This is a genomic window from Burkholderia aenigmatica, from assembly GCF_902499175.1.
Classification (GTDB): domain Bacteria; phylum Pseudomonadota; class Gammaproteobacteria; order Burkholderiales; family Burkholderiaceae; genus Burkholderia; species Burkholderia aenigmatica.
On the sequence record NZ_CABVQC010000062.1, the window covers coordinates 1 to 56,805 of the forward strand.

General features: G+C 67.5%; 50 protein-coding genes and 1 pseudogene (1 of these 51 only partly in view). 27 read left to right on the forward strand and 24 right to left on the reverse strand.

The window, feature by feature from the left end; all coding sequences use genetic code 11:
- Nucleotides 1–45 precede the first annotated feature (45 nt).
- The 4 genes from BDO18943_RS32530 to BDO18943_RS32545 are packed head-to-tail and all read left to right on the forward strand — an operon-like array spanning nt 46 to nt 4,618.
- Entirely contained in the window at nt 46–1,014 is a 969-nt protein-coding gene (locus BDO18943_RS32530) for an HlyD family secretion protein (RefSeq protein ID WP_175025512.1), read from the forward strand.
- On the forward strand, nt 1,011–1,970 hold the full coding sequence (locus tag BDO18943_RS32535) for an ABC transporter ATP-binding protein (RefSeq protein WP_175025513.1): 960 nt from the start codon (nt 1,011–1,013) through the stop codon (nt 1,968–1,970). Before BDO18943_RS32530 ends, BDO18943_RS32535 begins: the two co-directional genes overlap by 4 nt.
- Nucleotides 1,967–3,121, forward strand: a complete 1,155-nt coding sequence (locus tag BDO18943_RS32540; protein ID WP_175025514.1) for an ABC transporter permease — start codon at nt 1,967–1,969, stop codon at nt 3,119–3,121. Before BDO18943_RS32535 ends, BDO18943_RS32540 begins: the two co-directional genes overlap by 4 nt.
- 9 nt (nt 3,122–3,130) lie before the next feature.
- A complete protein-coding gene (locus BDO18943_RS32545) occupies nt 3,131–4,618 on the forward strand; it encodes an efflux transporter outer membrane subunit (RefSeq protein WP_175025515.1) in 1,488 nt (495 codons plus the stop codon).
- Nucleotides 4,619–4,757: 139 nt separating this feature from the next.
- On the opposite strand, the gene BDO18943_RS32550 is transcribed toward BDO18943_RS32545, so the two are convergent.
- Both BDO18943_RS32550 and BDO18943_RS32555 read right to left on the reverse strand, forming a co-directional pair.
- Nucleotides 4,758–5,957, reverse strand: coding sequence for a porin (locus tag BDO18943_RS32550; protein ID WP_175025516.1), 1,200 nt, complete (start codon nt 5,955–5,957; stop codon nt 4,758–4,760).
- A gap of 496 nt (nt 5,958–6,453) precedes the next feature.
- Entirely contained in the window at nt 6,454–7,518 is a 1,065-nt protein-coding gene (locus tag BDO18943_RS32555) for a phytoene/squalene synthase family protein (RefSeq protein WP_175025517.1), read from the reverse strand.
- Between the two features lie 374 nt (nt 7,519–7,892).
- On the opposite strand from BDO18943_RS32555, the gene BDO18943_RS32560 reads away from it, so the two are divergent.
- Nucleotides 7,893–9,038 carry a glycerophosphodiester phosphodiesterase gene (locus BDO18943_RS32560; protein ID WP_175025518.1) on the forward strand — a complete coding sequence of 382 codons (1,146 nt, stop codon included), beginning with the start codon at nt 7,893–7,895 and terminating at the stop codon, nt 9,036–9,038.
- 77 nt (nt 9,039–9,115) lie between these two features.
- Here BDO18943_RS32560 and BDO18943_RS32565 read toward each other — a convergent pair whose 3' ends face one another.
- Nucleotides 9,116–10,744, reverse strand: coding sequence for a rhodanese-related sulfurtransferase (locus BDO18943_RS32565; protein WP_175025519.1), 1,629 nt, complete (start codon nt 10,742–10,744; stop codon nt 9,116–9,118).
- Nucleotides 10,745–10,847: 103 nt separating this feature from the next.
- Complete coding sequence (locus BDO18943_RS32570; RefSeq protein WP_175025520.1) at nt 10,848–11,414, reverse strand: cysteine dioxygenase family protein; 567 nt, start codon at nt 11,412–11,414, stop codon at nt 10,848–10,850.
- A gap of 74 nt (nt 11,415–11,488) precedes the next feature.
- Between BDO18943_RS32570 and BDO18943_RS32575 the strand changes: the two genes are divergently transcribed.
- A complete protein-coding gene (locus BDO18943_RS32575; protein ID WP_175025521.1) occupies nt 11,489–12,406 on the forward strand; it encodes a LysR family transcriptional regulator in 918 nt (305 codons plus the stop codon).
- Nucleotides 12,407–12,467: 61 nt separating this feature from the next.
- On the opposite strand, the gene BDO18943_RS32580 is transcribed toward BDO18943_RS32575, so the two are convergent.
- Nucleotides 12,468–13,862, reverse strand: coding sequence for an acyl-CoA dehydrogenase family protein (locus BDO18943_RS32580; protein WP_175025522.1), 1,395 nt, complete (start codon nt 13,860–13,862; stop codon nt 12,468–12,470).
- A 312-nt stretch (nt 13,863–14,174) separates the two neighbouring features.
- On the opposite strand from BDO18943_RS32580, the gene BDO18943_RS32585 reads away from it, so the two are divergent.
- The 8 genes from BDO18943_RS32585 (at nt 14,175) to BDO18943_RS32620 (ending at nt 22,275) form a co-directional block, all read left to right on the forward strand.
- On the forward strand, nt 14,175–15,260 hold the full coding sequence (locus tag BDO18943_RS32585) for an LLM class flavin-dependent oxidoreductase (protein ID WP_175025523.1): 1,086 nt from the start codon (nt 14,175–14,177) through the stop codon (nt 15,258–15,260).
- 22 nt (nt 15,261–15,282) lie between these two features.
- On the forward strand, nt 15,283–16,122 hold the full coding sequence (locus BDO18943_RS32590) for a class II aldolase/adducin family protein (RefSeq protein ID WP_175025524.1): 840 nt from the start codon (nt 15,283–15,285) through the stop codon (nt 16,120–16,122).
- Between the two features lie 32 nt (nt 16,123–16,154).
- Nucleotides 16,155–17,183, forward strand: coding sequence for an ABC transporter substrate-binding protein (locus BDO18943_RS32595; RefSeq protein ID WP_175025525.1), 1,029 nt, complete (start codon nt 16,155–16,157; stop codon nt 17,181–17,183).
- Nucleotides 17,184–17,187: 4 nt separating this feature from the next.
- A complete protein-coding gene (locus BDO18943_RS32600) occupies nt 17,188–18,285 on the forward strand; it encodes an ABC transporter permease (RefSeq protein ID WP_175025526.1) in 1,098 nt (365 codons plus the stop codon).
- Nucleotides 18,279–19,094 carry an ABC transporter ATP-binding protein gene (locus tag BDO18943_RS32605; protein WP_175025527.1) on the forward strand — a complete coding sequence of 272 codons (816 nt, stop codon included), beginning with the start codon at nt 18,279–18,281 and terminating at the stop codon, nt 19,092–19,094. The genes BDO18943_RS32600 and BDO18943_RS32605 overlap by 7 nt, the downstream gene beginning before the upstream one ends.
- Before the next feature lie 50 nt (nt 19,095–19,144).
- A complete protein-coding gene (locus BDO18943_RS32610; protein ID WP_175025528.1) occupies nt 19,145–20,329 on the forward strand; it encodes a c-type cytochrome in 1,185 nt (394 codons plus the stop codon).
- A gap of 37 nt (nt 20,330–20,366) precedes the next feature.
- Nucleotides 20,367–21,320 carry an ABC transporter substrate-binding protein gene (locus tag BDO18943_RS32615; protein ID WP_175025529.1) on the forward strand — a complete coding sequence of 318 codons (954 nt, stop codon included), beginning with the start codon at nt 20,367–20,369 and terminating at the stop codon, nt 21,318–21,320.
- An 88-nt stretch (nt 21,321–21,408) separates the two neighbouring features.
- On the forward strand, nt 21,409–22,275 hold the full coding sequence (locus BDO18943_RS32620) for an MOSC domain-containing protein (RefSeq protein WP_175025530.1): 867 nt from the start codon (nt 21,409–21,411) through the stop codon (nt 22,273–22,275).
- Between the two features lie 83 nt (nt 22,276–22,358).
- Here the strand turns inward: BDO18943_RS32620 and BDO18943_RS32625 are convergent, their stop codons facing one another.
- The 3 genes from BDO18943_RS32625 to BDO18943_RS32635 form a co-directional block, all read right to left on the reverse strand.
- On the reverse strand, nt 22,359–23,777 hold the full coding sequence (locus tag BDO18943_RS32625) for a sensor histidine kinase (protein WP_175025531.1): 1,419 nt from the start codon (nt 23,775–23,777) through the stop codon (nt 22,359–22,361).
- A 181-nt stretch (nt 23,778–23,958) separates the two neighbouring features.
- Nucleotides 23,959–24,639, reverse strand: a complete 681-nt coding sequence (locus BDO18943_RS32630) for a response regulator (RefSeq protein ID WP_175025532.1) — start codon at nt 24,637–24,639, stop codon at nt 23,959–23,961.
- Between the two features lie 124 nt (nt 24,640–24,763).
- A complete protein-coding gene (locus BDO18943_RS32635; protein ID WP_175025533.1) occupies nt 24,764–26,002 on the reverse strand; it encodes a multidrug effflux MFS transporter in 1,239 nt (412 codons plus the stop codon).
- A 102-nt stretch (nt 26,003–26,104) separates the two neighbouring features.
- Between BDO18943_RS32635 and pdxR the strand changes: the two genes are divergently transcribed.
- The 6 genes from pdxR (at nt 26,105) to BDO18943_RS32665 (ending at nt 34,311) form a co-directional block, all read left to right on the forward strand.
- Nucleotides 26,105–27,592, forward strand: a complete 1,488-nt coding sequence (gene pdxR, locus BDO18943_RS32640; RefSeq protein WP_175025534.1) for a MocR-like pyridoxine biosynthesis transcription factor PdxR — start codon at nt 26,105–26,107, stop codon at nt 27,590–27,592.
- 218 nt (nt 27,593–27,810) lie between these two features.
- A complete protein-coding gene (locus BDO18943_RS32645; protein WP_175025535.1) occupies nt 27,811–28,911 on the forward strand; it encodes an ABC transporter substrate-binding protein in 1,101 nt (366 codons plus the stop codon).
- A gap of 100 nt (nt 28,912–29,011) precedes the next feature.
- The gene (locus tag BDO18943_RS32650) at nt 29,012–30,784 is read left to right on the forward strand and encodes an ABC transporter permease (protein ID WP_175025536.1); all 1,773 of its coding nucleotides are present in this window, start codon (nt 29,012–29,014) and stop codon (nt 30,782–30,784) included.
- Nucleotides 30,777–31,844, forward strand: a complete 1,068-nt coding sequence (locus tag BDO18943_RS32655; protein WP_043183528.1) for an ABC transporter ATP-binding protein — start codon at nt 30,777–30,779, stop codon at nt 31,842–31,844. Before BDO18943_RS32650 ends, BDO18943_RS32655 begins: the two co-directional genes overlap by 8 nt.
- A gap of 167 nt (nt 31,845–32,011) precedes the next feature.
- Nucleotides 32,012–33,103, forward strand: coding sequence for a porin (locus BDO18943_RS32660; protein ID WP_175025537.1), 1,092 nt, complete (start codon nt 32,012–32,014; stop codon nt 33,101–33,103).
- A 200-nt stretch (nt 33,104–33,303) separates the two neighbouring features.
- Nucleotides 33,304–34,311: a hypothetical protein gene (locus BDO18943_RS32665; protein ID WP_175025538.1), complete on the forward strand. Its 1,008-nt coding sequence runs from the start codon at nt 33,304–33,306 to the stop codon at nt 34,309–34,311.
- A gap of 253 nt (nt 34,312–34,564) precedes the next feature.
- On the opposite strand, the gene BDO18943_RS32670 is transcribed toward BDO18943_RS32665, so the two are convergent.
- Both BDO18943_RS32670 and BDO18943_RS32675 read right to left on the reverse strand, forming a co-directional pair.
- Nucleotides 34,565–35,530 (reverse strand): quinone oxidoreductase family protein, encoded by a 966-nt coding sequence (locus BDO18943_RS32670; protein ID WP_175025539.1) that lies wholly within the window; start codon nt 35,528–35,530, stop codon nt 34,565–34,567.
- Between the two features lie 46 nt (nt 35,531–35,576).
- Nucleotides 35,577–35,828, reverse strand: a complete 252-nt coding sequence (locus BDO18943_RS32675) for a hypothetical protein (protein WP_175025540.1) — start codon at nt 35,826–35,828, stop codon at nt 35,577–35,579.
- Nucleotides 35,829–35,923: 95 nt separating this feature from the next.
- On the opposite strand from BDO18943_RS32675, the gene BDO18943_RS32680 reads away from it, so the two are divergent.
- Nucleotides 35,924–36,721, forward strand: coding sequence for an AraC family transcriptional regulator (locus BDO18943_RS32680; protein ID WP_175025541.1), 798 nt, complete (start codon nt 35,924–35,926; stop codon nt 36,719–36,721).
- 309 nt (nt 36,722–37,030) lie between these two features.
- Here the strand turns inward: BDO18943_RS32680 and BDO18943_RS32685 are convergent, their stop codons facing one another.
- From BDO18943_RS32685 to BDO18943_RS32695, 3 genes and pseudogenes are all read right to left on the reverse strand, one after another.
- On the reverse strand, nt 37,031–37,531 hold the full coding sequence (locus BDO18943_RS32685) for a hypothetical protein (protein ID WP_235996248.1): 501 nt from the start codon (nt 37,529–37,531) through the stop codon (nt 37,031–37,033).
- Entirely contained in the window at nt 37,528–38,718 is a 1,191-nt protein-coding gene (locus BDO18943_RS32690; RefSeq protein WP_175025542.1) for a DUF6402 family protein, read from the reverse strand. Before BDO18943_RS32690 ends, BDO18943_RS32685 begins: the two co-directional genes overlap by 4 nt.
- Nucleotides 38,719–38,915: 197 nt before the next feature.
- Nucleotides 38,916–39,304: pseudogene (locus tag BDO18943_RS32695) on the reverse strand (helix-turn-helix domain-containing protein); the annotation flags it as partial.
- On the opposite strand from BDO18943_RS32695, the gene BDO18943_RS42805 reads away from it, so the two are divergent.
- The gene (locus tag BDO18943_RS42805; RefSeq protein ID WP_235996249.1) at nt 39,233–39,412 is read left to right on the forward strand and encodes a hypothetical protein; all 180 of its coding nucleotides are present in this window, start codon (nt 39,233–39,235) and stop codon (nt 39,410–39,412) included. The pseudogene BDO18943_RS32695 and the gene BDO18943_RS42805 overlap by 72 nt on opposite strands.
- 66 nt (nt 39,413–39,478) lie before the next feature.
- Here BDO18943_RS42805 and hpaI read toward each other — a convergent pair whose 3' ends face one another.
- The 7 genes from hpaI to BDO18943_RS32730 are packed head-to-tail and all read right to left on the reverse strand — an operon-like array spanning nt 39,479 to nt 45,381.
- The gene (gene hpaI, locus BDO18943_RS32700) at nt 39,479–40,285 is read right to left on the reverse strand and encodes a 4-hydroxy-2-oxoheptanedioate aldolase (protein WP_175025543.1); all 807 of its coding nucleotides are present in this window, start codon (nt 40,283–40,285) and stop codon (nt 39,479–39,481) included.
- A 12-nt stretch (nt 40,286–40,297) separates the two neighbouring features.
- Nucleotides 40,298–41,101, reverse strand: a complete 804-nt coding sequence (gene hpaH, locus BDO18943_RS32705) for a 2-oxo-hept-4-ene-1,7-dioate hydratase (RefSeq protein WP_175025544.1) — start codon at nt 41,099–41,101, stop codon at nt 40,298–40,300.
- 20 nt (nt 41,102–41,121) lie between these two features.
- Entirely contained in the window at nt 41,122–41,514 is a 393-nt protein-coding gene (locus tag BDO18943_RS32710; protein WP_175025545.1) for a 5-carboxymethyl-2-hydroxymuconate Delta-isomerase, read from the reverse strand.
- Nucleotides 41,515–41,547: 33 nt separating this feature from the next.
- A complete protein-coding gene (hpaD, locus tag BDO18943_RS32715) occupies nt 41,548–42,396 on the reverse strand; it encodes a 3,4-dihydroxyphenylacetate 2,3-dioxygenase (RefSeq protein WP_175025546.1) in 849 nt (282 codons plus the stop codon).
- A gap of 48 nt (nt 42,397–42,444) precedes the next feature.
- Entirely contained in the window at nt 42,445–43,908 is a 1,464-nt protein-coding gene (gene hpaE, locus BDO18943_RS32720; protein ID WP_175025547.1) for a 5-carboxymethyl-2-hydroxymuconate semialdehyde dehydrogenase, read from the reverse strand.
- A gap of 22 nt (nt 43,909–43,930) precedes the next feature.
- A complete protein-coding gene (locus BDO18943_RS32725) occupies nt 43,931–44,695 on the reverse strand; it encodes a fumarylacetoacetate hydrolase family protein (RefSeq protein WP_175025548.1) in 765 nt (254 codons plus the stop codon).
- The gene (locus BDO18943_RS32730) at nt 44,692–45,381 is read right to left on the reverse strand and encodes a fumarylacetoacetate hydrolase family protein (RefSeq protein WP_175025549.1); all 690 of its coding nucleotides are present in this window, start codon (nt 45,379–45,381) and stop codon (nt 44,692–44,694) included. The genes BDO18943_RS32725 and BDO18943_RS32730 overlap by 4 nt, the downstream gene beginning before the upstream one ends.
- A gap of 152 nt (nt 45,382–45,533) precedes the next feature.
- On the opposite strand from BDO18943_RS32730, the gene hpaR reads away from it, so the two are divergent.
- Nucleotides 45,534–45,974, forward strand: a complete 441-nt coding sequence (hpaR, locus tag BDO18943_RS32735) for a homoprotocatechuate degradation operon regulator HpaR (protein ID WP_048245409.1) — start codon at nt 45,534–45,536, stop codon at nt 45,972–45,974.
- A 55-nt stretch (nt 45,975–46,029) separates the two neighbouring features.
- Here hpaR and BDO18943_RS32740 read toward each other — a convergent pair whose 3' ends face one another.
- Nucleotides 46,030–47,241, reverse strand: coding sequence for an SDR family oxidoreductase (locus BDO18943_RS32740; RefSeq protein ID WP_175025550.1), 1,212 nt, complete (start codon nt 47,239–47,241; stop codon nt 46,030–46,032).
- A 651-nt stretch (nt 47,242–47,892) separates the two neighbouring features.
- Between BDO18943_RS32740 and BDO18943_RS32745 the strand changes: the two genes are divergently transcribed.
- The 4 genes from BDO18943_RS32745 (at nt 47,893) to BDO18943_RS32760 (ending at nt 52,544) form a co-directional block, all read left to right on the forward strand.
- The gene (locus tag BDO18943_RS32745) at nt 47,893–48,237 is read left to right on the forward strand and encodes a DUF3564 family protein (RefSeq protein WP_122946872.1); all 345 of its coding nucleotides are present in this window, start codon (nt 47,893–47,895) and stop codon (nt 48,235–48,237) included.
- Nucleotides 48,238–48,656: 419 nt separating this feature from the next.
- On the forward strand, nt 48,657–50,552 hold the full coding sequence (locus BDO18943_RS32750; protein WP_175025551.1) for a peptidoglycan D,D-transpeptidase FtsI family protein: 1,896 nt from the start codon (nt 48,657–48,659) through the stop codon (nt 50,550–50,552).
- Nucleotides 50,553–50,764: 212 nt separating this feature from the next.
- Nucleotides 50,765–51,760 (forward strand): arabinose ABC transporter substrate-binding protein, encoded by a 996-nt coding sequence (locus BDO18943_RS32755; RefSeq protein ID WP_175025552.1) that lies wholly within the window; start codon nt 50,765–50,767, stop codon nt 51,758–51,760.
- Nucleotides 51,761–51,779: 19 nt separating this feature from the next.
- A complete protein-coding gene (locus BDO18943_RS32760; RefSeq protein WP_089453118.1) occupies nt 51,780–52,544 on the forward strand; it encodes an SDR family oxidoreductase in 765 nt (254 codons plus the stop codon).
- 78 nt (nt 52,545–52,622) lie between these two features.
- Here the strand turns inward: BDO18943_RS32760 and BDO18943_RS32765 are convergent, their stop codons facing one another.
- From BDO18943_RS32765 to BDO18943_RS32775, 3 genes are all read right to left on the reverse strand, one after another.
- Nucleotides 52,623–54,338, reverse strand: coding sequence for a cation:proton antiporter domain-containing protein (locus BDO18943_RS32765; protein WP_043183507.1), 1,716 nt, complete (start codon nt 54,336–54,338; stop codon nt 52,623–52,625).
- Nucleotides 54,339–54,543: 205 nt separating this feature from the next.
- Entirely contained in the window at nt 54,544–55,956 is a 1,413-nt protein-coding gene (locus BDO18943_RS32770) for a c-type cytochrome (protein WP_175025553.1), read from the reverse strand.
- Nucleotides 55,953–56,805, reverse strand: partial view of a GMC family oxidoreductase gene (locus BDO18943_RS32775; protein WP_043183504.1) — the final stretch only. Its footprint extends 926 nt past the window's final position; only the last 853 of its 1,779 coding nucleotides appear in the window; its start codon lies off the right edge, out of view; the stop codon is at nt 55,953–55,955. The genes BDO18943_RS32770 and BDO18943_RS32775 overlap by 4 nt, the downstream gene beginning before the upstream one ends.

Genomic DNA, 56,805 nt, shown 5'->3' on the forward strand with positions numbered 1-56,805 from the left:
CGCGCCCCGCGCGCGGGCCCGCTCGCCCTCGCCGCGGAGGCCGTCGTGAACGCGCGCCGCGCGCTGCCGCTCGCGCTCGCCACCGTCGCCGTCGCGCTGCTCGCCGGTTGCGGACGGTCGGCCGGCAACGGCACGACTTATCAGGGCTACGTCGAAGGCGAATTCGTGTACCTGTCGTCGTCGCAATCGGGCACGCTGACGCAATTGTCCGTCGCGCGCGGCCAGACCCTCGCCGCCGGCGCACCGGCGTTCTCGCTCGAAGCCGTCAGCGAAACGGCCGCGCTGCTGCAGGCGCAGCATCAGCTCGCGGCCGCCCGCGCACAGCTTGCCGACCTGCAGACCGGCAAACGCCCGCCGGAAATCGCGGTCACGCAGGCGCAGCTCGCGCAGTCCACCGCGCTGGCCGCGCGAGCCGCCACGCAACTCGCGCGCGATGAAAGCCAGTACGCGGCCGGCGGCCTGTCGAAGCAGCAGCTCGACGATTCGCGCACGTCCGCGCAAACCACAGCCGCGCAGATGCGCGAACTTCAGAAACAGGTCGACGTCGCGCGCCTGCCCGGCCGCGCGCAGCAGGTCGCCGCGCAGGCCGCGCAGGTCGACGCCGCGCAGGCGGCGGTCGCCGAGGCGCAATGGAAGCTCGACCAGAAACGCGTCGCCGCGCCCGCCGCCGGGCGCGTGTACGACACGCTGTATCGCGTCGGCGAATGGGTGCAGGCCGGCAATCCGGTCGTGCAGATGCTGCCGCCGCAAAACCTGAAGGTGCGCTTCTTCGTGCCGGAGGCCGCCGTCGCATCGCTCGCGCCCGGGCGCATGGTCGCGATCCACTGCGACGGCTGTGCGGCCGACGTGCCCGCGCGCATCATCTACGTGTCGAGCGAGGCCGAATACACGCCGCCCGTGATCTACAGCAACGAGAGCCGGACCAAGCTCGTGTTCATGATCGAGGCGCGCCCCGCGGTCGCCGACGCGCCGAAGCTGCACCCGGGCCAGCCCGTCGCCGTGAGGGTGCCATGAACGCGCCGCCGGCACCGTACGCGATCGACGTCGATCGCCTGAACAAGCATTTCGGCGACAAGCACGTCGTGAAGGACGTGACGCTGCGCGTCGCGCGCGGCGAGATCTTCGGCTTTCTCGGGCCGAACGGCAGCGGCAAGACCACGTCGATCCGGATGATGTGCGGGCTGCTCACGCCCGACTCGGGCAGCGGCACCTGCCTCGGCTACGACATCGTGCGCGACAGCGCGCAGATCAAGCGGCGCGTCGGCTACATGACGCAGCGCTTCTCGTACTGGGAAGACCTGTCGATCCGCGAGAACCTCGACTTCGTCGCGCGCGTGTACGGGATGTCCGACCGCAAGGCAGCCGTCGCGCGCGCGCTCGACTCGCTCGGCCTCGCGAGCCGCGCGGACCAGCTCACGGGCGCGCTGTCGGGCGGCTGGAAGCAGCGCCTCGCGCTGGCCGCCTGCATGCTGCACGAGCCAGCGCTGCTGCTGCTCGACGAACCTACGGCCGGCGTCGACCCGGCTGCGCGCCGCGACTTCTGGGAAGAACTGCACCGGCTGGCCGCGCAGGGAATCTCGGTGCTCGTCAGCACGCACTACATGGACGAAGCCGAGCGCTGCCACAAGCTCGCGTATATCGCGTACGGCGAGCTGCTCGCGCAGGGCACGTCGGCGGAGATCGTCGCGTCGCAGGGGCTCGTGACCCGCGCGGTCACCGGCGCGCATCTGAGCGAATTGTCCGCTCGGCTGCGCACGATGCCGGGCGTCGACCAGACGGTCGTGTTCGGCTCGGCGCTGCACGTGAGCGGCCGCGATCGCACGCAGCTCGACGCGACGCTCGCGCAGGTCGCCGCGCAGGCCGACGGGCCCGCCGCGCTGCAGGTCGCGCCGATCGACACCGGGCTCGAGGACGTGTTCATCTTCATGATGGGCCGTGCCTCCGGGCCGTCCGGCGGAGCGTCGTCATGAACACGTGGGCGCGCCTGCGCGACGCGTTCTCGGTCGCCCGCTGGTGGAGCATCGTGCTGAAGGAATTCCTGCAGCTGCGGCGCGACCGCGTGACGTTCGCGATGATCGTCGGCGTGCCGATCATCCAACTCACGCTGTTCGGCTTCGCGATCAACACCGATCCGAAGCACCTGCCCACGGCGGTGATCGTCGCCGATGCGAGCCCGTTCGCGCGCAGCTTCGTCGCCGCGATGCACAATTCCGCGTACTTCGACATCGTCGAGACGCTGCCCGACGAGGCGGCCGGCCGCCATGCGCTCGCGCGCGGCGACGTGCAGTTCGTGCTGAACGTGCCGGCCGACTTCTCGCGACGGCTGCTGCGCGGCGAGCGTCCGTCGCTGCTCGTCGAGGCGGACGCGACCGATCCCGTCGCGACCGCGTCAGCGATCGGCGCGCTACCGGGCCTCGTGCAGCCCGTCGCGGACAAGGACCTGACGGGCCCGCTCGCCTACCTGAACGGCCGCCCGGCCGCGTTCGACGTCGTGCTGCACCGGCTGTACAACCCCGAGGGCATCACGCAGTACAACGTCGTGCCGGGCCTGATGGGCGTGATCCTGACGATGACGATGGTGATGATGACGGGCCTCGCGATCACGCGCGAACGCGAGCGCGGCACGATGGAGAACCTGCTCGCGACGCCCGTGCGGCCGCTCGAGGTGATGACGGGCAAGATCGTCCCGTATGTGCTGATCGGGCTGATCCAGGTGTCGATCATCGTCGCCGCGGCGCGCTTCGTGTTCGATGTGCCGTTCGTCGGCGGCGTGTTCGCGATCTACCTGTCCGCGCTGCTGTTCATCGCCGCGAACCTGACGGTCGGCATTACACTGTCGTCGCTCGCGCAGAACCAGTTGCAGGCGATGCAGCTCGCGGTGTTCTACTTCCTGCCGAACATTCTGCTGTCGGGCTTCATGTTCCCGTTCGCCGGGATGCCGAAGTGGGCGCAGTTCATCGGCAACCTGCTGCCGCTCACCTACTTCAACCGCCTCGTGCGCGGCATCCTGCTGAAAGGCAACGGCTGGAGCGACCTGTGGCCGTCCGTGTGGCCGGTCGCGCTGTTCACCGTCGTCGTGATGGGCGTCGCGCTGCGCTTCTACCGGCGGACGCTCGACTAGGTGCGCACGATGAAACCGGCTTCGCGTCGCCCCTCCCATGCCGTTCACGGCTGCACACTGGCCGCGGCCGCGCTGTTCGTCGCTGGATGCGCGGTCGGGCCGGATTTCCACGCGCCCGATGCGCCGGCCACGCAACGCTACACGCACGGCGAGCCGCCCACGACGACGGCCGCCGCTGGCCCAACCGGCGATACGCAGGCTTTCACGTCGGCCGCGCACACACCTCGGCACTGGTGGACGCAGTTCGATTCCGAACCCCTGAACCGGCTCGTCGATACCGCGTGGCACAACAGCCCGACGCTTGCCGCGGCCCGCGCGCGGCTCGACGAAGCGCGGCAGAACCAGGCGGCCGAAGCCGGCGCGACGATGTTGCCGAAAGTCGATGCGAGCCTCTCCGCCACGCGCGAGCAGGTCGACACGACCGCGTTCGGCCTGCCCGCCAACGTGCCCAGCCCGGGGCCGTTCACGCTTTATGACGCGTCGGTGAGCGTGTCGTACGTGCTCGACGTGTTCGGCGGCAACCGGCGCGCGCTCGAAGCGCTGCGCGCGCAAGTCGACTACCAGGCGTACACGCTCGACGCCGCACGCCTGACGCTCGCTGGCAACGTCGTCGCGACCGCGATCCTGCGCGCGTCGCTCGCGCAGCAGGTCGCGCTCACACGGCAGCTGATCGACGCGCAGACGCAGCAGTTGCGCATCGTCGAAGCGCGTTTCGCGGCGGGTGGCATATCGCAGGCCGACGTGCATGCGCAACGCGCGCTGCTCGCGCAGACGCAGGCATCGCTGCCGCCGCTCGCGGCCCGCCTCGCGCAGTCCGGCCACCGGCTCGCGATTCTGCTCGGCGTGCCGCCGTCCGAAGCCGTGCTGCCTGACCTCACGCTCGATGCGCTCACGCTGCCGCGCACGCTGCCCGTCGCGTTGCCGTCGACGCTCGCGCGCGAACGGCCCGATATCCGCGCGGCCGAAGCCGTACTGCACCAGGCGAGCGCGAACGTCGGCGTGGCCACCGCGAACCTGTATCCGCGCTTGTCGATTTCGGCGGGGATCGGCTCGGAGCGCACGCGCATCGCGGATCTCTTGAGCGGGCTCAACGTGTGGAATGCCGGCCTCGGCCTGACGCAACCGCTCTTTCACGGCGGCGAACTGCGCGCGAAGAAGCGTGCGGCCGAAGCGGCCTACGACGCGGCGTTGGCGAGTTACCGGGAAACCGTGATCGAGGCGCTGCAGCAGGTGGCCGACACGATGCGCGCGGTCGAGCACGACGCGGCGGAACTGCAGGCGAGAGACACCGCCGCGCAGGAGGCGGCGGCCAGCAACAGGATTGCCGGCGACCGTTACGCGGCAGGCGGGATCAGCACGTTCGACCTGCTCGACGCGCAGCGGCAGACGCTGCAGACGGCGCTCGACCGTACACGCGCGCAGGCCGACCGGCTCGCCGATACGGCGGCGCTGTTCCAGGCGCTGGCGGGAAGCTGGACGGATGACACGGCGGAGTGAGCGAGTGATGCGGGCTCGACGCAGCACGTCTGGCGATCGCGGCGCGGCAGTCGCACGAATCGCGCGGACATAAAAAAACCGGCCCGAAGGCCGGTTTTCATACCGCATGCCGCAAGCGGCGCTCGCGCGCCGCGCGACATCAGAAGCGGTGGATCATGCCGACGCCGACGGCGATCTGGTTCTGGCCCGCGCCAGCTGCCACGCCATCGCCGATCTGGGTCGTTGCCGAGACGATAGCGCCCGACTTGTTCAGCGTGTTGCCGCTGGCGTGCTGGTAAGCCTCGAGTGCGTACAGGCCCGTGCGCTTCGACAGGCTGTAGTACTGCGACAGCGTGACCTGGTGGTACTTGGCCGAGCTCGAGATGCCGTTCGACTGCGTTGCCGCCGTGTACGAGTAGCCCGCTGCGAAGTCCCACTGAGCGGCTGCCTTCCAGTGCAGCACGGCGCCTGCCGTGTTGAAGATCGCCGTGTTGCGGAACGCCGAGCCGACGCCCGGGGTGTACTGGACGTTCGTGTACGACGCCGAGATGTCCCACGCCGGCGTGAACTGGTAGCCCGCCGTCACACCGATGCGCTGCTGCGATTGCGCCGTCGCGTAGCCGATGTTGAGCGCGCCCACGGCCGGCTGACCGCCGCTCGTGACCGTCGAGTTGTCGCCCCACACGCCGCCGCCGAGCGTCGAGTTGTTGACCTTCTGGTAGCCGACTGCGATGCCTGCCGGGCCGTTCAGGTACTGGATCGCCGCGCTCCACGTCGAGCCGCGGTTCACGCTGCCCGGCACACCACCGAACGAGTACGAACCACCAACCGTGAAGCCGTAGAGCTTCGGCGACATGTAGACGAGCGAGTTGTTCGCGCGGTAGCTGGTATCCAGCGAGTCGATATCACCCGGGTGCGCGCCGTATGCGCCCGTCAGCCACGTCGTCGGGCTGTACGGCGACAGCAGCGTGTAGTACGCGGTGTACTGGCGGCCGGCCGTCAGCGTACCGTACGCCTGGTTCGTCAATCCGACCCATGCCTGACGGGTGAAGATGCCGCCCGTCCATTGCGATGCGCCGGTTGCGGTGTTCACGCCCGCTTCCAACTGGAAGATCGCCTTCGTGCCGCCGCCGAGGTCTTCGCTGCCCTTCAGGCCGAAACGGCTGCCTGCCCACACGCCGGTGGACATCGACACCTTCGAATGGCCACCGCTCGTGACGCCGGCCGACGGAGCCGCGTTGTTCTGGTAAGCCAGACCGTTATCGACGATACCGTACAGGGTCACGCTGCTCTGGGCGTGAGCGGCGGTAGCGGCTGCAAGGCCAGCTGCCGTCATGGCAACAGCGACGCGCTTTTTCATTGATTCTCCGTCCTCAAAGAATGTTTCTTTTGTGGTGTGGTTTTATGATCTGACACATGTGCGAGTACATGCCGGCGCAATTCTGACGGATTACCGATTATTTCCCAACACGTGCGGTCGGTCATCGTATGATCGACGCAACGCGCGGGTTCACCAAACGGTTACATAACACCTTGAAACGCTTGCGCTGCGGGCCTCTCCGGCATTTCCCGGTGAAAACCCTAGCTTTACATTTTTACGGGTGCAACGAGACCGTCGGATGTCGTCAGATGCCTTCGGCAAAATCCATCTTACAAACGCGCGACCGCGGCTGACGCCACGATTCACGCCGCCGCGCAGGATCGCTGACGTTCATGACACCCACATTTCGTGACACGAAATAATGAAAACGTTTTAGTCGAAGCTTGGGGGATGGACAGTTGGACGGGAGCGGCCCGGCGAACGCGGGCCGACAGGCGACGCCGGCATCTGTCGTACCGGCGTCGTTCAGTGCGACTCAGCGCGTGGCCGGTTGCACCAGATGCGCTTCCACCGCGTCGGTGAGCGCGGTCATGCGCGCGCGAATCGCGGCGTTCGAGCCGACCAGCGCGAGCGACGACGCCATGATCCGGTAGACGCGCTTTCTCGGCACCTTGGCCGGCTTGACCGGATCGAGCCACGCCGCGTGGCCGGCCAGCAGTTCGAGCGTTTCGAGGCCGATCATGATCGGCCACAGGCATGCGAGCCTCAGCCGCACGAAGCGGCGCGGGATCGCGAGCGTATACAGGCACGCGTCGCGATACTGGTCGAGCGACACCCGCAGCAGGTCGACGAGTACGCCGCGCGCACGCGCGGACGCATCGGGCGACATCAGGTCGGCGACGCCGAGCCCGTGCGCAGCCAGCACGTCGTCGGGCAGGTAGCAGCGGCCGATGCGCAGATCCTTCCCGCAGTCGCGCAGGATGTTGGTCATCTGCAGCGCCTTGCCGAAACGGATGCCCTTCTCGCACATGTCCGGCAGGTTCCAGCCACGCGCGGCCGGCGTGTGCATGCCCGTCATGTCGGTCCAGAACTCGCCCACGCAGCCGGCGACGAGATACGTGTAGCGGTCGAGTTCGTCGCGCGTCGGCAGCGACGCGACCTGCCCCGACTGCTCGTCGGGGAACGTGCGCAGGTCGAACACCATCCCCGCCGTCAGCGTCGCAACGACCTTGCGGATCGACGCGCGATCGGCGTCCGGCTGCGCGCGCAGCAGCGCGAGCATCGGCTCGATCGAGCCGAGCAGCACGTGCTCGTGCGAATCGGTCTGCATCCGCGTCACGTCCGCGAGCGCACGCGACAGTGCAACGCCGTCGCCGAGCCGTTCGACCTCGTCGCGCAGGTCGGTCAGCAACGCGGCCCGGCGATCGGGGGCGACGAGCGCCGTGTCGGCGATCGTGTCGGCCGCGCGCGCGAGCAGGTACGCAAGGCCGACCGGGTTGCGCATGCCGTCGGGCAGCACGCGCAGCGTCAGGTAGAAGGAGCGGGAAACGTTCTTCAGCAGGTCGCCGAGCAGGTAGGCAGAGTCGGTTCGAGTCGTCATGGGTCGGGAAAAATCGGCCGGCGCGGCCCGGGACGCACACGGGCGCCGGGCGCCCGCGCTGGCCCGCGAGTCGCCGCATCGTCGCGCCAGGCGGGCGTCGGACCCGGCGCAGCGATGCAAAATTCCCGCAAGTTTAGTGCATCCGGCGCGCGGCCTGCCTCAGACGGGCGGAATGCGTCGCACATCAAGCCACCGCCAACCGCCTTGCTGCGAGCATCGCGCCCTAAAAATATGCAACGGAAAGGCACAAGTAATACATATGTAATTATTCGGTGCGACGATCGCGTCCCATTCGACTCCGTGCGACACGGTGCGACAGCCGCGCCGCCTGAGCGACCGCCCCTTTCCGACTCCCGTTTCGAAGGTTCACGACCATGCTCTTCAAGCGCCCGACCTCCCTGCGTTACGTCCCGTTCGCGTGCGCCGCCGCGTTCCTGCTCGCCGCATGCGGCGGCGACGACGACGTCGCGTCCGATCCCACCCAGCCGATTTCCGCGAAGGTCCAGGTGGTCGGCCATCGCGGCGCAAGTGCGCTGCGCCCCGAACACACGCTCGCGTCGTACCGCAAGGCGATCGAGGACGGCGCGGACGTGATCGAGCCCGACCTCGTGTCGACCCGCGACGGCGTGCTCGTCGCGCGTCACGAGAACGAGATCTCGGGCACGACGAACGTGTCGACGCTGCCGCAGTTTGCGAGCCGCAAGGCGACCAAGACGATCGACGGCGCGGAGCTGACAGGCTGGTTCACCGAGGATTTCACGCTCGCCGAGCTGAAGACGCTGCGTGCCCGCGAGCGCATTCCGCAGGTCCGCCCCGCGAACACCGCTTACAACGACCAGTTCGAGATTCCGACGTTCGACGAGATCGTCGCGCTCGCGAAGCAGATGTCCGCGCAGACCGGCCGCACGATCCACCTGTATCCGGAAACCAAGCATCCGACCTACTTCCAGTCGATCAACCTGCCGCTCGAAGACCGTCTCGTCGATGCGCTGCTGAAGGATGCGTACACGGCGCGCACGGCGACCGTCTACATCCAGTCGTTCGAGGTCGCGAACCTGAAGACGATTCGCAACCGGATCAAGTCGAGCCAGCCGAACTGGAAGCTCGTGCAGTTGATGGACGAAGCCGGCCAGCGCCCGTACGACTTCGTGAAAGCGAACGACAAGCGCACCTACGGCGACCTGTCGACGCGCGACGGCATGCGCGAGATCGCGACCTATGCGAACGGCGTCGGCCCGTACAAGACATCGATCATCGCCGTCGCCGCGGACGGCACGCTGCAGCAGCCGACGCCGTACGTGCGCTACGCGCACGAGGCCGGCCTCGTCGTGCATCCGTACACGTTCCGCCCGGAGAACAACTTCCTGCCCGCGTCGCTGAAGGACGGCGGCACGCCGGCCACGCGCAACACCGCCGGCTCGGTGCGCGAGATCCAGGCGTACCTGCGCGCGGGCATCGACGGCTTCTTCACCGACGATCCGGCCGTCGGCCGCACGGCCGTCGATACGTTCAAGCGCTGATCGCGCAGCACGTGCCCGAGAGCCGGTAGCCGGGCGCGGCGCACAGCGTGCCGCCGCGCCCGGTAGCGCCGTATCGGTCAGATCACGCTGAAGTGATGCGTGCCGTCCCGCTTCAACTGATCGACCAGTCCGTACTCCCAGTCGAGATACGCCTGCATCGCCGCCGCCGCGTTGTCGGTGCCTTCGTACGGGCGCCGGTAGCGATCGACGCGCGGTGACGCGAGATGCGTCTCGCCGCTTTCGAGCGGCAGCCCGGCCTCGATCCATGCGGCGGTGCCGCCGGTCAGCACCGAAATGTCGGCCGAAGCCGGCAGCAGCGCACGCGCGTCGTCCGCCGCGAATCGCGCCAGCAGGCTCGATCCGCATGTGAACACATAGCGCTTCGCGGGCGGAATCGCCGCGAGCGCGTCGCGCAACTGCGCACGCACCACGAACCACGCGCCCGGGATATGGCGCTTCACGTAGTTCGCGCTGGCCGTTACGTCGACGATCGCCAGCTCGCCGGGTGCAGCCTCCTTCAGCCAGCCCGCGAGCGTCGCGGGCGATACGTCCGTCACGGGCGGCGTCGCCGGCACGTCGCGCGGCGGTTGGCCGCGCTCGCCGAATTTCGCCGTGCCGTCCTCCGGTTCGACGACACGCACGTCCCAGCCCATCTGCGCGAGCCACGACGCGGTCATGTCGGCGCGCACGCCGTCGTCGTCGGCGAGCACGATCCGCGCGCCGCGCACGGCCGCGTGATGATCGGTTTCCTGCACGAGCTGGCCGCCCGGCGTGCTCAGGAAGCCCGGCAGATGGCCGGCTTCGTATTCCTCCGGCGTGCGCACGTCGAAGCGGTACAACGTGCGGCCCGGTTCGTCGAGCGCGGCGACATCCGCGAGCGCGATGCGTGGCACGCCCGCGCGCTCAGCGACCGCGCGCGCCGCCTGGCGCGCGTCGGCACGCTGCGTCGCGTCGATGTCGTCCGGAAAGCGGCGCGCGGCGCCACGCTCGAGCGTCTGTCCCGCGAGCGTCCAGCCGATCGTGCCGTTGCGCAGCGCGGCGACCGCATTCGGCAGCCCCGCGTTGACGAGCGACTGCGTGCCGATGATGCTGCGCGTGCGGCCCGCACAGTTGACGATCACCTGCGTCGCCGGGTTCGGCGCCAGCGCGCGCACACGCAGCACGAGTTCCGCGCCCGGCACGCTCGTCGACGTCGGGATGTTCATCGTCTGGTATTCGTCGAAACGGCGCGCGTCGACGATCACGACGTCGGCCTTCGCGTCGATCAGCGCCTGCACCTCCTGTGCGGACAGCGACGGCGTGTGCCGCTCGGCCTCGACCCATTCGCCGAACGACTTGCTCGGCACGTTCACGTCGATGAACAGTTCGCCGCCCGCGGCGAGCCAGCCCGCGAGGCCGCCATCGAGCAGCCGCACGTTGGAGTAGCCCAGTTGCGCGAGCTTGGCGGCCGCGCGCGGCGCGAGATCCTCGCCGCCCGCTTCACCGAACACGACGATCGGCGTGTCGCGGCGCGGAATCCGCGTCCACGCATCGAGTTCGAGTTTCGACAGCGGAAAGTTGGCGGCCCACAGCGGGTGGCCCTGCGCGTACGGATCTTCCTCGCGTACGTCGATCAGCGCGATCTCGTCGCGGGCAAGCAGGCGTGCGCGCACGTCCTGGTACGACGCGACGGGAAAGCGGGAAATGGAATCGGCGGATTGCGTCACGGTGTCTCTGTCTTGAATGCGTTGAAGTCGGTGAAGAAAGCGGAACGGATGAATCTTGGGCCTGATGGTGTGTGCGGGCAACCGGTCGCGCACACGCGTTGCATCAGGCGTTCGAATAGCCTGACACGAAAGGCTTCACGGTACCGTCGTCCAGGAACACCGCGCGCTCGACCTTGCCGATGTTCGCGCCGTACACGTGGATGCTGATCGAGACCTGATCGTCGAACGCGTTGGTCACGCGATGGACGTCGCCGATGCGCGGCGACACGGCCTCGATTTCGCCCGGCTGCAGCCGCACGGCTTCACCGGACGGCACGGGCTTGCCCGCTGCGTCGAACCGGTACGGCTGCGAGATTTCGGCGCCGCGCAGCATCCCGATCAGCCCCCACACCGTGTGGTTGTGGATCGGCGTCGTCTGGCCAGGGCCCCACACGAAGCTGACGACCGAGAACCGCTCGTCCGGGTCGAGATGCAGCAGGTACTGCCGATAGCGCGCGGGGTCGGGCTGCGCGAATGCGTCGGGCAACCAGTCGTCGTGTTCGACGAGCGCGGCCAGCAATGCGCCGCCCTCGTCGAGAATGCGCGCCTCGTTCGCGCCGGACGCGAGCAGCGCGCCCAGACCGTCGACGAACGGCCGCAGCGGCGTCTGATGCAACGAAAGCGTACTCATCGGCTGGCTCCTCGAATATGATGCCGAATATGATGGATCGTCATGATGCACCCGAAAGACCATGCAGAACAAACATGAAAATTAGCGATATCGACGCTTTTGCAGCGGTCGTCCGCTGCCAGACCCTGAGCCTGGCCGCGGCCGAGCTCGGGATGACGCAGCCCGCGATCACGCGGCGCGTCCAGAATCTCGAGGAAGCGCTCGGCGTGATCCTGCTCGATCGCAACACGAAGCCGCCGCGCCCGACCGACATCGGCCGGCGGGTCTTCGAACAGTGTCGCGCAATCCTGCGCGAAGTCGATGCGCTGCGCGAGCTGACGGCCGGCGAGCAGCCGCCCGCCGGCGAATTCCGGGTCGGGCTCACGCAGGGCCTCGGCGAGCTGATGCTGCCCGCACTGATCGCCGAACTCGCCGCGCAGTGGCCCGCGCTCGCGACGCAGGTCACAACCGCGTGGGGCGGCATGCTGGTCGAACGCGTCGCCCGCCGCGAACTCGATGCGGCGCTCGTGTTCCTCGCGCGCGAGATGGTGCTGCCGGCGCAGGTCGAGGGCGAACGGTTGCTGGCCACGCGGCTCGTCGCGGTCGGCCGCAAGGGCGACTGGCCGCGCCGCAGTTACCGGCTCGCCGATTGCCACGCGCATGGCTGGGTGCTCAACCCCGACGGCTGCGGCTTTCGCGCGGGCTTGCGGCGCGCGCTCGACGCGCAGGGCCTGCCGATGCCGGTCACGCTCGACACCTACGGCCGCGACCTGCAGTTGCAGAGCGTCGCGAACGGCTTCGGTATCGGGCTGATGCCGCTGCCGCTCGTCGAAGGCAGCCCGCTGCGCGATGCGCTCGACATCGTGCCGCTCACCGATTTCAAGCCGCAGATCGATCTGTGGTTGCTGCGCCGGCACGATGCGGCCCGCTTCGACGCGCCGCTCGCAGCCGTTGCCGCGCATGCGCGCACGGCGTTTGCATTGCCCGAGCAGGCGCACGGCAAGGCTGCGTGACCGTACCGGGCGGCGACGGCATCGCGCTGCCCGATCGACGCCCGCGCCAGCCCTGCTCCGCTCACGCATCGCCGCGGCCGCGTTCGGTCTCGTTGACCGACGCCCCGCCCGTCTCCGTTTCGCCCTTCGTCTCGCCCTTCGTTTCGCCCTTCGTTTCGCCCCTCGCCTCGCCCTTCGTTTCGCCCCGGCTCACCGCTTCCAGCACCGCACGCCCGGCCGCCACCGCGATCGCATCGTCCTGCGGCGTATGCACGCGGCTGCACAGCACGTCGCGATAGTGGCGTTCGAGTGGATTGGCGCGGCTCAGCCCGTGATTGCCCGACAGCTTCAGCGCCTGCTCGACCACGCGGATCGCGTGTTCGGTCACGGTCCGCTTGACGAGGCCGCTCGTCGTGACCGGCGGCACATTGCCCGCGTCGGTGCGCGCGATGTGCGCGTCGAGCAGCACGCGGTTCGCATGCAGCCAGCCCTCGATTTCGCCGACTGCTTCCTGTACGCGCGGCAGCGTTGCAAGCGGTGCACCCAGCCCGCTCGGCGCACGCGTCGTCGCGAACCCGACCAGCCAGTCGCGCGACGCACGCGCCACCGCGTCGTACAGGCTGCCGAGCAACGCGACCATCCACGCCTGCTGGTCGGCCTGTGCGTCCGCATCCGCGTGGGTCGCGGCCGACACGGCCCATGCGTCCGGCGCGCGTACGTCGACCGCGTGATCCGCCGGCAGCCACACGTCGTCGAACACGACCTCGTGGCTGCCCGACGCACGCAGGCCGAGGTGATTCCAGCTTTCGATCACGCGGATGCGGTCGCCATCCGCATCGCGGTCGCGCGGCACGAGAAACACGCCGACCCGCGGCGCCGGTTCATCGGTGCGCGCCCACACGGCCAGCCAGCGCAGCGCCGGGATCCCGGTGCTGTACAGCTTGTGGCCGGACAACCGCCAGCCGTCGCCGTCACGCCGAGCAATGGTTTCCGGCAGGCCGCCGCGCGACGGCGAGCCGAGCGCGGGCTCGACGCGCAGCGCGTTGATCAGCGCGCCCTGTGCGACCGCGCTGTCGAACACCGCCCGCCGTACCTCAGCAGGCCAGCGGTTGTCGGCACGGCCGAGCGCGCGATGCTGCAGGTACGTCATCGTCAGCACCAGCGCGGTCGCCGGATCGGCCCGCGCGACGGCGGCCACGATCCGGCTCGCCTGCGCGAGCGTCGCACCGGCGCCGCCATGCTCGCGCGGCACGACCTGCGCAATCAGCCCCGCGCGGTGCAGCCGAGCGAAGTTCTCGTGCGGAAAGCGGCCGTCGACGTCGTTGCGCGCCGCATCGGCAGCCAGTGCCGGCGCGAGGCGGTCGAGCAGCGCGGCGACGCGCGCATCGTCGGAATCGGCGTCGGCATCATCGGTGGGCAGGAGGCGCAGCGAAGGCGGCGGCGAGGATGGCGAAGAAGCGGCAAGGCTGGCGGACATCGAAACGGATTCCCTGGGTAATACGGCAAGACGGCAGTTGTGGCAAACGCCGCAACAGCGGCAATCGATCGCCACGCGGCGCGGCTTCTCATGAAGTCGGCAAACCGGAACACGCAGCGCCGGATGCGCCGGCGCCCGCGCGCCCGATCGTTCGTGAGCCCACAGCGTAGGCGCAGCGCACCCCCGCCCAAACCATGCAAATCTGATATTCAAATCGGGATTGATTATTTCCATTCCGCATGATCGCGGCGTTAACCTGCGCTCCATTCCTGCCCGGCCGCGTGCCGGGACGTCCCTGCACCGGAGACCCAGATGAGCGTCGAATTCATCGGCATGATCCAGAGCCAGAAGCAGTCGGAGATCCACCCGCCGTCCGGCCCTGTCGTCGATCCCGATTACGTGCGCGACTTTGCACGTGCCCACGAGACGGCCGGCTTCGACCGGATCCTCGTGCCGCACCACTCGACCGGCCCGTCGGCCACGCTGACGATCGCGTTCGCGGCGGCCGCGACCGAACGCATTCACTTCATGCTCGCGCATCGCCCGGGTTTCACCGCGCCGACGCTCGCCGCGCGGCAGATCGCGACGCTCGACCAGTTCAGCCGCGGCCGGCTCGCCGTGCACTTCATCTCCGGCGGCTCGGACAGCGAACAGCAACGCGACGGCGATTTCCTCGACCACGACGCGCGCTATGCGCGCACCGACGAATACCTCGGCATCCTGCGGCGGATCTGGACCGAAGCGCAGCCGTTCGATCACGACGGCGCGCACTACCGGTTCACGCAGGGCTTTTCGGAAGTGAAGCCGTACCAGCAACCGCATGTGCCGATCTATTTCGGCGGCGCATCGGAAGCCGCGCTCGAAGTGGCCGGCAAGCACGCGGACGTCTACGCGCTGTGGGGCGAATCGCTCGACCAGGTGCGCGACCTGACGACGCGCGTGCGCGCCGAAGCCGCGAAGCACGGCCGGCAGGTACGCTTCTCCGTGTCGTTCCGGCCGATCCTCGCCGCGACCGAGGACGAAGCGTGGGCGCGCGCACATCGCATCCTCGACGAAACGCGCCGGCTGCGCGAAGCGGCCGGCCTCGGCACCGGCGGCCCGCAACAGAGCGAAGGCGCGCGCCGCCTGCTGGCCGCGGCCGATCGCGGCTCGCGCGTCGACAAGCGGCTGTGGACCGAGATCGCGAAGCTCACCGGCGCGCGCTCGAATTCGACGGCGCTCGTGGGCACACCCGAGCAGGTCGCCGATGCGCTGCTCGACTACTACGACCTCGGCGTCACGACGTTCCTGATTCGCGGCTTCGATCCGCTCGAAGACGCGATCGACTACGGCCGCGAACTGATTCCGCGCGTGCGCAGCGCCGTCGCCGCACGCGACGCGGCACGCCGCGCAGCCTGACGCAACCCGGGAGATCCATCCGATGTCCGCCGTTCTGTCCACGCCCGAACGCAGTGCGTCGGGCCTCACGCTCGCCGCGTCGCCGCGCCAGCATTTCTGGTTCGATTCGCCGGCACCGCGCATCGACGTCGCCGCCGAGCGCCGTCACCGTCAGGAACGGCTCGCGGCCGCGTTCCGCCTGTTCGCACGCTTCGGCTTCGCGCAGGGGCTCGCCGGCCACATCACCGCGCGCGACCCCGAACTGCCCGACCACTTCTGGGTGAATCCGCTCGGCGTGCATTTCTCGCAGATCAAGGTGTCCGACCTGCTGCTCGTCAACGCGCGCGGCGAAACCGCGATCGGCACGCGGCCGCTGAACAAGGCCGCGTTCGCGATCCATGCTGCGATCCACGACGCGCATCCGCACATCGTCGCCGCCGCGCATACGCATTCGACCTACGGCAAGGCATGGTCGACGCTCGGCCGCCCGCTCGATCCGCTCACGCAGGACGCGTGCGTGTTCTACGAAGACCACGCGCTGTTCGACGACTTCACGGGGATGGTCGTCGACACCAGCGAAGGCGCACGGATCGCCGATGCGCTGGCGAAGCCCGACGGCACCACGCACAAGGGCGCAATCCTGAAGAACCACGGGATCCTGACCGCCGGCCCGACGGTCGAGGCCGCCGCGTGGTGGTACATCGCGCTCGACAACGCCGCGCACACGCAGTTGCTGGCCGAGGCGGCCGGCACGCCGCAGCCGATCGATCCCGCGACCGCGCGCCACACGCATGGCCAGATCGGCGGCCCCGAGGGCGCGCTGCACGCATTCGACAGCCTGTTCGCGCGCGTCGTCGCCGACGAACCCGACCTGTTCGACTGAGCGCCTTTTCGCATGACCGGAGACCAGACCCCATGACCCGAACCACCGCGCCCGCCGACACGCACGACAACAAACGCCGCAAGCTGCTGCGCGCCGCCGGCGCCGTCGCGCTCGCCGCGCCCGCGATCACGCTGGGCCGCAAGGCCTGGTCCGCGCCGCCGCTGAAGAAGCTCACGTTCGCGTGGAACCAGAACGCGTTCTGCCTGACGCCGATCGTCGTCGCGCAGGAGCGCGGCTTCTTCGAGAAGAACGGCCTGAAGGTCGAGCTGATCAACTACAGCGGCTCGACCGACCAGTTGCTCGAATCGATCGCGACCGGCAAGGCCGATGCGGCGGTCGGGATGATCCACCGCTGGCTGAAGCCGCTCGAAGCCGGCTTCGACGTGAAGATCATCGGCAGCTCGCATGGCGGCTGCGTGCGGCTGCTCGGCGCGAAGGCGGCCGGCGTGACGACGCTGCAGGCGCTGAAGGGCAAGACGGTCGGCGTCAGCGATCTGGCCGCGCCCGGCAAGCATTTCTTCTCGATCCTGCTCGCGAAGAACGGCATCGATCCCGAGCGCGACATCACGTGGCGGCAGTATCCGGCCGACCTGCTCGGCGTCGCGGTCGACAAGGGCGAGATCCACGCGATCGCCGACGGCGACCCGAACCTCTATCTGCTCGAAAAGCGCAGCAACGGCGCGTATACGGAGCTCGCGACGAACCTGTCCGGCGAATACGCGCGCAAGGTGTGCTGCGTGATCGGCGCGCGCGGCGACCTCGTGCGCAACGACCGGCCGTCGGCCGCCGCGCTCGCGCGCTCGATCGTGCAGGCCACCGAATTCACGCACGACAACCCGAACGAAGCCGCGAAGGTGTTCGCGAAGTATTCGCCGAAGATCAGCCCCGAGGACCTGCGCAAGCTCTACGCGACGCTCACCTACAACCACCACCCGACCAACGTCGACCTGCAGCAGGAAATCGCGTTCTATGCGGACGACTTCCGCCGTATCAGCGTGCTGAAGAAGAGCACCGACCCGCAGCGCTTCGCGCAGCAGGTCTATGCGAACGTGCTGGGGTAACGCGATGTCGACGATTGAACATCCTTCCTCCGCACGCACCGCGTCGGCCCCTGCCGGCGGCAGTGCCGCTGCATCCGCGGCGCGGCGCGGCGCCTGCACGGCGTGCGAAGCCACGCTCGCCGCCGAAGCCCGGCGCGCACGCACCTGGCCGACCGGCATCGCCGCCGCGCTTGCGTGGGGCGCGCTCGGCGCATTCACGCAACTGTGGCCGAACCGCGTCGTCGGTTTCACCGACTGGGCGTACACGGACGAATTCGCCGTCGGTGCGTGGACGATCGCCGCGCTGCTGCTCGCCGCCGCGACGCTCGGCCATCTCGTCCCCGCGACGCGCACGCGGCTCGCACGCGTGCGCCCAGCCGGCCCGTGGCTCGTCGCGCTGCCGCTCGTGCTCGCCACGTGGGAAATCGTCACCGCGAAAACCGGCTGGCTGCCGACGCCGTTCTTCGCGCCGCCACAAGCGCTGATCGAGGTCTACATCGACGACTGGCCGCGCCTGCTCGGCAGCGCCGGCAATACGCTGAAGCTGCTCGCACTCGGCTTTGCGTACGGCGTCGCGGCCGGTTCCGCAGTCGGCGTCTCGATCGGCTGGTCGCGCCGGATCGGCTACTGGGTGCATCCGGTGCTGCGCGTGCTCGGCCCCGTGCCGGCCACCGCCCTGCTGCCGCTCACGTTCTACTTCTTCCCGTCGAGCTATTCGGCCGCCGCGTTCCTGGTTGCGCTCGCAACCGGCTTCCCGGTCGCGGTGCTCACGTGGTCCGGTGTCGCGAGCGTCAACAAGCAGTATTACGACGTTGCACGCACGCTCGGTGCGAACGCGCGCTTCCTCGTGCTGCGCGTCGCGATTCCGGCCGCGCTGCCGCACGTGTTCGTCGGCATCTTCATGGGGCTGAGCGCGTCGTTCACGGTGCTGGTCGTCGCCGAGATGATGGGCGTCAAGTCCGGGCTCGGCTGGTACCTGAGCTGGGCGCAGGGCTGGGCATCGTACGTGAACATGTATGCGGCGCTGATCGTGATGGCGCTGCTGTTTTCCGGGCTGATCGCGCTGCTGTTCGCGGTGCGCGACCGCATGCTCGCCTGGCAGAAAGGAACCGTCAAATGGTAAGCGCCGCCGTACTCGACTCGTCCGTTGCCGCCGCGCCCGCCGCCACGACGCCGCGCGGCGCGCGCATCGACATCCGCCGCGTGAGCCATGCGTTCGACGGCCCCGGCGGCGCGCTGCCGGTGCTGGATGACGTCACGCTGTCGGTCGCGGCCGGCGAATTCGTCGCGCTGCTTGGCCCGAGCGGCTGCGGGAAATCGACGCTGCTGCGCCTCGTCGCGGGCCTCGACGCCGCGCGGCAAGGCTCGATCGCGCAGGATGGCGTGCCGATCGAACAACCCGATCCGTCGCGCATCGTCGTGTTCCAGGACCCGACGCTGTACCCGTGGCGGCGCGTGCGTGCGAACGTCGCGCTCGGCCTCGAGGCGCGCGGCGTGGCGCGTGCGTCGCAGCATCGCGTCGACGATGCGCTCGCGCGCGTCGGGCTGCAGGAATTCTCGAACGTGTTCCCGCACCAGTTGTCCGGCGGGATGGCGCAGCGGGTCGCGCTGGCCCGCGCGCTCGTCAACGATCCGCGCCTGCTGATTCTCGACGAACCGCTCGGCAAGCTCGATTCGCTGACGCGGCTCACGATGCAGGCCGAGCTCACCGCGCTGTGGCAACGCGACGGTTTCTCCGCGCTGCTCGTCACACACGACGTCGAGGAAGCGCTGTTCCTCGCGCAGCGCGTGATCGTGTTCGGGCCGCGTCCCGCACGGATCGTCGCCGAATTGCACGTCGACCTGCCCTACCCGCGCCATCGCGGCGACCCGCGCCTCGCGGAACTGCGTCACGACGCGCTGCGGCACCTCGGGCTCGATGCGAGCTGGTAGATGCGCAGTGCCGTTCGACGATGGGCCACCGCGCGGCGGGAATGGTGCCGATGAACGCGCCGCCGTTCGCCGACTGGGCGCTCGTGTTTCTGCAAGGGCTGTATCGCGCGCAGATTGCGCTGGCGCGCGTGCTGCATGCGCTCGGGCTGACGGGCGGCGCCGACGGTCAAGCCGCGTGGCCGTGGACCTACCGCATCGCGCTCGAAACGCTGCGCATCGACGCGGGACTCACGCGGCAACTCGCATTCGCCGCCGCTGCGACGGCGCTGGCCGTCGTGCTCGCGGGCATCGCGCTCGCTTCGCGCAAATGGCGTGTCGCGTCGGCGCTCGCCGCGCTGGCCGTTGCGTGGGGCGCGCCGTGGCCGCCGTCGTCGCTGTGGCTCTTGCCCGCCGTGCCGACGAGTTTCCAGCGCGATCCCGCGCCGTTTTCGGTATCGAACGTGATGCGTGGCGCGCACCTGTATGCGCAACACTGCGCGGCGTGCCACGGCGCGGACGGACGCGGCGAAGGGCCGCTCGCGGCCACGCTCTCGCACTGGCCGCCGACCTTCGCCGGCACGCTGCTCCCCCGCCGTCTCGACGGCGAGCTGTTCTGGCGCGTGCGCCACGGCACGCGCGACGAACACGGCGCGTCGACGATGCCCGGCTTCGCCGCGACGCTCGGCCCGCAGGACACCTGGGCCGTGCTCGACTACCTGAAAGCGCTCGCCGCGGGCAGCGGCGCGCAGGCGGAAGGCGCGTGGCCCGTGCCCGTCCCGCTGCCGGCGCTCGACGTGCGCTGCGGCGGCGCCGCGCCCCAACCGCTCGATCGCTGGCGCGAAGGCCAGCGCGTGCGCATCGTCGCGCTCGCGCCGGGCGCGACGCCCCCGCCGGAAGATGCGCGCTGGCAAACCTTGCTCGTCACGGCACGCGGTGCGCCCATGGTGCAAGCGACCGGCGCCGCGCGAGCCGATTGCGTGGCGTCAACGCCCGATGCGTGGCTCGCCTTCGCGACGATCGCCGGCGTGGCGCCGGACGCGTTCGGCGGCACTCAGCTTCTCGCCGATCGCCGTGGCTGGCTGCGGGCGCGCGCGTTGCCGGGCAGCGCCGGCTGGTCGGATGCCGACCTGCTGTGCCGCTCGGACGCCACCGCACGATCGGCCGTACCGGCAGCGAACGGCGATCCGCTGACCGCGCTGCTGCTGCGCGTCGACACGGAACCCGTGCGCGACGTGCAGGCCGGGCTCCCGCATTGAGTGAATCCCTGACCGTTTCTTCCAACCGAACTTCACGATGAATCCGACCCGACGCCATTTCCTCGCGCAAGCGAGCGCTCTCGCCACGATCGCCGCAGCCCCGGCCGCACTGCGCGCGCAATCGGGCACACGACCGCTGCTGCGCGCCGGCGACCAGAAAGGCGGGCTGCGCGCGCTGCTCGAAGCGGCCGGCGAACTGAACGGCCTTGCGTACGACATCGCGTGGACCGAGTTCCCCGCCGCCGCGCCGCTCGCGGAAGCGCTGAACGCAGCCGCCGTCGACTGCGGGCCGATCGGCGACGCGCCGGTGATCTTCGCGCTCGCGTCGGGCGCACGCATCAAGGTGATCGGCGCGAACCGTTCCGACCCATACGGCACGGCGGTGCTCGTGCGGCCCGATGCGGCGCTGAAAGGCGCGGCCGACCTGAAGGGCAAGCGGATCGGCACGACGCGCGGCTCGATCGGCCATTTCGTCACACTGAAGGCGCTCGACGCGGCCGGCCTGCCGCCCGACGCCGTCTCGTTCCGCTTCCTGCCGCCGGCCGATACGATGCTTGCGCTCGCAACCGGCTCGATCGACGCGTGGGCGACCTGGGAGCCCTATACCGCACTCGCCGAAACGAGCGGCCGCGCGCGCGTGCTCGTCAACGGCCGCGGACTGTGGTCGGGCCTCAGCTACATCGCGGCGACCGACGCGGCAATCGCGTCGAAGCGCGACGTGCTGCACGATTTCCTGCGACGCGTCGTGCGCGCGCAGGCATGGTCGTACCGGCACGTCGACGCGTATTCCGCGGCACTCGCGCGCATCATCGGCATTCCGCCGGCAGCCGCCAGGCTGCAGTTCGAGCGCCGCAACACGCGCTGGCTGCCGATCGACGCGACGGTCATCGCCGAACAACAGCGCACGGCCGACTTCTACCTGAAGGCGGGGCTATTGCGCCAGCCGCTCGACGTGCGCACGACGTTCGATCCGGGCTTCCCGCTCGCATGACCGGCCGCGCGACGGTGCGCAGCCGTCCAAACGGCTGCGGCGCGATCTGGCACAATCGCAGTCTCGTCATCCGCCTTCAGCCAGCGTCATGCCAGCCATCGCCGAACTCTTCGTTTACCCGATCAAATCCTGTGCCGGCATCGCGCTGTCGCGCGCGCAACTGCTCGAAACGGGCCTGGCGTACGACCGCCACTGGCTGATCACCGACCCTGCCGGGCAGATGATCACGCAGCGTACACACCCGCGCCTCGCGCTGATCCGCGCCGCGCTCGACAGCGATGCGCTCGTGCTGAACGCGCCGGGCATGCGCGAGATCCGCACGCCGCTCGACGGCGACGTATCGCCCGCCACGCCGAAAATGGCCGCGACCGTCTGGCGCGACACCGTCGACGCGATCGACACGGGCGCCGAAACGGCCGCGTGGCTCACCGAATTCCTCGGCATGCCCACGAAGCTCGCGCGCTTCGGGCCCGACGCGCGCCGCGGCTGCAATCGCAAGTGGACCGGCGAGATCGATACGCACACGCAGTTCGCGGACGGCTACCCGCTGCTCGTGATCGGCCAGTCGTCGCTCGACGACCTGAACGCGCGGCTCGCCGCGAAAGGTGCGCCGGCGATTCCAATGAACCGCTTCCGACCGAACATCGTGGTGTCGGATCTCGCCGCCTATGAAGAGGATTTCGTCGAACATCTCGACACCGAAGGCGCGACGCCCGTGCGGCTGCGTCTCGTGAAGCTGTGCACGCGCTGCCCGATGCCGACGATCGACCAGGTCACCGGCGCGCCCGATCCGGCGTGGCCGCACGAGCCGACCGACACGATGCAGACCTACCGGGCGAACCCGAACTTCGACGGCGAACTGACGTTCGGCATCAACGCGATCGTCGTCGAAGGCGCTGGCACATGGCTCGAAGTCGGCCAGTCGCTGGAAGCGGAGATCGGGTTCGGCGATTGAGCCGGCGCACGGAACCGCTCGCCCCCTTCAATGCCGGGAAGCCGCCACTCACAGCCAGCCGCTTCCCGCATCGCCAACTGCCCTCACGCGGCGCGCTGCGCCGCATCGCCCACCACCGGCAACCGGATCGTCACAACCAGCCCACCACCGGCTGCATCGTCAAGCGTCACGCTGCCCTGATGCACGCGCGCGATCTCGCGCACGATCGACAACCCGAGCCCCGTCCCTTCGACCGTCTGCGTCTTGCTGCCTCGATGGAAGCGCTCGAACACCGCGTCGCGCTCGTCCGCCGGAATGCCCGGCCCGTTGTCGATGACGTCGAGCCGCGCATGCTCGCCATCGCGCGACACGCGCACCGTGATCACCGCGCGGTCGCCCGCATAGCGAATCGCGTTGTCGATCAGGTTGCCGATCATCTCGCCGAGCAGGTCGGACTGCCCGTGCACGTCGAGGTCGGCTTCGTGCTCGAAACCGAGATCGATGTCGCGCGCGCGTGCAACCGGCGACCAGTCGAGCGTCACGCTGCGCGCGAGCCGGTGCAGCGCGACCGGCTTGTGCGCGATCGCATGGCCGCTGTCCGAATCGAGCCGCGACAGCGACAGCAGTTGCTGGACGATCTTCGCGGCCTGACGCACCGCGCCGTTCGCGCGCCGCAGGTGCCCGTTCGCGCGCGGCTGCTCGTCGGGCCGCAGCGCAAGCTCGACGCCGGCCTGCACGGCCGCGAGCGGCGTCTTCAGTTGATGGGCCGCGTCCGCGAAGAAACGGCGCCGTGCGACCTGCATCCGCTGCGTGCGGCCGATGTACTGGTTGATCGACTCGACCAGCGGCGCGAGTTCGCTCGGCATCGCGCCGGTATCGAGCGGCGTCGTATCGTCCTCGCTGCGCGCGGCGACCGTCGCCGACAGCCGGTTCAGCGGCCGCAGCCCGCGCCCGACGCCGAGCCACACGATGCCGAGCGCCAGCACGACCAGCAAGCCTTCCTGCAGCAGCGATCCCACCAGAATTTCGCGCGCGAGCGCCTGGCGGGCCTCGATCGTCTCGCCCACCATCACCCACACGATGCGCGACTGCGCGGTCGGCACGTCGTGCACCGGGATGCGCAGCGCGGCCATCCGCAACTGCTCGCCGCGATAGACGACGTCGTAGTAGCGCGTGACGAACAGCGCGCCGTCGCCCGCGTCGCGCCCCTGCGGCAGCGGCAGGTCCGGATAGCCGGTGATCGTGTGGCCGTTGTCCTCGCGGATCAGGTAGTAGATCTTGCCGCCGTCGCTCGACTCGAGCATTTCGAGCGCGAGATACGGCAGGTCGACCTCGATCTCGCCATCGTTGAGCCGCACGCCTTCGCGGATCGACTTCAGCGACGACGACAGCGTGCGGTCGAACGCGACGTGCGCGGCGTTCATCGCGCGCTGGTACGTGAGCCACGAGTCGAGCGCGAGCAGGCCGAGCAGCGGCAGCAGCAGCCACAGCGCGACCTGGGTGCGCAGGTTCGGGCGGGTCACCGTGCCTCCCGCCGGGCCGTCCCATGGCGCATGGCGGAGCATGCGCGGCGCGCTTCTCCGCGCCCACGCGGTCCGCCGTGAATGACAGGCGTGTCGTTGGCGGGCCGCGAACGTGTCGATCCGGCGCAGCGTGTCAACGCGTACATCGGTCCCGCGCAAAGAGCGTGAGCGCGGCGGCGGTTCATTCCGCCGCCTCCGCCTTCGCTTCGAGCAGATAACCGAGCCCGCGCAGCGTGACGATCGCGATTCCCGTGTTCTCGAGCTTCTTGCGCAGCCGGTACACGTAGATCTCGATCGCATCGGCATTGACCGACTCGTCGAGCCCGAAGATCTTCTCCGACAGCGTTTCCTTGTTGATCGCGCGGCCGTTGCGCAGGATCAGCACCTCGAGCACCGAGCGCTCGCGCGGCGTGAGCGACAGCGGCTCGCCCGCGAGATGGAAGCTGCGGTCGATACTGTCGTACGAAAGCGGCCCGCATTCGACCCGCGAATGCTCGTGGCCGAGGCTGCGGCGGATCAGCGCGCGGGCGCGCGCCTCCAGTTCGGTCAGTTCGAACGGCTTCGCGAGATAGTCGTCGGCGCCGAGATCGAGCCCCTTCACGCGATCCTCGACCGACCCGTGCGCGGTCAGGATCAGCACCGGTACCGGATTGCGGCGCGCGCGCAGCCGCCGCAGCACTTCCAGCCCGTCGAGCTTCGGCAGCCCGAGATCGAGGATCACGAGCGCGTAATCCTGCGTGCGCAGCACGTGGTCGGCCGCCTCGCCGTCCGCCATGTGGTCGACCGCGAAGCGCGCCGCGCTCAGCGCGTCGTTCAGCGACTGGGCGAGGTTCGGATTGTCTTCGACGAGCAGCACACGCATGGGGATTCCGTAAGGTCAGCGACAGGCCGCTACATTACATGATCCTTTCCATGCCGACGCCTCGCGGAAACACTGGTTGCGCCACCGGCGCAAGCGCGCGTCGGCCGGGTCGGCCGACCAACGCTCAGCGTTCGGGGGCGGGCCGGTTCCGTGTCGCGAAGCGTGACCCGTCGCCTGCGCGCCGCCGCTCGCGCAGGCCGACCGCCACGACCAGGAACGCGATGCTCGCGCCGACCGTCACGACGATCATCGGGCGCGCGGTGCCGTCCGACAGCCACGCCAGCACCCCGCCGCACGCGGCCGTGATCGCCATCTGGATAAAGAAGAACAGCCCGGACGCCGTCCCGGCGATCGTCGTGTATGGCTGCATCACCGCGAACTGGCAGGCCGGGATTGCGATCCCGACCGCAATCATCACGAAGAACATCGGGACGACGAGCGCCGCCACCGCCGTCGGCGCGATCGCACCGCCGATCCACAACGCGACGGCGCCGGCCAGATTGACGCCCGCCGCCGCCGCGATGACCGAATCGGCCTTCCAGCGGGTACCGGTCCGCGCGAACACGTTCGAGCCGATCAGGTAGCCGAGCACGGTCAGGCCGAAGATCGCGGCATACACCGGGCCCGATACGCCGCGTTGCCGCTGGAACAGCGTCGACGATTCCGCGATGAACGGATAGTACGTGCAGTACGCGAAACTGATGGCGAGCGAGTAGCGCAGGAAACGGCGATCGCACAGCAGGCTCGCGTACGTCCGCAGGAGCCCCGCGCGCAGCGCCGGCCGCATGTCGCTTTCGCGGGTCTCCGGCAGGTAGCGCAGCACCATCGCCGTCGCGACCACCCCGCCCGCCGCCAGCCATCCGAACACGCCGCGCCACCCGAGCCACTCGGCAACCGCACTGCCGGCCAGCGGCGCAATCACCGGCGACAGCGCCATGCCGGCCGAGATGCGCCCCAGCATCGTGGCCTGCATCGCGGTCGGGAAGCGCTCGCGCACGATCACGCGGCCGATCACCGTTCCGCTGCAGCCGCCCAACGCCTGGAAGATGCGCGCGGCAACGATCGCCGTGATGCTGGTCGACCACGCGCAGGCGACGCTCGCGACCACGTAAAGGCACAGGCCGCCGAGCAGGACGGGACGACGGCCGTAACGGTCGGACAACGGCCCCGACACCAGCATCGACAGCGCATAGCCGACCATGTAGAGGGTCAGCGTGAGCTGCAACTGGGCGTCGGTGCCGTGCAGCGCGTCCGCCATCGCCGGCAACGACGGCAGGTACGCATCGATCGTGACCCGCGGCAGGCACACGACGAGCATCAACAGGAACAGCCAGCCCCACTGGGGTAATGAACGCGTTTTCATGCGGTGAGCCCGTCTCCGGTCGGATTGATGTGGTCAACAGCAATCTAAGGTCAAAGTGATATAAGCTGAAGGGCCATTAAATCCGACACTGACTAGACCACTATGGCGCGAGGCAAAGCCGCGATTCCGCTCGATCTGCCGTGCCCTGCCGGGCTGTCCACGGGCGGTCCGCAGTCGAAGCAGGAGTGCATTGCCGACACGCTGCGCGACGCGATCCTGAAACGCCTGCTGCCCGGCGACAGCCCGCTACCGTCCAGCCGCACCCTCGCCGCACGCTGGGGTGTCGCCCGGGGAACCGTCGAAGCGGCATACGACCGGCTGTGCGCCGAGGGCTACATCGCCCGCACGCAAGGGGCGGGGTCGCGGGTCTGCGCGGTGGTGCCGGACAGCTATTTGCGCGCGGCCGCGCAGTCGCGCGACAACAACCTTCCCCCTTCCGACCCGCGCCCCGCGCCGCCGCGCGCGACCGACGCCGCCGTGCCGGAACAAGGCGTGCGTCCGGGCGTCCCGTTCGTCGCGCGGCTGGCCGATCCCGGCCTGCTGCCGATGCAGCAATGGAAGAAGGCGCTCGGGGCCAGCCTGCTTGCCGCGACGGCGAACGACCTCGGGGCGACGCCGGCGCAAGGCGTCGAGGGCCTGCGCCATGAAATTGCTGCGTACCTGCGGGAATACCGCGGCATCCCGTGCGACGCGGCCGACATCTTCATCACGACCGGCATCCGCCATTCGATCGATCTCGTCGCGCGCACGCTGCTCGCGCCGGGCTCGACGGTGCTGATGGAGGATCCCGGCTATGTGTCGGCGTGGCAGATTTTCACGATCGCGGGCGCGACCGTGATCGACGTGCCGGTCGATCGGGAAGGCATCGACACGGGGGCGCTCGATCGGCATCCCGGCGCGCGTGCGGCCTACGTGACACCCGCCCATCAGGCGCCGCTCGGCGTCACGATGTCGGTGTCGCGCCGGCTCGAACTGCTCGACTGGGCGCAGCGCAACCGCGCGTGGATCATCGAAGACGACTACGACGGCGAATTCAGCTACCAGACCGCCCCGCTGCCCGCGCTGAAATCGCTCGACGCGTGCGATCGCGTGATCTACTGCGGCTCGTTCAACAAGACGTTGTTCTCGGGGCTGCGCATCGGCTTCATGGTCGTGCCGGCGGAACTGCGGCCGGCGCTGTCGGCCGTGTGGCATGCGACCGCGCGCTCGGTCGGCGCGGCGCCGCAGCTGGCGCTGGCCCGCTTCATCGCGCACGGCGATTTTGCGAAACACCTGCGCGCCGCACGGCACGCGTACCGCCAGCGGCGCGACATCGTGCTCGACCAATTGGCGAAACACGCCGCCGGGCGATATACGGTGTCCGGCGAACACGCGGGCTTTCATTTCGTGCTGTGGCTGCCGCCCGGGTTGGACGACGCAACGTACGTCGCGCAGGCCCAGGCGGCCGGCGTCGAATTGCAGCCGATCCGCGGATTCTGTCGAAGCGCCCGGTGCGACGCGGGCGTCGTCGTCGGGTACGCCGCACTGACGGCCGCGCACGCGCGGCATGGCGGCCGGATCCTCGGCAAGCTTCTCGCGCAACCCGCGTAGCCGCCCTCGCCATCGTTGCCGCGCCCGCCGGCAACCCGCCCCCCTCCGTTGCCAGATCGTGCCGCGCGCCGCGAAACGCGCGGCCGCCGCCGCTTCGACCTCGGGAAATCCATGACACAAAGAACACGATTGCGAACCGAAATGAAAGCAGGCTGAAAGTGCGCCGCAATTAACATCCGCTCCACTCGAACAACACCTAGACGTAACTGGAGGAAGACATGCCGTTTGCACCGAAGCACCTCGCCGCCGCGCTGGCGGTCGTTCTGGGCACTGCCGCCGGCAGCGCCGCCGCGCAGGTTCCGGCCGGGTATCCGGGGAATTATCAGGGCGTGATCGACGCCGCGAAGAAGGAAGGCAAGCTGATCGTCTACTCGACGACCGACACGGGCCTCGTGCGTCCGCTGATCAAGGACTTCGAGAGCCTGTACGGCGTAAAGGTCGAATACAACGACATGAACAGCACCGAGCTGTACAACCGCTACATCAGCGAGAACGCAGCGAGCAGCACCAGCGCCGACGTGTTGTGGAGCTCGGCGATGGACCTGCAGGTCAAGCTCGTCAACGACGGCCTGATGGCCCCGTACGACTCGCCCGAAAGCGCGAACGTGCCGCAGTGGGCGCAGTACCAGAAGCTGGCGTACGGCACGACGTTCGAGCCGCTCGCGATCGTCTACAACAAGCGCCTGATTCCCGAGAACGAAGTGCCGAAGACGCGCGCCGACCTGATCAAGCTGCTGACCACGCAGGCCGACAAGTTCAAGGGCAAGGTCACGACCTACGACATCGAGAAATCGGGCGTCGGCTTCAACTACCTGACGCAGGACGCGCACGTGAACGAGAAGGTCACGTGGGAACTCGTGAAGGCGATCGGCGCGACCGGCCCGAAGCTGCAGTCGAGCACGGGCGCGATGATGGAGCGGATCTCGTCGGGCGAGAACCTGATCGGCTACAACATTATCGGTTCGTATGCCTATGCGAAGGCGAAGAAGGACAAGTCGATCGGCTACGTGTTTCCGAAGGACTACACGCAGGTCGTGAGCCGTCTCGCCACGATCTCGAAGAAGGCGAAGAACCCGAACGCCGCGAAGCTGTGGGTCGACTACCTGCTGTCCAAGCGCGGCCAGACGCTGATCGCGAACCAGGCGAACCTGTACGCGATCCGTACGGACGTGACCGGCGAAACGTCGGCCGCGAGCCTCACGAGGGAACTCGGCGATTCGCTGAAGCCGATCCAGATCGGCACCGGCCTGCTCGTCTATCTCGACCAGTCGAAGCGCCTCGCTTTCCTGAAGCAATGGCAGCAGGCGATCAAGCGCTGATCCGCTGACTGCCGGCCGCCCGCCGCACACGGCGCGGGCGGCCCCTTCCCCTTACCGACTTCCTTGAGGCGGCCATCCGGATGGCCGCAGGGGCGAACTCATGCTTTCAACCAGCACCCGCGGAACGGCACCGGCCGTGCCGCCCACCACCGGCCCGCGCGACGCGATTCCCGCGCTGCCGGCCAACGGCCTGCAGCCGCTCGCCGGCATACTGCGCTGGATCGTCGTCGCGGTACTGACCGTCGCGGTCGCGCTGCCGCTCGGCTTCATCCTGTTCCAGAGCCTGCTGTCCGCGCCGTTCTTCGACGCAAACAAGACGCTCGGCATCGAAGGCTTCCGCTTCATCTTCAGCGATCCCGACTTCTGGTCGGCCGTGAAGAACTCGTTCATCATCGCCGGCGGGATGCTGTTCATCTCGATCCCGCTGGGCGGCATCCTCGCGTTCCTGATGGTGCGCACCGATCTGCCCGGCCGCCGCTGGCTCGAACCGCTGCTGCTCACGCCGGTGTTCGTGTCGCCGATGGTGCTCGCGTTCGGCTACGTGGTCGCGGCCGGCCCGGTGGGCTTCTACTCCGTGTGGTTCAAGGAACTGTTCGGAATGCAAAGCGTGCCCTGGAACGTGTACTCGATCTTCGCGATCACGGTGATCGTCGGCCTCACGCACGTGCCGCACGTGTACCTGTACTCGTCGGCCGCGCTGCGCAACCTCGGCTCGGATGTCGAGGAAGCCGCGCGCGTGACGGGCGCCCGCCCGTTCCGCGTCGCGCTCGACGTCAGCCTGCCGATGACGATGCCCGCGCTGCTGTTCGCCGGCGTGCTCGTGTTCTTCCTCGGCTTCGAAGTGTTCGGGCTGCCGCTCGTGCTCGGCGATCCGGAAGGCCACCTCGTGCTCGCGACCTACCTGTACAAGCTGACCAACAAGCTCGGCGTGCCGTCGTATCACCTGATGGCCGCGGTCGCCGTGTGCATCGTCGCGATCACGTTCCCGCTCGTGCTGCTGCAGCGCCGGCTGCTGAAAACCGCCAACCGCTTCGTCACCGTCAAGGGCAAGGCCGGCCGCGCGACGGTGCTGCCGCTCGGCGTATGGCGCTGGGTCGCGCTCGCGATCGTCGCGCTGTGGCTGATGCTGACCGTGATCGTGCCGATCTCGGGCATCGTGCTGCGCGCGTTCGTGACCAACTGGGGCGAAGGCGTCGCGCTCGCCGAAGTGCTGACGCTGTCGAACTTCATCGAGCTGTTCGAGCAGGACAACCTGGTGCGCGCGATCGTCAACACGCTCGGCATCGGCGTGATCGGCGGCGCACTCGCGATCGGCTTCTACTCGCTCGTCGCGTTCGCCGGCCACCGCCGCCCCGACTGGGCGACCAAGCTGCTCGACTATCTCGTGCTGCTGCCGCGCGCGGTGCCGGGCCTGCTCGCCGGCCTCGCGTTCCTGTGGATCTTCCTGTTCGTGCCCGGCCTGCGCGAGCTGAAGAACTCGATGTGGAGCATCTGGATCGCGTACACGGTCGTGTGGCTCGCGTACGGGATGCGGCTCATCCAGAGCGCGCTGCTGCAGGTCGGCCCCGAGCTCGAGGAAGCCGGCCGCAGCGTCGGCGCGACGCGCAGCCGCGTGTCGCTCGACGTGACGCTGCCGCTCGTGCGTTTCGGCCTGCTCGCCGCGTGGCTCCTGATCTTCATGATCTTCGAGCGCGAATACTCGACGGCCGTCTACCTGCTGTCGCCCGGCACCGAAGTGATCGGCGCGCTGCTCGTGTCGCTGTGGGCGACCGGCGCCGTCGACCAGGTCGCCGCGCTCTCTGTCATCAACATTGCGATGGTCGGCGCCGGTCTCGGCGTGGCCCTGCGTTTCGGAGTGAAACTTCATGGATAAGCTCATCGTCGACGACCTGCACCTCAGCTACGGCGCCAACCCGATCCTCAAGGGCGTGTCGTTCGAACTGAAGGCCGGCGAAGTCGTGTGCCTGCTCGGCGCGTCGGGCAGCGGCAAGACCACGCTGCTGCGCGCGGTGGCCGGCCTCGAACAGCCGTCCGACGGGCGTATCCAGCTCGACGACCGCGTGTTCTTCGACGGCGCGCAGCGCGTCGACCTGCCCGTCGAGCAGCGCTCGCTCGGCCTCGTGTTCCAGTCGTACGCGCTTTGGCCGCACCGCACCGTCGCCGACAACGTCGGCTACGGGCTGAAGCTGCGCCGCGTCGCGCCGGCCGAACAGAAGCGCCGCGTGCAGACCGCGCTCGACCAGCTCGGCCTCGGCCATCTCGCGGCACGCTTTCCGCATCAGTTGTCGGGCGGTCAGCAGCAGCGCGTCGCGATTGCGCGTGCGCTCGTCTACAACCCGCCGGTGATCCTGCTCGACGAGCCGCTGTCGAACCTCGACGCGAAGCTGCGTGAAGAAGCGCGTGCCTGGCTGCGCGAGCTGATCGTGTCGCTCGGGCTGTCGGCCCTGTGCGTGACGCACGACCAGACCGAGGCGATGGCGATGTCCGACCGCATCCTGCTGCTGCGCAACGGCCGCATCGAGCAGGAAGGCACGCCGGCCGAGTTGTACGGCGCACCGCGCTCGCTGTACACGGCCGAGTTCATGGGCAGCAACAACCGGATCGATGCGCGCGTCGCGGCGATCGATGGTGAATGCGTGACGCTCGCGGGCGACGGCTGGGAAATCCGCGCACTTGCACGCGACACGCTCGCGCCGGGCCAGGACGCGCAGGCCGTGATCCGCCTCGAACGCGTGCAGGTCGCCGATGGCCCGGGCGCGAATCGGCTGCAGGCCGACCTCGTCACGTCGATGTATCTCGGCGACCGCTGGGAATACCTGTTCCATTGCGGCGACATGCGCCTGCGCGCGTTCGGCCACATGCCGCGCGCAGCGGGCAAGCACTGGATCGAATTTCCGACCAACGACTGCTGGGCGTTCGCGAAAGCGGGCTGACCCGCGCGGCGGCCCGCTCGCCGCCGCACATGCACGCCGCGCGCATCCCGCCATCCGATGAAACGCAGGTCCGGCGGACGCCTCCCCCGCGTCCGCCGCGGCGTGCTGCGCGCCGCATTCGCTTCACCCCGTTTCACCCACTCACAAGAACCAAGGAGACACCGTCAATGAAGTCACGCGCAGAACGCTCCCTTCGCGCCGCCGTCCTGACCGGCTCGGCCGCCGTCACCGGCCTCGCGGCAGGCGCCGCACAGGCACAGTCGTCGGTCACGATGTACGGGATCATGGATGCCGGCATCGAGTTCGCCAACCACGCGGCGCCGCAAGGCGGCAATTCGTACAAGCTCAAGTCCGGCAACAAGAACACGTCGCGCTGGGGCCTGCGCGGCGTCGAGGATCTAGGCGGCGGGCTGAAGGCCGTGTTCCGTCTCGAAAGCGGGATCGATCTCGCAAACGGCGCTTCCGACGACGGCCCCGACTCGATCTTCGGGCGCCGCGCGACCGTCGGCCTGAAAGGCAAGTGGGGCGAGATCTCGCTCGGCCGCAATTTCACCGTCACCTACGACTACATGCTGCCGTTCGACCCGATGGGGTATGCGCAGAACTACTCGTGGGCGACGTCGTCGATGGCCACCGGCGGCCGCAAGGACGGCATGTTCACGCGCTCGTCGAACGCGGTACGCTACGACGGCGAATTCAGCGGCTTCAAGTTCGGCGCGATGTACGGCTTCGGCAACGTGCCGGGCAGCGTGAAGACCAGCTCGAAGTACGACGCGGCGATCGGCTACGAGGGCGGCCCGTTCGCGGCAGTGGTCGCGTTCGACCGTCAGAATGGCGCGTCCGACAGCGTGACGCCGGCCGATCCGGTCAACTACATCCAGGGGATTCATGCCGGCCTGAGCTACGACTTCGGCAACCTGAAGACGATGGCGGGCTATCGGAACTACAAGCGTGCGTATCGCACGAGCGCCGCGAACCAGCTGAGCGACATGTATTGGCTCGGCGGCTCGTACCAGTTCACACCGACGTTCTCGCTGATCGGCGCCGTGTATCACCAGAACATCAAGGGCGGCACGGACGCCGATCCGACGCTCGTGTCGATGCGCGCGCAGTACGCACTGTCGAAGCGCACGGTGCTGTACGCGGCCGGTGCGTTTGCGATCGGGCAGCACGGGCAGAAGGTCGGCGTATCGCGCGATGTCAACGGCTACGGCACCACTCAGGTTGGCGTGACGGCGGGGATTCAGCAGCGGTTCTGACGCTGATCCGGCGGGTGGCGACATGCGTTCGTTGCGCGGGGCCGCCCGCCCTCGCTCCCCCCAACGGCAAGCAGTCGGTCAGAACAATCATGTCCATAGGTCGGAGAATGGCGGCATCGCGATACAAAATCGCATCCAATCTAGCAGATCGATTAAAATGCGCCTCAAAATCGAAGATACCGCTCCGAACGACGATAAATATGACGACTGGTGAACGCGGATTATTTAAATCAACAATTTTTCAAAGCGCCAAATGGCTTGTGCTGATTCCGGCCTGTGCGTCGCTGGCCGGCTGCCCGCCCTTGATCGTGCCGCACTTTACAACATCGAAATACGGCGCGGTATACAGCATTCCCGATGATCCGCGTCCGTGGTTGACACTGGAAAACGACGGCATCAGCCTTTATCTGTATCAGGAATGCGATCATCCGAAACAAGGGTGTCGCCGGCAAAAGCTGGTTGCCTTGAAGCACGGCACGCGCCCCGACTGGAAGCCCCTTCTTGATGCAAACCTGATCAGCTGGCGCGTCCAGGACCTGAACGCGCCGATGCGCCGCCCGCTCTCCGCTTATGTCCCCGGAACCCGGTATCGTTTCATGGGGACGTTCGGCCATTATCCCGAAATCACATTCGCCATCCCGACAGAACTGGTCTCCAGTAAAGCGATACCCAATCGCTATACACAGCTTGAAGATTTCAACGACATCGTCTACCCGGCGGATATCGACGTTCAGTTGGTGATTTACGACGACGATCACCAATGGATTTTTTCCAACCAGCCGAACTTCAAGTCGGACGGGAAAAAGCACCCAACCGACCTGTTTATTCCCAGCAAGCTGTTTCGTTTCGACAGCGACGACGCGCGTCTGCACCGGCCAATGGCGTTGTATTACGTTTCAACCGTGACGAGGCCGATTGGCTATCGGGTCATAGCCGGCCAGGCGGCGGAGTCGCAGCAGGACAAGACGCCCCTGGGCCACTGGCAGATTGCGTTGGCTGATATCACGTTTCCGTCATCGATACTCAAACTGGATACCGCGACCGCGGACACCAGAACGGTGGCCGGCCAGCCGACGTTGGCGTGCGATTACAGTCATACCCAGTTCAACCTGGGATGGATGGACGAAGCGCATCATAGTCCGCCGTCGGAGGCATATCGCAACGGATGCGAGCCGTATCAACCGCCTCCGGAGCCGGAAGGAAAGTAGATCGGGCTCGCCATGTCCGGTGCCGGTTCCAGCGCTCGCTCCGACACGTCGGGCAAAGGCCACCGCCCGGATGACACGCGCGGCCGCGACTGCCATACCTGACTTCACGCGCGCGGCGGTCGCCACCCCTGGCCCACAAGCGCGCCGCGGAAAACCGAAGGCGCCTTTGCAATCGTTGTGCCCCCTCACCCCGTGAAATGCACCTGCCGTAATGGTCGGCACAATTGCGACATGCCGTCGCTCCGCGATGCGGTCACGCGCCGTCGCGCATCGTAAACACCGGGCGAACGAGACTGCTCGCATCGCTCCAGTGTTCGCCGACAGCCGACAGCGGCACCGTGCGCGTCTCGATTGCCAGCCCCGCCGGCCCGACCGCGTCGAATACGCCGCGCACCGAGGCCAGCAGGCGCGGCAGCGACACACTGCCGAGGCCGCTGCCCATCAGCTCGATGGCCGTCGCCCGCAGCACCGCGCCCGGCAACCGCACGTCCGCGCCGCCTATCGAACCGATCTGCACGAAACGCAGCCGGCGCCCGTCGGGCGTCGCCTTCGCGGCAGCCACCAGCAATGCCTGCGCGCAGCTCCCCCACAAATAGTCGAGCACGACGTCCACGCCGGCACGGAAATGCGGCTCGAGCGCGCGCGCCAGATACGCATCGTCCTGCTGCAGCGACACGACGGCATCCGCGCCCGCGCTCAGCAATGCCTGCAGCGCACCCGCGTTGCGGCCGGTCGCGATCACCTTCGCGGCGCCGAGATGATTCGCGATCCGCACCGCCAGCCGCCCCGATGCGCCCGTCGCGCCATTGACGAGCACCGTCTCGCCCGCGACGAGCCCCGCACGCTCGGTCAGCGCGGCCCACGACGACATCCCGGGAATCGCGATCGCCGCGGCCGTGACGTCGTCGAGCCCGTCGGGCAGCGGCACGCACCGCGTATCGGGCGTGATCGTACGCTCGGCCATCGCACCGAACGGTGCAGGCGACCCGAAGAAATAGACGCGCTGCCCGTCGTCGAGGCGGCCGACACCGTCGACGCCGACGACGAACGGATAACGTCCGTCCGACGAGTAATGCGTGCCGGACGCACGCGCCTGCGCGATCCGGCTCAGCGCGGACGCCGTCACGTCGATCAGGCGGTGGCCAGGCGTCGCACGCGGTGCCTCGAATTCCATATGGACGGGACGCTCGCCGGCGCCCGTCACGACTGCTGCTTTCATGGTGACTCCTTGAATCGGGGATCTCGATCGACGGTTCCGGTGCGCGTCATCGCGCATCGAGCCACGCGCGCAGCACGGGATCGCGGACGTCCAGCACGTCGAACAGGCCAAGTGCGCGCAACGCGGGCAACGCGTCGATCGTGTCGGCTTCCGCGCGCGCCCGGTCGGCGGATGCGGCGTTCGGGTCGGTCAGCACCCGCGCGTTGACCAGGAACGCGCCGACGGTGCCCTTGCGGATCGTCGTTCCGCCGGTCTCGATCCGGTCGGCGTGGTCGGGAAGCATCTGTTCGGCTCGCATCGTGTCGTACTCCGGTTGTCATCGATGGACGCAGTGTAGGCGTGCGAATCCGGCCGATCTCCGGTATAACGGCCATTCGATATCGATATCCGGCCATGTCCGATCCGCTCCTGCCCGCCCGATTCATCAAGTCCGACGACGGGCCGTTCGTCGTCGCGGCCGTCTTGTCGCAACGCGACCCGCGCGTGACGCCACCCCACTCGCATGCGCGCGGCCAGCTCGTCGGTGCGCTGAGCGGGCTGCTGACGATCGGTCTCGATGATCGGGACTGGGTCGTGCCGGCGATCCACGCGATCTGGATTCCGCCGCATTGCCGACATTCGTTGCGCTCGTTCGGGCCGATTGCCGGCTGGTCGGCGTTCGTCGCCGAAGCTCGCTGCGCGGCACTGCCGGATACGCCGCGTGCGATCCGCACGACGCCGCTGCTGCACGAAGCCGTGCAGCGTGCGGCGAGCTGGGATGATGCGGATCTGGATGCGGCGCAGACGCGGATCGCCGACGTGATCCTCGATGAAATCGCGTCATCGGAGGTCGAGGCGCTGGGGCTGGTGCGGCCGCAGGATCCGCGGCTCATCAAGATCACCGATGCGCTCGCCGCGGATCTCGCCGACAACCGGCGGCTGGAGGAATGGGCCGAATGGGCCGGCATCAGCGCGCGGACGATGAGCCGCCGCTTCGTCGCGGAGACGGGGCTGACGTTCGCTCAGTGGCGTCAGCAGGCCAGGCTGCTGCGGGCGCTGGAGAGAATCGCCGACGGCGCGCCGGTGACGACGATCGCGCTCGATCTCGGGTATGACAACGTGAGCGCGTTCATCGACATGTTCCGGCGTGCGTTGGGGACGACGCCGGGGAGGTATATGGAGGATGGGCCGCCGACTCCAAGCGCGGCATAGCGAGTAATTCCCGTATCGCATCGAACCAACTCATCGCGCAACAGCAGTCCAATGGATATGCCGATAGGCTTTGAGCACCTTGCAAGTCTGAACCATGCCCTGGCGTTGCAGGTTATCGAGATACCTGCATTGGGCATCACCCGATCCATCAGAAATGATGTCTGCTCAAGCTACTCGCCGAGCAAATTGGAACGATTGCGCAGGAAGCGCACTCGTCGAGAATGTGTACGCTTTAGCATCTAGCCACACTAGAAAATCACGAAGCGGCTTCACGGGCCCGGGACGTCTTCTTTGCCCTATCACCGACAGCTACGGCAACATAGCCGTGAATCGATCGAAATGTGTAGGCGGAAGCTTAATCTCGCCATCACTATCAACAGCCGTATCGAATATCAAGGATTCCTTGGTCCACACCAAGCGGACGGCATCCGGATACTCATAAGTCCGCTCGGCAAGTAATCGCATATCGGATGTCCGATAGAGTCGCAAAAGGATCCGATTTCTTCCCAGGTACGCGTATTGCGCCGTGTAGCGGCCGCCATCGTTCCTCGATCGCTCGATATCAAACTGTGTCGCATGGGCACGTATGCGCGCATCCTGATAGTAAGAACCGGCCCAGCACAGCAAAGCGACAAATACCAGAGCGAAACCTAGCGTCTTCACTCTCGATTTCATTCGTGTGGCACACCCCTCTTTATGCGACATCCCGCACAAAACAACCATCAGAAGATATGTAATTACCGCAAACGCCACAATTTCCGCGAGCACAACAATCTCCGCTCCTTGCATAGCAGTCGCCAATCCGTTCATTCAAAATACACCGTTATTGGCTTAGCCAGCATGATTGGCTTATAGTCGGAAAAAATTATGAAATCTCCACCTCGGAGATATTTAATTTGCCACTCTCGGAACGAGCGATTCCGAACCGGATAGTAAGTTTTCCCAGGCTCATTGAGATTTGCGGCCGTGCCACCTGCCACTATGGGAAAATCAAACCACGGCTGATCCGCGAGATTCGCCGCTGCGTAAATCGGCACGATTATTACGCCACCTTTTCCCCAATGGCCTAGATACTGTGACCGTGAATCCGTAGGCCCCTCGAAGGAATAACCATCTCTCACATATACGACAATATGCGTAACCGTCGCGCTGTTATTTTCAGCATCGAAAGTAACGCGAGCCACCGCAGCATAAATATTGAATGCCCCCAACGCGCCTGTTAGGTCGTCGGGAACACCACCTTCCGGAAATCGCCGAACAGCCTGCAATGCTTTTTGTTCAAAGGAGCTCTCTACCGCCGCTCGCTGAAACTGGAATTTCTTGTGCAGTTTTCGGATATCGTTTCCGCTTACCGCCCAGGGTGATACGTCCCCGCGATTACTGTAGCGACCAAGAATGTCCTTAAGGATCTCATATGCACGCGGGTTATATATAGCGGAATTTATGAGATTATCGTATTGCTTTTTTGCACGCGCATGCCTAAGAACCCAATCTATTTTGATGGTGGTTCGATCGACCATCGACTCAGGGTAGAGTTCGCCATTTTGGTTAATCTCGTTCTGCTGATCCTTTGGCGTCTTCGAGTAGTTAAGCTCTCCCGAAAACCATCGCTCCATCAGTTTCGCCGAAACTGGCATATGTTCTTTGCGCATGGCGTCGGGGATTTGCTGAATATCGAAAGGCAGCACCTCCTTTTCCTTCTCCGCCGGTTTCGGTTGCTTGGGCGGATCAGGCGTATCCAACCATTTCTTGAAGCGTGAAAATGTATTCGCGATCCTTTCGATGTCGTCCACCATCTTATCGAGCGAATCCCGCTTGTCGGCCCGCGCAACAAACGTCGATGGATTGACTGGCGACCTCTTCACCGGGGGAGCCATTGACATTGACAGGCCGACATGACACGCAGGGAAGCCCCCATCGTCCCCCTCGCATAGCTTCCATCTCCACATGAGCTTGTTGATCTTGAAGTATGGAATCCTATCTTTATAGCGCGTCATGCTGTCACTCGGATTGTAGAATCCTCGACCTTACAATGCCGAACAAAGCCTAACAATACCGCCCACCTACCACGTATCTCAACGGCAAGTCACAAGAAACCTGCAGAAGCACTTGTCGCACTTGCCCATCACAGGCCAGATGGTGAAACGCAATCCTTCCAGACCATTGTAGACAACTGCAAACGACGAACTCGTCGCTCGTAGCCCATTCGCAGTTCCTGTGCCGGTTTGCTCAACTCATTCATTGCATCGACGCTCGCCTGATCGCGCTCCATCTTGTAGCGCATCAGATCGGAAGAACGTATGCATCGACGCCTGCCTGTCCGGTGATATGGCAACGCATTCGATTCAAGCAGCTTGATCAGGTGTGGACGAGCGAGAGGTTGAGCAAGTCTGCCGCTTCCGGGGTCGTCAATTCCGCATGGACGGGGACGACCTTGACCACATTGCCGTCGGCCAACTCCACGAGGATATCCACCAACAGAAGTAGTGCGGATGTCGGGAGATCAACCTGATGCGCGTGATTTTCGTCGTCAAAAATCAGAATGCGCTGCGTATCGGTTCGCGTTGCGAGATGAACCGCCAGCGTGCGCTGCCCTTCGACAGCCGCCTACATCTCGCGCTCGACGGGCAAGATCATGTCGGGGGTCGTGGTATGGGGCATCGCGCTATCCAATCGAGGGTTTCGGAATGACGTCACATTATTCGAAATAGTCGAAACTCGATAGAACCCTCATTACATCGACCACACCCGCTTCATTCAATACGTCCCATCCCCCTTCTTCACGGCCTCGCCGCCCTTCCCCTTGAACTGCGCAGCCAACCGCTCCGCACTCCTCGCCAGCAGCGTCGTATCCACCCCGACCGCGACGAACAACGCCCCCGCTTCCAGATAGCGCCGCGCGGCCGCCTCGTCCGCGCTCAGAATGCCCGGCGCCTTGCCGGCCGCCTTGATCGTCCGGATCGCGCCGTCGATCGCGGCCTGCACGTCCGGGTGCCCCGGATTGCCGAGATGCCCGAGGTCAGCGGCCAGATCGGCCGGTCCGATGAACACGCCATCGACACCCTCGACCCGCGCAATCGCATCGATCGCGTCAAGCCCCGCCCGCGTCTCGACCTGCACGAGCACGGCCATCTCGTCGTTCGCGCGATGCAGGTAGTCGCCAATACGATTCCACCGCGACGCACGCGCCAGCGCACTGCCGACACCACGAATGCCATGCGGCGGATAACGCGTCGCCGCCACCGCCGCGCGCGCTTCATCCGCGCTCTGCACCATCGGCACGAGCAACGTCTGCGCGCCGAGGTCGAGCACCTGCTTGACGATCACCGGATCGTTCCACGGCACGCGCACGACCGGATGCGACGGATACGGCGCGATCGCCTGCAGTTGCGCGAGGATCGTCGGTACCGTGTTCGGCGCATGCTCGCCGTCGATCAGCAGCCAGTCGAAACCGGCACCCGCAACCACTTCGGCACTGTACGGATTCGCGAGCCCGAGCCACAGCCCGACCTGCGCGTCGCCGCGTGCAAGCGCGGCCTTGAAGACATTCGAAGGAATCTGCATCGTTCGCTCACCTCATTCGAAGTAGCACTGGATCGTCCCGAGCGGGCCGTAGTCGACGCTGAACGTATCGCCCGGCCGCGCCGCGCACGGCCGCGTGAACGACCCGCCGAGCACGACCTGCCCCGGCTCCAGCGCGACGTCGAAGCGCGACAGCCGGTTCGCGAGCCACACGACCCCGTTCGCCGGATGGTTCAGCACGCCGGCCGCGACGCCCGTTTCCTCGACCACGCCGTTGCGCGACATGATCGCCGCGACCCAGCGCAGGTCGACGTCCTGCGGCTTCACGGGCCGCCCGCCGATCACGACGCCCGCGTTCGCGGCGTTGTCCGCGATCGTGTCGAACACCTTGCGCGGCCGTTTCGTGTCGGGGTCGATCGACTGGCTGCGCGCGTCGATGATCTCGAGCGCCGGCACGACATAATCAACCGCGTCGTACACGTCGAAGATCGTGCAGTTCGGGCCGGTGAGCCGCTTGCCGAGCACGAACGCGAGCTCGACCTCGACGCGCGGCACGATGAAGCGGCCGGTGGGAATCGTGCCGCCGTCGGCGAAGAACATGTCGTCGAGCAGCGCGCCGTAGTCGGGCTCGTCGATCTGCGACGTATTCTGCATCGCCTTCGACGTGAGGCCGATCTTGTGCCCCTTCAGCGTGCGGCCTTCCGCGAGCTTGAGGGCCACCCACGCGCGCTGGATCGCATACGCGTCGTCGATCGTGATGTCGGGATGGTCGAGCGAGATCTGGCGGATCTGCTTGCGTTCGCGCTCGGCGTCGTGCAGACGCTGCGCGAGCTGGTCGATGATGGCGGGTTCGAGCATGGTCGGATCGGGAATGGGGTTCAGCCGGCCCGCTTGTAGCGGGCATGGATGTTGTTGTGCTTGTACGAGCCGCTTTCGCTGAACTCGGTCAGTTCCATCGACAGCGCGAGGTAGCGTTTCGCGTACAGCGCCGCGAAATGCACCTTGACCGCGTCGAACAGCGCGTCGCACGCGGCCTTCTTCTGCGCGTCGGTGCGGCCCGAGCCGATCTTCAGCGTCACGTGGACGAATGCGTCGTCCTCCGTGCCATCGGCGACGCAGTAGTCGTGCAGTTCGATCGCGCGCGAGCGGATGCCGCCCGTCGGGAACACGCCGCCCTGCGCGATCAGCGTTTCGTTGATCGTGCGCAGCAGCGTGGGAATACGCGCGTCGTCGCGGATGTTCGCGGTGTATTCGACGACGATATGGGGCATGGCGAGTCTCCTGTCGAATGCGTGGCGTGGTGATCAGGACAACGGAAAGATCGCATTGATCTGCCCGGTACCCGAACTCGCGAAATAGTCGGTGACGATCTCGACGGGTTTATCGTAGCGATCCCAGCCGAGCAAGCCGAGCAGCATCGCGGTGTCGTGCATCCCGCCTTCGCCGTGACAATGCGTGTTGTACTCGGGCAGCATCGCGCAGAAGGTCTTGAAATCGCCCTGCTTCCACAGCTCGACCACGCGCAGGTCGACCTGCCGGAAGAATTCGCGGCTGATCTGGTGGATCGATTCCTCGGGGCTGCCGTTGTCGTTGAAGCGATGCGACAGCGACCCGCTCGCGAGGAACGCGACGTTCGAATCGCTCTTCTCGATTGCTTCGAGCAGCGCCTCGCCGAAGCGCCGGCTTTCGTCGAGCTGATGCCACATGCACCAGCCGGCGATCGACACGACCTTGAAGTGCTGGTCGGCGTTCATGTAACGCATCGGCACGAGCGTGCCGTATTCGAGTTCGAGGCTGTCGATCTCGTGCGCGCGCGTTGCGATCCCGCGCTCGCTGGCCGTCTCGGCGATCAACTGGCCGAGCGCCGGGTTGCCCGGATACGCGTACTTCATGTCGCGGATGAAATGCGGCAGCTCGTTGCTCGTGTACGTGCCCGAGAACTGCGCATTGCAGTTCACGTGATAGCCAGCGTTGACGAGCCAGTGCACGTCCGACACGACGATCGTGTCGACGCCGAGCGCGCGGCAGCGCTCGCCGATCAGTTGATGGCCGCGGATCGCCGCTTCGCGGCAGCCGTGATGCCTGCCGGGCAATTCCGACAGGTACATCGACGGCACGTGCGTGATCTTCGCGGCGAGGGACAGTTTGCCCATCGTTCAAGTCTCCGTATGGTTCTTCCGTGCTGCCCGACGACCCAAGCGTTACACGCCCCAGCGCGGAATGTGGTGCGAACCCATCGAGATGCACACGTTCTTGATCTCCGCGAACACCTCGAAACTGTACTCGCCGCCCTCGCGCCCGGTGCCCGACTCCTTCACGCCGCCGAACGGCTGTCGCAGGTCGCGCACGTTCTGGCTGTTCACGAACACCATCCCGGCTTCGATGCCGCGCGCGAGGCGATGCACCTTGCCGACGTCCTGTGTCCAGATGTACGACGCGAGGCCGTACGCCGTGTCGTTCGCGAGCCGCAACCCTTCGTCTTCGTCCGCGAACGGGATAATGCACGCGACCGGCCCGAAGATCTCTTCCTGCGCGACGCGCATCCGGTTGTCGACGTCGGCCAGCACGGTCGGCCGCACGAAGTTGCCGTTGCGCAGATGGTCGGGCAGGCCCGCCGGCTTGTCCGCGCCGCCCGCGACCACGCGCGCGCCTTCCTGCTCGCCGATGCGGATATAGCCCGTCACCTTCTCCCAGTGCTGACGCGTGATCATCGCGCCGAGATTCGTGGCCGGATCGGACGGATCGCCAACGATCAGGTTGTTCGCGCGGCGCGCGAATTCCTGCACGAAGCGATCGTAGATCGTACGCTGCACGAAGATCCTCGAGCCGGCCGTGCAGCGTTCGCCGTTGATCGAGAAGATCGTGAACAGCGACGCATCGAGCGCGCGGTCGAAATCGGCGTCGTCGAAAATCAGCACCGGCGACTTGCCGCCGAGTTCCATCGAATACTTCTTGAGACCGGCGCGCTCCATGATCCGCTTGCCGGTGACGGTGCCGCCGGTGAACGACACCGCACGCACGTCCGGATGGCGCACCAGCGCATCGCCGGCCGTCGCGCCATAGCCCTGCACGACGTTCAGCACGCCCGGCGGGATGCCGGCTTCGAGCGCGAGGCGGCCGAGCTGGTCGGCCGTCAGCGGCGACAGCTCCGACATCTTCAGCACGGCCGTGTTGCCGAGCGCGAGGCACGGCGCCGTCTTCCACGTCGCGGTCATGAACGGCACGTTCCACGGCGACACCAGCGCGCACACGCCGACCGGCTGGTACAGCGTGTAGTTCAGCATCTGGTCGTCGACCGGATAGGTGCGCCCGTTCATCTGCACGCACACTTCCGCGAAGAAGTTGAAGTTCTCCGACGCGCGCGGGATCAGCTGCTTGCTCGTCTGCGCGATCGGCAGGCCGGTGTCCTGCGTCTCCAGCGCCGCGAGCATCGGCACGTTCTTCTCGATCAGCTCGCCGAGCTTGCGCATCAGCTTCGCGCGCTCCTTGGCGGGCGTGTTCGCCCATTTCGGGAACGCTTCCTTCGCGGCGCGCACGGCCGCGTCGACTTCGGCCTCGCCGCCCGATGCGACGTCGGTGATCACGTCGCCCGTCGCGGGATTCAGCGTCGTGAACGTCTCGCGGCTTTCGACTTCGCGGCCGTCGATCCAGTGCTTGATGGTCATGCTCTCTCCTTGGGCGACGGGCTCAGCCGGCGCGATAGTAGTCTGCTTCGCCGACGATCGTGTTCACGAGCCGGCCAATCCCTTCGATCTCGGTGACGACCTCGTCGCCCGGCTTCGTATCCGCCAGCCCCTCGGGCGTGCCGGTCAGGATCAGGTCGCCCGGCGAGAGCGTCATGAAGCCGCTGATGTGCTCGATCAGCGCCGGCACGTCGAAGATCATGTCGCGCGTGCTGCCGCGCTGCGTCTCCTGGCCGTTCACCGTCGTGCGCAGCGTCAGGTCGCCCGCGTCGCCGATCTCGTCGCGGCTGACGAACCACGGCCCGAGCGGCGTGCAGGTGTCGCGGTTCTTCACGCGCAGGTTCGGGCGGTAGTAGTTCTCGAGATAGTCGCGGATCGCGTAGTCGTTCGCGACCGTGTAACCGGCTACATAGTCAATCGCCTGCGCACGGCTCACGTTGCGCGCCGGACGGCCGATCACGACGGCCAGCTCGCACTCGTAATGCATGTGGGTCGCATCCGCCGGGCGCACAGTGCGCGACCGGTGGCCGATGAACGTGTTCGGCCCCTTCAGGAAGATCAGCGGTTCGCTCGGCGCCTTGAACGCGAGTTCCTTCGCGTGGTCGGCGTAGTTCAGGCCGAGCGCGAACGTCGTGCGCGGCGCGACGGGCGGCAGCCATGCCACCCCATCCTCGGCCACCACGCGCCCCGTATCGAGGCGGATCGTGCCGTCGCCGGCCGGTTCGGCCGCATGCAGTGCGCCGTTGTAGATCACGCGCGCCGTCTTCATCGTGCTTCCTCCGCAATCAGCGTATGCCGCAACGTGCCGATGCCGGCGGCCGAAATCTCGATCGTGCTGCCCGCACGGGCGCGCGGTGCGCCGCCCGCGACGCCGAGCAACAGCACGTCGCCCGCGTCGAACGACATGAACGCCGTCACGTCGGCGATCAGTTCGCACACGGGGCGAATCAGCGTGGCAGTCGAGGCAGACACGGCCACCGCGCCGTCGATCCGCACGGTCAGGCCGATCGCGTCGACATCGCCCAGCGCGGCGGCCGGCACGATGGCCGGGCCCAGCGGGCAGAAGCCATCGCGGCACTTGAAGCGCACGGCCGGACGGTAGTAATCGGGATGCGGCACCGACACGTCGCTCGCGAGCGTGAAGCCGTGCACGTAGTCGAGCGCCCGTTCGGCCGGCACGCGGGACGCGCGGCGCGAAAACACCACGGCCACCGACGCGCCGATCTCCAGCGCGTCGACGCCGGCCGGCACGACGACGGCCGCGCCGTCGGCCGCATGCGTATTGGCGGGCTTGATGTACAGGATCGGCGCCTGCGGCGGGCGGCCGTAAGGCGGCGCGTTCACGGCATCGCCGAGCGCGTCGAGCGCCGCGCGCTCGTTGAGCAGCGCACCGTAGACGGTACCGATGGCGACCGGCAACGGCGGCGCCGCGGCGGTCGTGCAAGACAGCTCCATGCGTCATTCCCCTGCCGCGCGTCGCGGCGCATCGTCAATAGTTAACATCTTAAGTAAACAATCGGGCGCTGGCAACCTCGATTACCCTGATATGCGAAATTCACTACCGGCGGCTGTTAAGATTGATGCGTCCCCGTCCACTGCTCACCCCGATGAACCGTACGCTCGACCATCGCAACCTGGCCATGCTGCTGCTCGAGGCCCGCGAAACGCTGATGGGTCTGTTTCGCCCCATTCTCAAGGAATTCGCGCTGACCGAACAGCAATGGCGGATCATCCGCGTGCTCGACGGCGAACCGGCGCATGCGCTCGAAGCGGGACAGATCGCGCGACGCTGCTGCATCCTCAGCCCGAGCCTCACGGGCGTGCTGGAACGGATGGAGCGCGACGGCCTGATCACGCGCACGCGCGCACAGGAAGATCAGCGCCGGCTGCTGGTCAGCCTGACGCCGCAAAGCAGGAAACTGGTCACGGAAATCGGTCCGCGGATCGACGAGCAGTATCGGCAGCTCGAGTCGCGGTTCGGCCAGGACGGCCTCGAAGACATCTATCGCGCGCTCGACCGGCTCATCGAGCTCGGCGGCAACACGTGACGACGGCCCCCGTTCCCGCCAGCGGCGGAAACGGGGGCCGGTGCAGCGCGGGCGATCAGTGCACCGCGCCGCGCATCAGCTCGGTCACGGCCACGCCGCGCGACGTGCGCATGCACTCCTCGACGTAGTCGATGAACGGCAACGGCTCGAAATCGATTTCGTCGCGCACGCGGCGGTTGTCGAACACGCGATCGACCGTCGCGAATTCCCCGCAACGCTGCAGTGCCCGGCCGATCACGCGCTCGAGGGCCGGATCGGTCCGCCCGAGCACATCGCGCACCACGAGCGGCAACTCGGCCGGCGCGCACGCCGCGTAGCGCGGCGCGCCGGTCATCCCCGCCGCCTCGTCCATCGCACGCACGATCTGCGCGACCTGCGGCGCCTCGTCGCCGGCCGACACGTGATACAGGTCGTGTGCGAGCGTCGGCTTGACGGCCAGCAGCATCGTCGCGCGCGCCACGTCGTCCACCGACACGATATCGATACGCGTCATCGGCCGCGCGGTGAAGCGGCGCGCGGCATGCGCCAGGCGGAACATCCAGAACGAATTTGGCGCGGGTCGCGTACCGAGCACCGTGTGGCCGACCACATGCGACGGCCGCACCACGACGAGCGGCAGCCCGAGCGCGCGCAGGCGCTGCTCGGTCTGCGCCTTCGCGTGCAGGTAGTCCGCCGCGAGCACCGCGCCCGGCAAGCCGTCCTCGTCGCGCGCGACGTCGTTCGCCGCGTCGCCCGCCGTCTCTTCCTGCACGATCCCGCCGCGGCCCGCATGCGCGTAGGCGGTGCCGACATACACGAAGCGCTGCAGGCGCGGCGCCCGTGCGAAGCGTTCGGCGAAGCGCACCGCATCGGCGATGTCGGCCCGCAGGTGCGCGCCGTCGGCCGGCGACGCATGGCCCGCGCAGTGAATCACGTGCGTCGCGGCGGCGAGGCGTGACGCGTCGGCGCCCTGCCAGACGTCGCCGAGCGCACCGGCAATCACGTTCGCATCGGTCAGGCGCGACGCCCAGTACGGCGCCAGCCCCGCTCGCAGCGCCGCCTCGCGCAGCCGCGCGACGGCGTGGCCGCGATCCTGCGCACGCACGACGCAGACGACGCGGTCGAGCAGCCCCGCATTGACGAGCGCCGTCAGTACGGTACTGCCGATGAAGCCGGTTGCGCCGGTCAACACCAGCCGCCCGACGTTCGCCGCCGCGACCGGTGCGCTGGCCGGCGACACGAGGCTCGTCCGCCAGTTGAGCGACAACGCGGTTTTCCAGATCAGCACGATAGTCTCCTTCGAAGAGTCGGCCGGGCGGCGCGACGCCCGCGGTTGCGGGCTGCGCACGGCTCACCGGCCGGGCCGGGGCCTGACGCGCGCCCCGGCAGTCCCGATCGGGCGTGCGGCCCGCGATCGCGTCGATCGCGTCTCTGGCACGAGGCGGCGGCAGCCGCCGAGGACGGGCGTCCGCGGCACTGGATCGGGAAGATCCCAGTGTGGGGCCCGACCGCAGGCAAGTCTGTCCCGAAAGTTTCGTGAAAGTGTGCCGATTTGTACGCGATTGTCGGAGTCTGTCGTCCCGGCCGCGCCGTCAAAACGCCGCAACATCCGATCGGGCCGCCTTCCGACGGTGCGGTGCCGCCTCGGTCAGCCCGGTTTCCGCGGCCGGCCGCACGCGACAGATCGACGCGCCTCGCGGCCAAGTCATCCCATGTCTCGATGATCGCCCCGGCCCCCATCGGGGCCGCGATCGCCGGTGCGCGCGTGTTTGCGCGCGCCACCGTAATAACCGTGAATCGTCAGACGTCGTTCCATCTGAAACCGCAATGAACTCAATACGGATTTATTGCGGTTTATCACTTGCGTTTCACACCAGCCTATCTAGACTGTTCAAGTCAAAACGGTCGAATGTGTCAATTTTTTTAGGAGACGATCACAATGCGCCTCACCATTCGGATTAATGGCAGCGAATCGGCAACCCGGCATTCCTTCGCGGTACTGTGGGTCGATACCGACGAGGGGCTGTGGTCGCGCGAGGCACATCAGGGCATGGATCTTCCGACCTGGGGCAAGGTTCGCGATGTCGAGGGCGCGATGGCGCTCTGCGCGGCCGACGGCGGGAATGCCGTGTGCCAGCTGAAGGGACTGTCGTTCGATGCAACGCAGCGCGAACAGGGTCCCGCCGTACTCGCCGGCGATCACCCCGGCGCGTGGCGGCTGCAGGCCGTCGATCGTTGCACCAGCGAGCCGGAATACCATGAATTCATTTCCGTCGCCAGATAGAAATTATCGATGTAATTCGTCTGCGGTTTTCGGGTTTATTCCGGTTTCAACGATATTCATTTCGATATTCAGCATTAACGGCGCCCCATATCGGGGCGTTTTCATTTTCCGGTTCAAATAAATAACCGCGATCCGGGCAATTGATCGCACACCGGGGACGGCCGGCATCGGCTATCCCCGAAATCGCACGCCCGGATCGACACGCAGCGAATCGCCCGCCTTGCATCGCCGGCTGCGTCGTGTCGGTGCAGTGCCGTATCCCCCGCCTTTCCTCCCCGATTCCGCTCTTTGCCGGCGCACCGACACTCGCTTTTCCTCGGGGCCGGAACACACTTTCCCCACACGGTGTTTACTCATTTATTACAATCGCATTATTCAGACTGACTAGCCGCCCTTCGGCGGCCCGACCCGGCCATTGCATGAGCGTGAAAAAGAAGACCCACCCCGCCGATCCGTACGCGGCCGCGACCAAGAACCCCATGCTCGCGTCGCGCCTGCCGATGTGGCGCTCGAAGCTGATCGTGATCATCGTGTTCCTCGCGTTCGCCGCGCTGATCGGCCGCGCCTTCTGGGTGCAAGTCGCGAACAAGGAGTTCTACGTCGGCCAGGGCCAGAAGCGCTACCAGCGCACGATCGAACTCGACGCGACGCGCGGCAGCATCGTCGACCGCAATGGCGCGATGCTCGCCGTCAGCCTGTCGACCTATGAAATCTGGGCGAACCCGAAGCAGGTTGCCGACACCGACTACCCGCAGATCTCGAAGCTGCTCGACATGCCGCTCGTCGAGGTCAAGCGGCGCCTCGGCAACGACAAGACCTTCGTGCTGCTCAAGCGGCAGGTCGACGCGGACACCGCGGGCAAGCTCGACAAGCTCGCGATCGACGGCATCACGCAGATCGCCGATTCGAAGCGCTTCTACCCGGAAGGCGAATCGGCCGCGCACGTGGTCGGCTTCACCAACATCGAGGACAAGGGCCAGGAAGGCGTCGAGCTCGCGGCGAATGCACGCCTGGTGGGCACCTCCGGGCAGCGCGAGGTGATTCGCGACCGGCTCGGCCGCATCGTGTCGGACACGCGCCCGCTCGTCCCTGCGCAGCACGGCGCGACGATCGAACTGACGATCGACCGCCGCATCCAGCAGCTCGCGTTCAGCCAGCTCAAGGCGGCCGTGGTCGAGAACAACGCGATGGCCGGCAGCGTCGTGGTGCTCGACGCGCAGAACGGCGAGATCCTCGCGCTCGCGAACTACCCGACCTTCGACCCGAACGACCGCGCGCGCCTCACCGGCCAGCAGTTGCGCAACCGCGCGGTGATCGACACGTTCGAACCGGGCTCGACGATCAAGCCGCTCGTCGTCGCGCTGTCGATCGACGAGCGCAAGGTCACGCCGAACACGATCATCAACACGTCGCCGGGCACCTACAAGATCGGCCCGGCCGTGATCCACGACACGTCGAACCACGGCTCGCTGACGGTCTCGCAGGCGCTGCAGAAGTCGAGTAACGTCGCGCTCGCGAAGCTCGCGCTGAACCTGCCCGCCGAAACGATCTGGAACAAATACCAGGAATACGGGATCGGCCGCGCGCCGGAACTGACGTTCCCGGGCGTCGCGTCGGGCCGGCTGCGCGGCTACAAGCGCTGGCGGCCGATCGAACAGGCGACGATGGCGTACGGCTACGGCCTGTCGATGTCGCTGCTGCAGATCGCGCAAACCTACACGGCCTATGCGGGCGACGGCACGCTGCACCCCGTGTCGCTGCTGAAGAACGGCACCGACCAGCAGACGATCGACGCGCATCGCGGCCACCGCGTGACGTCGGCGCAAACGGCCGCGTCGATCCGCTCGATGCTCGAGATGGCAGTCGGCGAAGGCGGCACGGGGCGCCGCGCGCGCGTCGACGGCTACCGGATCGGCGGCAAGACGGGTACCGCGCGCAAGCAGGTCGGCGCGACCTATGCGAAGGGCAAGTACCGCGCGCTGTTCGCGGGGATGGCGCCGATGAGCAACCCGCGCCTGATCGTCGCGGTGATGATCGACGAGCCGCGCGGCAAGGGCTACTACGGCGGTACGGTGGCCGGCCCGGTGTTCGCGTCGGTCACGAGCGGCTCGCTGCAGTTGCTCGGCGTGCCGCCCGACGCGCCGGTCGAGCCCGAAAGGACGCCGCCGGCGAAGGCTGTTGCGCCGCAGAAGACGGTGGCGGCGCCGAAAGCGGCTGTACCAGCCAGGACGGCTGCGGCGCCGAAAACTGCCTCGCCGCTGAAGACGGCCGCGCCGTCGAGAGCGCCGGCGCAGGCAAACACGGCGGCGGGATGATCGATGCAGTTCGCGCGACGCGCCGGCCCCCGACGCTCGCGTGATGTCCCGACAGCCTCGTCGCCTCCACACACACCCCCGCCATCGGGCACCGTCCCACTTTCTAGGAACGCCGCGCATCATTTGAGCGTTCCCGCTCCCTCCTCCTACAATTTTTCCGCGCGTCGGGCAGCCCTGCCCGCGTGCGCGACTACAACAAAGGAGAGAGACGCATGCGATTCCACTGGAAGACGCTCGCACTGGCCATTGCGAGCGCGGCACTGGTCGGCGGGGTACCCGCCCATGCCGCCGACCCCGCCGACGTAAAAATCGGCTTCCTCGTCAAACAGCCGGACGATCCGTGGTTCCAGGACGAATGGCGCTTCGCCGACCAGGCGGCGAAGGAAAAGCACTTCACGCTGATCAAGATCGCGACGCCGAGCGGCGAAAAGGTATCGACCGCGCTCGACAGCCTCGCCGCGCAAAAGGCGCAGGGCGTGATCATCTGCGCACCCGACGTGAAGCTCGGCCCCGGCATCGCCGCGAAGGCCAGGCGCGCGGGGATCAAGCTGATGTCGGTCGACGATCAGCTCGTCGACGGCCACGGCGCGCCGCTCCCGGGCGTGCCGCACATGGGCATCTCCGCGTACAAGATCGGCCAGCAGGTCGGCCAGGCGATCGCGGACGAGACGAAGCGGCGCGGCTGGAACCCGGCTGAGGTCGGCATCATCCGGATCGCGTACGACCAGTTGCCGACCGCGAAAGAGCGCACGACCGGCGCGGTCGACGCGCTCAAGGCCGCCGGCTTTCCGGCCGCGAACGTGATCGACGCGCCCGAAATGACGGCCGACACCGAAGGCGCATTCAACGCGGCGAACATCGCACTCACCAAGCATGCGAATTTCAAGCGCTGGGTCGCGTTCGGCTCGAACGACGACACGACGGTCGGCGCGGTGCGCGCCGCCGAGGGGCGCGGCATCGGCGCCGACGCGATGGTCGCGGTCGGCATCAACGGCAGCCAGGTCGCGCTCAACGAATTCGCGAAGCCGAAGCCGACGGGTTTCTACGGCTCGATCCTGCTGAATCCGCGCCAGCACGGCTACCAGACGAGCGTCAACATGGTCAACTGGATCACGAAGAACCAGGCGCCGCCGCCGCTCGTGCTGACGTCCGGCACGCTGATCACGCGCGACAACGAAAAACAGGCGCGCGCCGCGCTCGGTCTGTGAGCCACCTCAAGGAGCCGACATGACACGCACCACCCTCGTGACGGGCGCCGCCGGCGGCATCGGCCAGGCGCTGTGCCGCACCTTCCTCGCGGCCGGCGACCGCGTGCTCGCGCTCGATCGCGACCGCGCGGCGCTCAGCCGCTTCCTCGATACGCTCGGCGACGCGCGCGCGACACCGGTCGTCGACGACCTGACCGACGCCGAGCGGCTGCGTTCGATGCTCGAATCGCATCCGCAAGTCGACGTGCTCGTCGCGAACGCGGGCACGGCCGCATCGACCACGCTGCGCGACACGACGCCGGCCACCTGGCGCACGGATCTCGACGCGAACCTGACGGCCACCTACGTGAGCGTCGAAGCCGTGCTGCCCGGCATGCGCGCGCGCGGGCGCGGCGCGATCGCGATCATCGGTTCGGTCAACGGTGTGCATGCGCTCGGGCATCCGGCGTACAGCGCGGCGAAGGCCGGGCTGATCAGCTACACGAAATCGCTGGCGATCGAATACGGCCGCGACGGCGTGCGCGCGAACATCGTGCTGCCGGGCACCGTGAAGACGCCCGCATGGGAAGCGCGCGTGCAGCGCAACCCGCAGGTGTTCGAGCAATTGAGGAAGTGGTATCCGCTCGACGATTTCGCGACGCCCGACGACGTCGCGCAGGCCGCGCTGTTTCTGTGCTCGCCGGCCGCACGGATCATCACGGGCGTCGCGCTGCCCGTCGACGGCGGCCTGCTGGCCGGCAATCGCGTGATGGCGCAGGAACTGACGCTGGAGACGTTCTACTGATCGTGAAGCGAGACGCGGGGCCGGCGGCCGCCCGGGCCGCCGCGCCCTGCCCGGTGCGCGGCGCGATGCCGCGTGCGGTCAATGCGCGGCCGCAGCCGGCTTCACCATCCGGCCGAGCACGTGCTCGGTCATCCCGCGCGCGAGCTCGGTCTCGCCCATGAACACGGTGCCGATGCCCTCGTTCGACAGCAGCGCGGCCTCGTCGCCGCTGTTGGTACACAGCACGACTTCGAGCGTCGGGTTGAGCGTGCGCGAGATTTCGACGATCTGCCGCACGTCGAACACGTCGGGCAGCGTGACGACCAGCATCCCGGCGCGCGCGATATGTGCCTGCACGAGCACGATCGGCTCGATCGCATCGCCCGACACGGCCGCGACGCCTTCCTCGCGCAGCTTCTCGACGAGCTCGCGATTCTGCTCGACGACGACATACGCGATGCCGCGCTCGTCCAGCGCGTGCGCGATCCGTGTGCCGACCTTGCCGTAGCCGACGATCACGACCTGCCCGGTCAGGTGCGTCTGCGGCGTCGACATCGGCAGCGCGGCGAGCGGATCGTCACGGGCCTCGAGCTTGCGCGCGAACGCCGAATGCTTGCGGATCCACGCGAGCGCCGGATCGATCATCGCGAACAGCAGCGTATTCATCGCGATCGAGATCAGCGCAACCGCCAGAATCAGGCTCTGCCCCTCGGCCGACAGCAGCCCCAGCGCGCGGCCGAGCCCCGCGAGGATGAACGAGAACTCGCCGATCTGCGCGAGACCCGCGCCGACCGTCAGCGCGGTATTCAGCGGATAGCGGAACGCGATCACGAGCGCGACCGCCGCGAGCGTCTTGCCGACCAGCACGATCGCCGCAACCTCGATCACGTGCAGCGGCTCCGCGAGCAGAATCTTCGGGTCGAACAGCATCCCGACCGAAATGAAGAACAGCACCGAGAACGCATCGCGCAACGGCAGCGTCTCGTCGGCCGCGCGCCGGCTGAATTCCGACTCGCGCATCATCATCCCGGCGAAGAACGCGCCAAGTGCGAACGACACGTCGAACAGCTTCGCCGCGCCGAACGCGATGCCGACCGCGGCCGCGATCATGCACAGCGTGAACAGCTCGCGCGAACCCGTGCGCGCGACGAGCCACAGAATGCGCGGAAACACGCGCTTGCCGACCACCAGCATCAATGCGATGAACGCCGCGACTTTCAGCATCGTGACGCCGAGCGTGCTCCACACGCTGCCGCCGGCCGCATGCGCGTCGCCGGGCGGCGTGCCGCCGAGCAGCCCCGCGACGGGCGGCAGCAGCACCAGCACGAGCACCATCACGAGATCCTCGACGACGAGCCAGCCGACCGCGATGCGCCCGTTGACCGTCTCGACCAGCCCGCGCCCTTCGAGTGCGCGCAGCAGCACGACGGTGCTCGCGACCGACAGCGCCAGCCCGAACACGAGCGCCGCACCGACGCTCCAGCCCCAGGTGAGCGCGAGCCCGCCGCCGAGCAGCGTGGCCACCGTAATCTGGACGATCGCGCCCGGCAGCGCGATCTTGCGCACGGCGAGGAGATCGCCGAGCGAGAAATGCAGGCCGACGCCGAACATCAGCAGCATCACGCCGACTTCGGCGAGCTGCTGCGCGAGCGACAGGTCGCCGACGAAACCGGGTGTACCGGGACCGATGACGATCCCGGCGAGCAGATAGCCGACGAGCGGCGGCATTTTCAGCAGTGACGCGAAATAACCGAAGACCATCGCGAGACCGAAACCGGCCGCGAGCAACGCAATCAGGCTGACGTCATGAGGCATCCCCCCTCCCGAGTTCTTGTAACTATTTAGTAAGGTTCAAGAACGAAGGATAAGGGATGAGGCGGAAAAATGGCGCGCCACCGCGAAAATTTCACGCGGTGGCGCGCCTTTGCGGGGTGCAACCCCGGCGAAATGAAAGGCGCCGCGCGGGTGCGGCGGCGCCTTGAAGCACATCGGACGGCGGGGCTGGCGCCCCACCGCCCCGTCAGCGCGACGCTTGCGGGAAGCGCGCGCCCGGCGGCGGCTCGGGCCGGGTCGACGGCACGCTCTTGCGCACCTTCGCGACCTGCGCGGCCGTCACCTGCGCCCCCGTGTTGCCCCAGCTCGCGCGCACGAAGTTCGACACGTCCGCGACTTCCTGGTCCGACAGGCGCCAGCCGAACGGCGGCATCGTGAACGTCGACGGCGCGGTACGCGTGCCCTCCAGCGCACTGCCTTCCAGCACGACGTGGATCAGCGAGGTCGGATCGTCACCCTGCACGACCGGGTTGCCGGCGAGCGCCGGGAACACGCGCGTGTAGCCATGGCCGTCGCTGCGGTGGCAGGCCATGCAGTTGTCGCGATAGACGGCCGCGCCCGGCTTGCTTGCATCGCCGGTCTGCAGCGCCTTCGCGGCAGCCGCGTCGTACACGTGCGGCTGTTCGCCCTGCACGCGCGGCGGCAGCGTCTTCAGGTAGCGTGCGATCGCGTTCAGGTCGTCGTCGGTCATGTGCTGCATGCTGTGACCGACCACGTCCGTCATCCCGCCGAACGCGGCCGTGCGCAGCGTGCGGCCCGTCTTCAGGAACTGCACGATCTCGGTTTCCGTCCACGTGCCGAGGCCCGTGCGCGGCTCGCCGCGCAGGCTCGTCGGCACCCAGCCGTCGATCGCCGCGCCGCCGGCCAGGAAGTCGAGGCCGCCGGCATCCGTCAGCGCACGCTCCTGCATCGTCACCGCGCGCGGCGTATGGCACGCGCCGCAGTGGCCGAGACCCTGCACGAGATACGCGCCACGCGCGACCACCGGATCGGTGTACGGCGCCGCGTCGAACGGCTTCGGCGTCGGCGCGAACATCTTGCGCCAGATCCCGAGCGGCCAGCGCATCGACAGCGGCCACACGATGTCGACCGCGCGGTTCTCGTGCTCGACGGGCGCGACGCCGTGCATGAAGTACGCGTACAGCGCCTTCATGTCGTCGTCGGTCAGGCGTGCATACGACGGGAACGGCATGGCCGGATACATCGTGTCGCCGTTCTTGCGCACGCCCTCGCGCACCGCGCGCGTGAAGTCCTCGACCGTCCAGCCGCCCAGGCCCGTTTTCGGATCCGGCGTGATGTTCGTCGAATAGATCCCGCCGATCGGCGTATCGAATTTCAGCCCGCCCGCGAACGGCTTGCCGCCGCTCGCGGTGTGGCACGCGATACAGTCGCCCGCTCGCGCGAGGTATTCGCCGCGCTTGATCAGGGCCGCGTCGGCGGATTGGGCCGCGGGTGCGGCCGACGGGCCGGAAGCCGCCGCGGGCGCTGCCGGCTGCGCGAAGGCCGTCGAGCCCGCGAAGCCGAACGCGGCCCAGGCCGCACCGGCCGCCAGCGCGCGCGACATCCGGCGCGCGACGTTGTGGTTCATCGTCGTCTTCATACGGTCACCAGTGGCGCGGGATTTTTCAGGTATTGCTCGCGGATCGCACGCGCCGACCAGTAGGCCAGCGCCGCGATGATCCCGGTCGGGTTGTAGCCGATGCCCTGCGGCAGCGCCGATGCGCCCATCACGAACACGTTGTGCACGTCCCAGCATTGCAGGTAGCGGTTCAGCACGCTCGTCTTCGGGTCGGTGCCCATGATCGCGCCGCCGACGAGGTGGGTCGTCTGGTATGCGCGCGAATCGAAGTGCTTGCCGAACTCGCGCGTCGACACGCCGATCGCCTTCGGGCCCATCGCCTCCGCGATCTTCTTCATCTGCCCGGTCACGTACTGCGCCATCTTGATGTCGTTGTCCTTCCAGTCGAACGTCATCCGCAGCAGCGGCTGGCCGTACGAATCGCGATAGGTCGGATCGAGGTCGAGATAGACGTCGCGGTACGACATGTTGGTGCCGTGCGCGTCCATCGAAATCGTGTGCGCGTAGTTGTCCTTGACGGCCTTCTTCCACGCCGAGCCCCACTGCGGCGTGCCGGGCGGCGTCGCAATGCCGCTGATCGGCTTCACGCCGGCCTGGTTCACCCACAGCGGCGAGCCGCCGACGAAGCCGAGCGGGCCGTGGTCGAAGTTGTCCGCGTTGAAGTCATCGACCGCGACGCCGTTGCCGCCCGCGCCGACGAACGGGTTCGTGTAGGTGTCCTTGTCGAAGAACGCCTTGATCGTCGACAGGTTCTGGTACGCGAAATTGCGGCCCACGACGCCTTCGCCCGAGATCGGGTCGTACGGCTTGCCGATGCCCGACAGCAGCAGCAGATGCACATTGTGATACTGGAACGCGGCCACGATCACG

What these genes read in the sequence shown, in the direction of transcription:
- BDO18943_RS32535 (WP_175025513.1), top strand. Translation starts at nt 1,011, where the DNA reads ATGAACGCGCCGCCGGCACCGTACGCGATCGACGTCGATCGCCTGAAC.
- BDO18943_RS32540 (WP_175025514.1), top strand. Translation starts at nt 1,967, where the DNA reads ATGAACACGTGGGCGCGCCTGCGCGACGCGTTCTCGGTCGCCCGCTGG.
- BDO18943_RS32545 (WP_175025515.1), top strand. Translation starts at nt 3,131, where the DNA reads ATGAAACCGGCTTCGCGTCGCCCCTCCCATGCCGTTCACGGCTGCACA.
- BDO18943_RS32550 (WP_175025516.1), bottom strand. Translation starts at nt 5,957, where the DNA reads ATGAAAAAGCGCGTCGCTGTTGCCATGACGGCAGCTGGCCTTGCAGCC.
- BDO18943_RS32555 (WP_175025517.1), bottom strand. Translation starts at nt 7,518, where the DNA reads ATGACGACTCGAACCGACTCTGCCTACCTGCTCGGCGACCTGCTGAAG.
- BDO18943_RS32560 (WP_175025518.1), top strand. Translation starts at nt 7,893, where the DNA reads ATGCTCTTCAAGCGCCCGACCTCCCTGCGTTACGTCCCGTTCGCGTGC.
- BDO18943_RS32570 (WP_175025520.1), bottom strand. Translation starts at nt 11,414, where the DNA reads ATGAGTACGCTTTCGTTGCATCAGACGCCGCTGCGGCCGTTCGTCGAC.
- BDO18943_RS32575 (WP_175025521.1), top strand. Translation starts at nt 11,489, where the DNA reads ATGAAAATTAGCGATATCGACGCTTTTGCAGCGGTCGTCCGCTGCCAG.
- BDO18943_RS32580 (WP_175025522.1), bottom strand. Translation starts at nt 13,862, where the DNA reads ATGTCCGCCAGCCTTGCCGCTTCTTCGCCATCCTCGCCGCCGCCTTCG.
- BDO18943_RS32585 (WP_175025523.1), top strand. Translation starts at nt 14,175, where the DNA reads ATGAGCGTCGAATTCATCGGCATGATCCAGAGCCAGAAGCAGTCGGAG.
- BDO18943_RS32590 (WP_175025524.1), top strand. Translation starts at nt 15,283, where the DNA reads ATGTCCGCCGTTCTGTCCACGCCCGAACGCAGTGCGTCGGGCCTCACG.
- BDO18943_RS32595 (WP_175025525.1), top strand. Translation starts at nt 16,155, where the DNA reads ATGACCCGAACCACCGCGCCCGCCGACACGCACGACAACAAACGCCGC.
- BDO18943_RS32600 (WP_175025526.1), top strand. Translation starts at nt 17,188, where the DNA reads ATGTCGACGATTGAACATCCTTCCTCCGCACGCACCGCGTCGGCCCCT.
- BDO18943_RS32605 (WP_175025527.1), top strand. Translation starts at nt 18,279, where the DNA reads ATGGTAAGCGCCGCCGTACTCGACTCGTCCGTTGCCGCCGCGCCCGCC.
- BDO18943_RS32610 (WP_175025528.1), top strand. Translation starts at nt 19,145, where the DNA reads ATGAACGCGCCGCCGTTCGCCGACTGGGCGCTCGTGTTTCTGCAAGGG.
- BDO18943_RS32615 (WP_175025529.1), top strand. Translation starts at nt 20,367, where the DNA reads ATGAATCCGACCCGACGCCATTTCCTCGCGCAAGCGAGCGCTCTCGCC.
- BDO18943_RS32620 (WP_175025530.1), top strand. Translation starts at nt 21,409, where the DNA reads ATGCCAGCCATCGCCGAACTCTTCGTTTACCCGATCAAATCCTGTGCC.
- BDO18943_RS32630 (WP_175025532.1), bottom strand. Translation starts at nt 24,639, where the DNA reads ATGCGTGTGCTGCTCGTCGAAGACAATCCGAACCTCGCCCAGTCGCTG.
- BDO18943_RS32635 (WP_175025533.1), bottom strand. Translation starts at nt 26,002, where the DNA reads ATGAAAACGCGTTCATTACCCCAGTGGGGCTGGCTGTTCCTGTTGATG.
- pdxR (WP_175025534.1), top strand. Translation starts at nt 26,105, where the DNA reads ATGGCGCGAGGCAAAGCCGCGATTCCGCTCGATCTGCCGTGCCCTGCC.
- BDO18943_RS32645 (WP_175025535.1), top strand. Translation starts at nt 27,811, where the DNA reads ATGCCGTTTGCACCGAAGCACCTCGCCGCCGCGCTGGCGGTCGTTCTG.
- BDO18943_RS32650 (WP_175025536.1), top strand. Translation starts at nt 29,012, where the DNA reads ATGCTTTCAACCAGCACCCGCGGAACGGCACCGGCCGTGCCGCCCACC.
- BDO18943_RS32655 (WP_043183528.1), top strand. Translation starts at nt 30,777, where the DNA reads ATGGATAAGCTCATCGTCGACGACCTGCACCTCAGCTACGGCGCCAAC.
- BDO18943_RS32660 (WP_175025537.1), top strand. Translation starts at nt 32,012, where the DNA reads ATGAAGTCACGCGCAGAACGCTCCCTTCGCGCCGCCGTCCTGACCGGC.
- BDO18943_RS32665 (WP_175025538.1), top strand. Translation starts at nt 33,304, where the DNA reads ATGACGACTGGTGAACGCGGATTATTTAAATCAACAATTTTTCAAAGC.
- BDO18943_RS32670 (WP_175025539.1), bottom strand. Translation starts at nt 35,530, where the DNA reads ATGAAAGCAGCAGTCGTGACGGGCGCCGGCGAGCGTCCCGTCCATATG.
- BDO18943_RS32675 (WP_175025540.1), bottom strand. Translation starts at nt 35,828, where the DNA reads ATGCGAGCCGAACAGATGCTTCCCGACCACGCCGACCGGATCGAGACC.
- BDO18943_RS32680 (WP_175025541.1), top strand. Translation starts at nt 35,924, where the DNA reads ATGTCCGATCCGCTCCTGCCCGCCCGATTCATCAAGTCCGACGACGGG.
- BDO18943_RS32685 (WP_235996248.1), bottom strand. Translation starts at nt 37,531, where the DNA reads ATGAACGGATTGGCGACTGCTATGCAAGGAGCGGAGATTGTTGTGCTC.
- BDO18943_RS32690 (WP_175025542.1), bottom strand. Translation starts at nt 38,718, where the DNA reads ATGACGCGCTATAAAGATAGGATTCCATACTTCAAGATCAACAAGCTC.
- BDO18943_RS42805 (WP_235996249.1), top strand. Translation starts at nt 39,233, where the DNA reads ATGCGCGTGATTTTCGTCGTCAAAAATCAGAATGCGCTGCGTATCGGT.
- hpaI (WP_175025543.1), bottom strand. Translation starts at nt 40,285, where the DNA reads ATGCAGATTCCTTCGAATGTCTTCAAGGCCGCGCTTGCACGCGGCGAC.
- hpaH (WP_175025544.1), bottom strand. Translation starts at nt 41,101, where the DNA reads ATGCTCGAACCCGCCATCATCGACCAGCTCGCGCAGCGTCTGCACGAC.
- BDO18943_RS32710 (WP_175025545.1), bottom strand. Translation starts at nt 41,514, where the DNA reads ATGCCCCATATCGTCGTCGAATACACCGCGAACATCCGCGACGACGCG.
- hpaD (WP_175025546.1), bottom strand. Translation starts at nt 42,396, where the DNA reads ATGGGCAAACTGTCCCTCGCCGCGAAGATCACGCACGTGCCGTCGATG.
- hpaE (WP_175025547.1), bottom strand. Translation starts at nt 43,908, where the DNA reads ATGACCATCAAGCACTGGATCGACGGCCGCGAAGTCGAAAGCCGCGAG.
- BDO18943_RS32725 (WP_175025548.1), bottom strand. Translation starts at nt 44,695, where the DNA reads ATGAAGACGGCGCGCGTGATCTACAACGGCGCACTGCATGCGGCCGAA.
- BDO18943_RS32730 (WP_175025549.1), bottom strand. Translation starts at nt 45,381, where the DNA reads ATGGAGCTGTCTTGCACGACCGCCGCGGCGCCGCCGTTGCCGGTCGCC.
- hpaR (WP_048245409.1), top strand. Translation starts at nt 45,534, where the DNA reads ATGAACCGTACGCTCGACCATCGCAACCTGGCCATGCTGCTGCTCGAG.
- BDO18943_RS32745 (WP_122946872.1), top strand. Translation starts at nt 47,893, where the DNA reads ATGCGCCTCACCATTCGGATTAATGGCAGCGAATCGGCAACCCGGCAT.
- BDO18943_RS32750 (WP_175025551.1), top strand. Translation starts at nt 48,657, where the DNA reads ATGAGCGTGAAAAAGAAGACCCACCCCGCCGATCCGTACGCGGCCGCG.
- BDO18943_RS32755 (WP_175025552.1), top strand. Translation starts at nt 50,765, where the DNA reads ATGCGATTCCACTGGAAGACGCTCGCACTGGCCATTGCGAGCGCGGCA.
- BDO18943_RS32760 (WP_089453118.1), top strand. Translation starts at nt 51,780, where the DNA reads ATGACACGCACCACCCTCGTGACGGGCGCCGCCGGCGGCATCGGCCAG.
- BDO18943_RS32765 (WP_043183507.1), bottom strand. Translation starts at nt 54,338, where the DNA reads ATGCCTCATGACGTCAGCCTGATTGCGTTGCTCGCGGCCGGTTTCGGT.
- BDO18943_RS32770 (WP_175025553.1), bottom strand. Translation starts at nt 55,956, where the DNA reads ATGAAGACGACGATGAACCACAACGTCGCGCGCCGGATGTCGCGCGCG.